Below are 57,671 nucleotides of genomic sequence, written 5' to 3'. Positions count from 1 at the left end.
CAACTGACAAGACAGTTAAAGTCAAGGAGGAAGAAAAATGGAAAAGATAAAAGCGTTCTTAAAACGCAAAAATATTATTATCTCAGCAAAAAGATATGGCATTGATGCCTTAGGTGCAATGGCACAAGGTCTTTTTGCTTCTCTTTTAATTGGAACAATTATCAGTACAATTGGTGAGCAGGCTGGCATCCAGCTTCTGGTGGACATCGGTGGATATGCCAAAGCAGCAACCGGCCCGGCAATGGCAATCTCCATTGGTTTTGCTTTGCAGTGTCCGCCACTGGTGCTTTTTTCACTGGCAGCCGTCGGTGTGGCCGCAAATACCCTGGGTGGAGCAGGCGGACCGCTGGCAGTATTGATTGTCACCATCTTTGCAGCCGAATTCGGTAAAGCAGTATCCAAAGAAACCAAAATTGATATTATCGTCACTCCGTTTGTAACCATTTTCATCGGAGCAGGCTTATCCATCTGGTGGGCACCGGCAATCGGAGCCGCAGCCAGTGCAGTAGGAAATGCCATTATGTGGGCAACCGAATTGCAGCCGTTCTTTATGGGAATTTTAGTCTCTGTAATTGTAGGTATCGCACTGACGCTGCCAATCAGCAGTGCTGCAATCTGTGCAGCTTTGGGATTGACCGGACTGGCAGGAGGAGCTGCAGTAGCAGGATGCTGTGCCAACATGGTAGGTTTTGCAGTACTGAGCTTCCGGGAAAATAAATGGGGTGGACTTTTCGCACAGGGAATCGGAACTTCCATGTTACAGATGGGAAATATCGTGCGGAATCCAAGAATCTGGCTTCCGGCAATTTTAAGCTCCGCCATAACAGGTCCAATAGCAACCTGCGTCTTCCATCTTCAGATGAACGGTGCAGCCGTAGCATCCGGAATGGGAACCTGTGGACTGGTTGGTCAGATTGGTATTTATACCGGCTGGATTAATGATATTGCATCCGGCACCAAGGCAGCCATTACACTAATGGACTGGATTGGAATGCTGTTAGTATGCTTTATCTTACCGGGTGTTTTAACCTGGGCATTCGGTCTGTTCTTCCGTAAGATTGGCTGGATCAAAGAAAATGATTTGAAGCTCGATTTATAAGAAAGATTTAAGAAAATATAGATAAAAGTTATACCATAAGAAAACAAAAACAATACCTCTTGTGCATAATTATTAAAAATTGATAAAAATTTAACTAATAACAAACATATTATACAAAGATGTGCTATACTAAAATTAGATTGTTATTGCATATATTATAACTTACGAGGAAAATTCCGGAAATATAAAAAGGTTATTTTCCGCAGTAGATGCATGGAGGAGTAGAAAATGGAATCACCAATTGAAGTGACAGAAGGTGTAGATGGTTGGAATACCATAATCTTTCTTTATAATTCTGCATTAAAAGAAGTTGGAACCAAGCTTGAAATATTAAATGATGAATTTCAGCATGTACATCAGTACAATCCGATAGAATATATAAAGCGGCGGATTAAGACGCCGGAGAGTATCGTAAAGAAGCTGAAACGATATGGTTACGAGAGTACCATTGATAATATGGTCAATTATGTAAATGACATTGCAGGAATCCGTATTGTATGTTCCTTTACCTCTGATATTTATCGTATGGCAGAGATGATTGGAAAACAGAATGACCTTACCGTGGTATCGGTAAAGGATTATATCAGGCATCCGAAGGAAAGCGGCTATAAGAGTTATCATATGTTGGTTACGGTGCCGATTTTTTTATCAGACCGTGTAGTGGATACAAAGGTTGAGATTCAGATACGGACCATTGCAATGGATTTCTGGGCGAGTCTTGAACATAAGATATATTACAAATTCGAAGGAAATGCACCGGAATATATCAGTAAAGATTTGCGGGAGTGTGCAGAAATTGTTTCTATGCTGGATGCAAAGATGTTATCCCTGAACGAAGCAATTCTAGAGGCCAAGGCAGCACAGGAAGCAGAGCTATTGCGGGAAGAAAAAAATAGAGCGGATAAAGAAAAATAAAAGAAGCTGCCGGTTTGGGCGGCACTCATAAAACAGCATAAGATTGTTTTCGGGAAACGGCGTAGCTTCGGCTATGCCGTTTTTCCGTTTGACAGGTCACCCAGCAAGGACGCGGGGAGTATTCCCACAAGGTCATAGGATATATCAATCTGCTGTTCCCTATGTCCGCTTGACTTGTCGGGAGCGTGAACATATACCGCCTTTACCATGTCATTCAAGACAGTGGGCATCAGCTCGTCCAAGTCTAAATACTTCCGTACCTTACCGATAAACCTGTCAATGTTTTCTGCCTGTTCTTCCTGCTGTATAATTTCTTCGTTCAGTTGCAACAGCTTTTCCCGCAATTCTTCCTGCTCCTGCTCGTAATCGTCAGAGAGCATTTGAAATCTACTGTCGGAGAGTTTCCCGCTGGCGTTATCTTCGTAAATACTCTTAAATAATCGGTCAAGTTCTTCAATACGCCGTTCGGCTTGCGTCAGTTGCCGCCGCTTCGCCGCGAGTTCTTTTTTCGCTTCGGCTTTCTGCTTCGCTCCCATAGCTTTTCTAAAGCGTTCCTCATGAGTAGACACACAGGCAATCACAAGCCGCATATGAGCAAGTACACCCTGCTCCAGTACAACGGCGCGGACAAAATGCGTCGGGCAGACCTCTTTCCCTTTGAGCCTTGAAGTGGAGCAAACAAAGTGGTCTTGTCGCGCTTCAAAATTTTTGCTTGTGCAGTAATACAGCTTTTCCCCACAATCAGCGCAGCGGACAATGCCGGAGAATAGATTGGTCTTTCCCGTCCTCGTCGGGCGGCGTTTGTTCTTCCGCAATTCCTGCACCCGTTCCCATGTGTCAGCGTCTATGATTGCTTCATGGGTATTCTCAAACACAAGTTGCTTTTCTTTGGGATTGTAACAGGTCTTTTTGCTCTTGTACGACTGCTTGTAGGTCTTGAAGTTTACCGTATGCCCTTGATACTCTGGACGCTCTAAAATGTCGGCTACGGTGTCGCCCGTCCAGTTGTACGGATTGTCCGGCGGCGTATTTCTCGTTGCTCTGCCTGTCCGCTGAAAATGGATAGTCGGCGTGATTACCCTGTCTGTTTTCAGAATACGGGCAATCTGCGACGGCCCGAAGCCCTCTAAACAGAGAGTAAATATCCGCTTGACTACTTCGGCGGCGGCTTCGTCCACAATCCAACGCTTTTTGTTGTCGGGGTCTTTCATGTAGCCGTAAGGCGGATTGGTACAAAGATGTTCGCCTGCTTCCCCTTTGGACTTCATCACAGCGCGGATTTTCTTGCTTGTATCTTTTGCATACCACTCGTTGATGATGTTCAAAAATGGGGTAAAGTCGCTGTCTGTTTGATTTGCGCTGTCAATACCGTTGTTAATGGCAATGAAGCGTACTCCCTTTTCCACAAACAGGACTTCGGTGTAAAATCCCACTTTCAGATAATCGCGCCCAAGTCGCGACATATCCTTGACTATCAGTGCGGACACTTCGCCGTTCTCAATCCGTTTTAACAGTTCGTTCCAACTCGGACGGTTGAAGTTCGTACCCGAATATCCGTCGTCCACAAAAAACAAGGTGTTTTTGAAGCCGTTTTCCTTTGCGTATTTACTTAAAATCGCCTTTTGATTTACAATGCTGTTGCTGTCGCCCTGCAACTCGCCATCTCTCGATAAGCGGCAATAGAGGGCGGTAATTTTGTTGTCAGACTGCCTTGACATAGAATGTTCCTCCTTTATCGGCGGGCAGTCTGCCAATACAGGATTGCATATTCCCATTTTAACGCTCTTTGCCCGTCATAACTGCCCGTAAAACGGTAGAGCGTCCTGCTGGATTTTATCACGACTTCACGCTTTGGCAATTCATAGGCAAGCGGATTTTTTACCACGATATGCCCATTTTTGATTTTTCGTTTCCGTTCCATTCCTTTCCCGTCCTTTCCTTTGAAATCGGGGTTTACAGTTTCGTAGCAAGCATAGGAACCGGATAGCCTGTTCCGTATTTTGCCCTGCAAAACGCTTGTTGGGAAGTATCCCAAACCCTCATTTTGTAAGCCTCTTGAATTGCAGAAGCAGCCGACGCTCCAATCGCCACACTTCTTTCATGAGCCGCTTTATCTCGTCCATATCGTCGGTGTAAATGTGCGCTGTTTCATTGATACGCCTTGCAATCTGATTGACGTTTACACCGATTTTCTGAAGCTGCGCCGTATGCGCTTTGACCTCTTGCAAATCTAAAACAATAATGTACTCGTCGATAAGCATTTTTCGAAAGTAAGCAGATAGATTTATCGTCGGTATTTGCTTCATCTTTTTTTCAATCAACGCCCGTTCTTCCTCTGTTACTCGTACAATGATTTGTACATTCCTTTTCCTATTCTCCATTCGCATTTCTCCTTTCACTTCCTACAACACCGCAGAGGGCGATTTTGACGAAGTTTCAGAGAAGATTTTTAAAAAAGTTCTCTCACTTCTTAATACGGGGAAAATCGAAAAATGCCAAACGGAACATCGATTTTGGATAAAAAAATATTGCAACACAGAATGGCTGCAACATTGACTTTAACTTGTCATTTACTTGTCATGTTATATGCGATACAATGAAAAGCAGAGGTGATGAAAATGCAGGAAAGTAGATTGTTTCGGATTGTATATTATCTTTTGGATAAAGGAAAATCGACTGCACCCGAACTCGCAGAAAAGTTTGAGGTGTCTGTAAGGACAATTTATCGGGATATAGATATAATCAGTAGTATGGGTATTCCTATTTATGCAACACAAGGCAAAGGCGGCGGTATTACGTTGCTTGATAACTTTGTCTTGGATAAAACTCTATTATCAACGAGGGAAAAAGAACAGATTTTGATGGCTTTACAAGGCATGATAGCGACAGAACAAAATAACGCTGACGAACTGCTTAGAAAATTGGGGAGCCTGTTTCAATCAAAAAACACGAACTGGATTGAAGTGGATTTTTCCAATTGGGTAAAAAATAATCTGGGGCAAGATATTTTTAATCTAATCAAGAGTGCCATTTTTAGCCGCAACGTCATTTCATTTCAGTATTTTGGCAGTAATAAAGAAAGTACACAGCGGCGGGTTGAGCCGTTGAGATTGGTATTTAAGAGTAAAGATTGGTATTTGTATGGCTTCTGCCTTATGCGTAATGACTACCGTTTTTTCAAATTGACGCGGATAAAAGATATGGAAATACAACCGGATGTTTATACCCGTGAGCTTCCGTCAGCATACTCGGTCGGAAAGTTAATGAATATTGAAAATACCATAGCCGTAAAATTAAAGTTTGATAAGAGAATGGCTTTTCGTGTATATGATGAATTTGCAAATGAGGTCACAGAGGATGAACAAGGCAATCTCTATGTTCAGACAAACTTACCCAGTAATGATGCGCTATACAGTTATTTGTTTTCCTTTGCTGATTATGTGGAACTCCTTGAACCGGAAATTATCCGAGGACGAGTGAAAGAAAAATTAGCTGCCATGCAGAAAAAATATGTAACCTGACATTAGGTTGCAAGTTATACGTTGTATAATTTGCTTAAAAACATGAGGTGCATATTGATGAAATACGAATGGAAAAAGCAGGAGAAAAATTTATATGGGGCAAAACCAATGCCCGCCTTGATTACTGTACCTATGCAGAGCTATATCATGATAGACGGAAAGGGAAATCCAAACGATGAGGATTTTTCAAACAGAGTAGCTGCGCTGTACGCATTGGCTTACGCCATAAAAATGGGGTATAAATCCGCCGCGACGAAAGGCGATACTACTTTAGGCATACACGATTTTGCTGTATATCCTTTAGAGGGAATATGGAAACAAGTACAAAGTGACGAACTTGTAAAGGAAGAACTGGAATACACCATTATGATACGGCAGCCGGATTTTATTACCGAGAGCATGGTATGTGCGGCATTAGAAATCGTGAAAAAGAAAAAGCCAAATCCATTGTATGAGAATATCCGCTTTGACACCATGCAGGACGGAAAATGTATTGAAATCCTGCATATCGGGGCATTTGATGATGAACCTGCCTCTTTTGAAAAAATGGCGCAGCTTGCAGTGAAAAGCGGCTTGAAGCATGACGAGAGTTATCACCGGGAAATCTATCTGAATAACGCCAACAGAGTGGAAAAAAGCAAACTCAAGACTATTTTGAGATTTTCAGTGAAGTAGTACGAAATCTACTAAACCAAATCATATTTAGTATAATGCCGTCATAACAGTAAATAAAAAAACCGTTGTTGTGGCGGCAGGATAACTATGCGCCTAACATAATAAAGTAGCCTAACGGCGGTTTTGAAATAACAATCAAAGCCGCCGTTTTCCTTTTGAAAAATTGGATTTGCGAGGGGCGTGATAAAGTTGCCTTTTTTAGGATATGGCGGTATCGAGGAGGTATCGTCATGTCCGTTTTATATCAACACTGTTTTCTAATCAGTAGCCTATTAAAAAAAGCCCATTTCTGCCTACGGGGTATTCCGACCATGAGTATGAACTCACAAATCATCATGTGTACTCCACTGCATCATATAGCATAGCCGCCTGTTCAGTTTTACGCTGCACGGGCGGTTTTTGTTATAGCCCCCACTCCAAACAGAAAGGGGGGTGAATATGATGTTATCCACAGAATACAGGGAAAGTATCGAACGCAGGTTTCACGCATTTTGCAAAGCCGTATTGCACAATGAAGCCTGTAATTATTACAGGGAAAGGAAACGCAGAACGCAGCGCGAAATATCCTTTGAATACTTGCAAGAGAATACTTCTTTTGCGCCGCACAGCACAGATAAATACTTTGTCTTGCAGGATAAGCCGACTGCCTTTGAAGTCAACGGACAGACGGTTATTATTAACAGCGAGAAGTTAGCCAAAGCCTTGTTGTGTTTGTCGGAAGGTTGGCGAGAAATTATCCTTATGCGCTATTTTCTGCAATTAAGAGATAAGCAGATTGGGGCGTTATTGGGAAAACCGGGCACAACGGTCAATTATCAGAAAAACGCAGCTTTGAAACAGTTGCGGACAGAAATGGAGAAGATGAATGAGGAAGAATAACAAATACAACCTTGTTCCCTATGAAGTGATTGAAAGAGCAATCACAGGCGATACTGCCGCGCTCCTTGCGGTGCAGGAAAGGCACAGAGCCTACATAGGCAGACTAAGCGGAGGGAACGCCAATATGAAAGAGCGATTGAACGCCAAGCTGCTTATAGCTGTTATGAAGTTTCGATTGGAGTATCAGCCGCTGCGCAAGTAGCAAAGCCAAAAACAGCCGTCAAGGATAAACTTCGCGCTTCGCGTCCTTGACGGTTGTTTCCGTCTTTGCTGTTGGGTAATCAAGAGGGCGCAAACGGATAGACCGCTTGCGCCCTCTCCAAATTATGGGGTTCGCTGTCACGCAATAGGGGTTGAAAAAACCTGTATTCATGCGGCCTTGTAAAGGCATAATGAGGATAGGTAAGGGTTTTATACTTGTACCCCTCAAAATGGTGTTCTACTGCGTAACATCATCATTGTTTATTTGTTTTCAAATAGAACTTTAAGCCGTTTTATAATCACCAAGATATTGAGTACAGCTACAATTGCTAAATAGTAAATACTTCCACTAATTATTTGCAAATACAGCGATTGCTTAAATTCTCCAATAAATAATGTAACAAATGAAATGAAAAGCAATAGCAAGCAGACAAGTGCTTCAAAAATCGTTGCATTAAACGTCTCTTTTAAAAGTTGCTTATATTTTGAATTTTTATTATCTTTATCTGCAAATGCGCACAAAATGCTAAGTGTAGAAAAAAACATAGCTATAAGAATTGATAAAATAATATTAAGATTATTCAATATTTCACTATCTACGCAACGTATATTTAAGATACCGATAGAAAATAAAACGGGAACAATAAAAATACTTACAAGTTGCAGTGGATTCCCTTTAAACACGCTAAAGTGTTCAAGGAATATTGAGCGCACATCAAGAAAATTGCTCATTTTCAAGGAAAAACTAAAAATCAAAACAACCGTTCCAACTATAAATAAAATTATAGATGCATTATTCACAAACTCCCCTCCTGTTTAACCGATATGCAGCACCATTTCCTCTAAATATTCTGTTGCTACTTTTGTAAAATGCTCAATGAGCATTGTCAAATTAGGGTGACCGTCAGCCATTTTTATTTCATCTGGTATAGCTTCTATAATACTAAGGTTTTCAAGATTATGTAGGTTTATTTTTCGAGTACGTCCACCAATATCAACTACAACCTTTAAGTTGTCATATTCTATCTGTTCAAATTCGAACAAATTATAGCGGCCACCTGCCACATATCGAATTTTATCCATCATACGGCTCCACATTTTTTCAGTAAAGTACAAATTACCAATTTCGCGAATCTCTGAGCCATATCCTTTACGTACATTATCCGAGTTATCACTTGATTTAATATTTTTAACCATCACTAACTTTTTTATATTGTCTTGTCGTATTATTTTTTTAACAAATAAATCGGGCGAGATAGTGTTGCATTTAAGTGTGATATGAAATCCATTTGAGAAAAACTCCTGCATTAAAGTAGTAGTTATCGTTTTTACACCAAATTGGCCGACATTTTGAAAGATAAACAATCCCTTTTGGACTACTACACGCTCGCTGTCTTTTGGAAAAACAACCATTAAATAAAATGGTCTTGTGTCTATATCGGATGATTTCTTTTTATATTTGACTTTTTGAGTGTTTCCATCAATAATATCAGACGAACTACCATATACGCCCGAATAAATTCTTGTGTAGAACATGCGGAAGTCATCGTTTTCTAATATATTATCTTCATTATATTCACATCTAAACGATTGTTGTTTATTATCATCTTTTACAAGACTCTCATGGGTCTTAAAAAATTGAACGAATATTTCTGATAAATCCTGAAAGTAACATTCTGTTCCATCTTCTTTTTGTAAAGTAAGAGGCATATTTAAATTAAAGATTTTTGTATTCCCTCTTGAATTGGTTTTTCGCAAATGGAAACTGCAAGCGGTCAAACTAAGATTAAACATCAACGCCCCTCCTCATTAGGTATTCTATGAATAATAATACCACAAAAATGATATATTGTCGAAAAAATAGAAGTAGCACATGAAAATTCACAAACATGTACTACTTCTATGTGCGTCCCTGTATGGCAGCTACCCTATATCAAGTTTGTTATGATACTGTTTTATGAGTAGCTACCTTTTGGCATCTTCTTTTTTGCAAGTGGCTTAAAAATGATTTAATCGTCTTCACCATTCATCCAGCTATCGAATTTTTCTAATACTTTATCATAGGTCTGCTGGGAAATATCAGGAAGCTTTCCACCCCAGGCTTTGGTAGCCTGATCGAAGCCCTTTTTAAAAGCATCTGCTAATTCCTGGGCCTTGGACTTATCATTACCGGATAATGCTTTTGCAAAATCTAAAATACGGTCAGAGGTCTGGTTTACACCCCAGTATCCGTCTTCTGCAATATCAGCCTGTGCCTGTGCCTTTACATCAGCAGAAACAGTGAAGTTACCGCCTGCAAGGAAAGACCACATATCATCGGCTTTGCCAATGGCTGCGCCCTGTTTGCTCATCATCTGTTCTACAATTCCGCGAAGCTGTGAAATACGGCTGTCAGAATCAGCTTTCATTTTTGCAATGAGAGCAGAGTTCTGTGTCTTTTGGGAAGAACTGCTCTTATCACTGGAGCCTTTTTCATAGATAACACCGGCAGCGGTGTCATTCTTCGAAGATTCGGTCTTCTTAGAAGAAACTTTGGAATCTGTGGCAACAGTGGATGCAGCAGATACATAATTGTTAATAGAATTAATTGCCATAATCTTAACCCTCCTTGGTCAAATGCTTACTAAGTATCCATTCTTAGTCTTATTCATATATTTTATCGGTAAGAATGGGACAAAATATAAGAGGAAGAATTGACCTTTTTTAGAAAAAATGATAACATAAATTTGTATCATGTATACAAAATACAGGAGAAAAACAATGGACGAACTTGCAGTAAAAGCACTGGCAAAAATAAATCTTGGATTGGACGTATTACGTCGGAGAGAAGATGGGTATCATGAAGTAAAGATGGTTATGCAGACCATTCATTTATATGACCAGCTTCATCTTAAGAAAATAGAGTCTGGCATACATTTAGAGACAAATCTTGGATTTCTTCCGGTAGATGAAAGTAATCTGGCTTACCGGGTAGCGAGACTTATGAAAGAAAAATATCAGATTGAAGAAGGCATTGATATCCGGCTGAATAAGCGGATTCCTGTTGCTGCCGGGATGGCAGGTGGAAGCACGGATGCCGCAGGTGTGCTTTATGGAATCAATGAATTATTCAATCTTGGAATAAAGCGGAAAGAACTGATGGAGCTGGGCGTTCAGATTGGGGCTGACGTACCGTATTGCATCATGCGTGGTACAGCTTTGGCAGAAGGCATTGGAGAAAAATTAACTTCACTGCCACCGATGGTGAAGTGTCCGGTAGTGATTGCCAAACCGCAGGTCAGTGTATCTACTAAATATGTCTATGAGAATCTGAAGTTGGATGAGCATACACAGCATCCTGACATTGATGCCTTAATACAGAATATCCGCACAAAGGATTTGCCGGCAATTGCAGGTAGTATGGGAAATCTTTTAGAAACGGTTACTGCAAAGAAGTATCCGGAGATAGAGAAGATAAAAGAACTGATGCGGGAAAATGGTGCATTGAATGCCATGATGAGTGGAAGTGGTCCGACAGTATTTGGACTTTTTGATGAACTGGAAACGGCAAAAATGGCAGCAGCGATTGTACGCCAGAGCGGGCTCGCAAGGCAGGTCTTTGTAACAGAGATTTATAATAATAGAAGATAACAACATGCTCTTTATAAAAAGGGTTGGAGGGTTAATATATGACAGATAATCTGGAATTAAATATGAATGCATATCTTCCTTTGCGAGATGTTGTATTTAATACACTTCGTGAGGCAATATTAAAAGGAGAATTAAAACCGGGTGAAAGACTGATGGAGCTGCAGCTGGCATCTAAGCTTGGAGTCAGCCGGACTCCGATTCGTGAGGCCATCCGGATGTTAGAGCAGGAGGGGCTTGCTGTAACCATACCGAGAAGAGGAGCCGAGGTTGCCCGCATGACAGAAAAGGACATGGAAGATGTGTTACAGATCCGGGCAGCTTTAGATGAACTGGCAGTGCAGCTTGCAACAGAACAGATTACAGATGAGCAGTTTGATGCATTAGAACAGGCAAGACAGAATTTTGAAAATTCTTTAAAAAGTGATGATGTAAAAGAAATTGCACAGGCAGATGTGGCATTTCATGATGCTATTTATAATGCTACCGGAAATGCAAAACTGGTATCCATGCTGAACAATCTGCGGGAGCAGATGTATCGTTACCGTGTAGAATATTTAAAGGACGAGACGATTTATCCGAGATTATTAAAGGAACATAAGGATATTGCAGAGAGTCTTCGCAGGAAGGACAAGTCCCGTGCTTCAGAAACCATGCGGGAGCATGTGAAGAATCAGGCAGAAGCAGTCAAAGATATGATCCGTCAGCAGGAACAAGACCAATAGCATAAAGAAACAGGAATAAAAAAACAAAATACGGAAACACTAAGGACAGACCATACAGGGTCTGTCCTTTTTGCATATGCACAGGTGACTGGAAAACCGCATGCTTATATGCAGAGCTGGCGGACATCCGATACTATAAAAATTATGCCAAGGAGTTGATTTATGCAGCAGAAAGAAGAGAAAATCGCAGGGCACACTGCAAAGCATATCGCAGGACACACCGCAGAACATACAACAGAACGTAATGCAGAATACAATGATGAAATTACAACCAGTTTGCAGGAAAATGCTGCACGTTTTCAGAAGATATTTTCCGGGTGTGCGGATATTAAAATGCGAACCATGAAGATTGGACAGAAGCAGCAGATTGCGTGTATGGCAGCATACATAGAGATAACCGGTGGTGGAGCAATTTTTGAGAAATCTCTCGTTGGCAGGCTTTTAAACGAATTGTGTCATTATAATGAAAAAGAAGTCTATGAGCGGCTGTCGCAGAATGCCCTTGGCTTATCGGATGTTACGCCCTTTGATACTTTTTCGGATGCAGCAGCAGGTCTTCTGACCGGAGATACCATTCTATTTATAGATGGCTATGATAAAGCGTTAAAGATTCCGGATAAGGGATACCCGTCTATGGGAATTTCAGAAGTAAATTCAGAAAAGGTAATCCGGGGCTCTAATGAAGGATTTACCGAGTCCGTAAAAGCGAATACGGCATTGGTACGTAAGAGGATTCGTTCTCCGAAAGTAAAGGTAAAAGAGAAAAAGATAGGGCTGCGCAGTAAGACCAATGTGGATTTGATGTATATGGAGGATTTGATTTATCCCGGAGTTTTAGAGGAGGTAGAAAAGCGGCTTGACGGATTTGAAATTGACGGAGTCTTAGACAGTGGAATCATTGAACAGCTTACAGAAGAAAAATGGTATTCTCCATTTCCGCAGTTTCAGACCACACAGCGGCCGGACCGGGCAGCTATGGCAATTTTAGAGGGAAGGGTAGTGCTGATTGCGGATAATTCACCAATTGCACTGATTCTGCCGACGGATTATAACTCCTTCATACAGACCAGTGATGACTATTACAACCGCTGGGAAATTGCATCATTGGGAAGAATGTTACGTTTTCTGGCTTCTTTTTTTGCCATGACATTACCGGGACTGTATCTTGCAGTCTGTAATTTTCATACACAGATACTGCCGACGAAATTGCTGTTATCCTTTGCAGCAGCAAGACAAGGAGTGCCGTTTCCCGGGGTGGTAGAGGTGCTTTTGATGGAGTTATCCTTTGAACTGTTGCGGGAAGCAGGCGTGCGCCTTCCGGGAGCTATGGGGAATACCATAGGAATTGTCGGTGGGCTGATTATCGGACAGGCGGCGGTGGAAGCAAATCTGGTCAGTCCTATCGTGGTAATTGTGGTGGCATTTACAGCACTTTGTTCCTTTGCGGTACCCAATGAAGAATTTGCAACAGCATTTCGCATCTTGAAATTTTTCTTTATTGCCATGTGTGCGTGGCTGGGCTTTTTCGGCTTTTTGATGGCTTTGCTTGCGGTACTCATTCATCTGTCACATCTTAAGAGTTTTGGCATTCCATATCTGATGCCCTTTGTAGGGGCAGATGTAACGGATTATCAGGATGAGCGGGACAGTCTGCTACGTCTGCCATTATATCAACTGCGGCACAGACCGGTTTTTGCGAGACGCCACAATCGTCTGCGGCTTAGGAGGAAAAAGTAATTATGTTTTCAGAAAATCAGAAAATACCAGAGAGGCAGATGGCAAGGCTCCTGATTTTTGATATGTGCGGAATCAGTACGTTGCTGCTTCCCGGACTGTTAGGAAAAATGCTTGGGACAGACGGCGTATTTGCCATATTGCTGGGAGCAGTGCCGGTGTATCTATTTACCTTTCTTCCAGAGCTGCTACAGGAAAAGCGGAAAAACAGTAATACCAGAAATGGCAGTAATACCAGTAATACCAGCAATATCAGTAACATCGGGAAAAGTTATCCGGAGATTTTAAAGAAACAAGGCAATGGTTTTATTCGTATTTTTGTATTGGTAGTCTATACAGTCGAGGGAATTCTGCTGGCGGGCTATGGCTTATTTCTTTTAAGTGACCTGATGGTGAGTGAGTTGTTAAAGGACAGTTCATTTGTGCTGGCAGCAGTTTTACTAATGCTTTTATGTGGCTATGGAATCTGGCAGGGCATCGAAGGGCGTGCCCGGGTGTATGAAATCCTGTTCTGGTTTGTATTTCTTCCACTTATTTTAATGCTGCTTCTGGCAACAAAGGATGTCAATACGATTTACTGGACTCCGGTAATGGTACATTCCTGGGGAAACTTTGTGAAAGGGACAGCGGCAGTTGTGCTTCTGTATGGCACAATGGCATTTGTTTTGTTTTTACAGCCCTATCTTGCAGAAAATGTCCGAGTAGGACGGACATGCCGGAAAAGCCTTTGTGTTACAGTGATTTTTAATGCTGCAATCTATCTGATTACGCTTGGCATCTTTGGCAGTGGCATGCTGCCGAAAATGAAATATCCGGCAATTACATTAATGAGCATGATAAAACTGCCAGGCGGTTTCTTCGAACGGCAGGATGCCTTTATGGTAGCAATCTGGTTCTTTACAATTTACGCATTTATCAATACCGGAATGTTTTATGCCTCGGATTTGCTGAAAGCTGTATGGCAAAAGGAAGGACACCAGAAAGCGGATGGGAAAAATGAAGCGATTCAGGGAAAAGCCGATGCGAAAAGTATAGAAAAATTGATAATACTAATTGTAATGATTCTTACATTTGCAGTCACATTGCTTTTTTACCGGCTACCGGAGTGGAAAATAATATTTATATGGATTCAGGCAATTGCATTTCTTCCGTTGACGGTAATTCTTCCGCTGTGCATTGGAGAGATAAGTAAATGCCGGGAAAAGGGATAGTGAAAAGGGATAGTGAAAAAGGATAGCGGAAAAAATGGTGAAAAGGAGCAGCAGTATGAAAAATAGAATCGTGACAATTGTTTCCATGATATTTTTGGCAGTCTTATGCCTTGGCGGCTGTGGAAATACAGAGTTGGAAGAACGGAATTTTCCATTGGCAGCAGCGGTGACTTTGACAAAGGAGAACTATCAGATGGCATTTGGCTTTGAGCAGCTTAAGGATGTGGCAGATGAGAAAAGCGAAAAAGAGAATACATCGGTACTTCTGGCGGAAGGAAAAGACTGCATGGAGCTGTTTTTACATGCAGATGGGGAAAATCCTGGAGAGATGGATTATAACCATTTAAAGGCATTGATTCTAAACCGGTCGCTTTTAGAGGATGAAAAGCGGCTGGGGGCATTTCTTGGGTATCTGGAAGAGGAAAATCTTTTTTCGAGGAATACGCTGCTTTTTGTTACGGAGGATGAACCGGATCAGGTGATGGAGATGGATACAGTTTTAAAAGAGCCGGTAGGAACTTATCTGAATGAAAGAATTGCCTCGGATGAACGTTTTAAGGACAGTGAGGCAGTTACCCTGGGCAGCCTGTTCCGGATATGGGAAAATGAGAACGAAAATCTGTGGATTCCCTATATTAACTGTGCAGAAGATAAAATGATACTGGAAAAATATTATCTGATGCAGGGCAGGATGGCAGCAGGCAAAGTGGACCGGGAAACGGGAGAACTGGCTTTGCTCTCAGAGCAGAAGATGAAAAGCTACAGCATTTCACTTGAAGATGCAGAAAGTGTAACACTTAGTAATTTATGCTGCAGCTATGCTTTTACGGAGCAGAATGGCCAGGTGACGGAAACCGTTACAATAAAGGCGGATGGAAAGTATCAGGGCAACAGGGAACGACTGCAGAAAACAAAGCACAGGGATGAAAAATTGGAAGATCTTCATACAGACAGTCAGGATGAAAATGCTCTGATGGAAGTGGAAGCAGAAATAGAGCAGACTTTGGAAGAAAAGATGGATGCCATGACAGAAAAATTGCAACAGAATCAGAATGCAGATGGAACAAACAGTTATTATAAATTAGGGGCATATGCAAGGGATATTTATTTGCAGTTTCAGAAGGATTGGAGCGGTTACCGGAAAAACCTGACAGTGGAATATCATTGGGATGTCACGCTGGTGACATCTCCGTAGGATGCTGGACACCCGGTTACACTGGTAACATTTTTGTAAGATGTCTGGTTCTGGTGATGCTGATGGCAGCCTATTATTTCTTAAGTTAATTTATTAATTTGACTTAGATTGGGCAAAAACAGAAAGATTACATTACTTTTTGCCCAAAATGAGTTGCAGAAGGAAGCATAGTCTTTGTTATTTGCTTCTGATTGGGTAAAAAGACTTCATTTTTCTAGAATCTTACCCAAACCGAGAGAACTTCGGAGATAACAGCAGAGGAGATTGGGCAAAAAAGAGTCATTTTTCTTAAATTATATCCAAATCAACTTCACCAGCGACTTTTGAGAGAAAAGTCGCAAACTCAACCGTGTCCCCAAAAAGAAAAGTTACAAGCTCAGCCGCATCCCACCAAGAAAAATTTACAACCCCACCCCATTTCTACATAAAATTTTCTCCCCCAAAAAGTTATCAAAATGTATAGAAAAAATTTTTTCGGTTATATTCCAGATAGAAAGTCAGAATGGTATGGCGAAAGAAAGCGTAGCAAGGAAAAGCAGAAATAAGAAATCAGAAACATGAAAAGGAGTTTTACCATGAAAGAATATAACCGAAAAAAATTGTATTTAAAAAGGGCGTTGTTCTATGGCATGCTGTTATTACTGTTGGTATTTACGGCAGGCAGTGCGAAAAAGGCTTATGAGGGGCGAAGAATGCAGGAAGAGATTGCAGAAAAGATTCTGCGTTTCCATGTCAGGGCAAACAGTGACGGAGATGAAGACCAGAAACTGAAACTTAAGGTGCGGGATGCGGTTGGAAAAGAGATGGGAGAACTTTTGCAGGATGCTAAGACAGCCGAAGAAAGCAGCCGGATTGCAAGAGAACACTTCCCGGAAATTATACATATTGCAAAAGAAGTCATCCGGCAGGAGGGCTATGATTATCCGGTAGAGGTGAAATTATCTTCCGTGGAGTTCCCGGTAAAGACCTATGGCAGTTATACGTTCCCGGCGGGAACTTATCAGGCACTGGAAGTGATTATCGGAGCAGGCATGGGACATAACTGGTGGTGTGTCATGTATCCGAATATGTGCTTTGAAGGAAGTGTCTATGAGGTTGTGGATGGTAAATCAGAAAAGGTATTGAAGGATACCTTGAGTGAGACGGAATATCAGTCTCTGATGGAAGAGAAGAATTATAAGATTTCATGGAAATGGCTGGATTTCTGGGATAAATAGTGCTATACTGACCTGGATTTCTATAGAAGGAGCGGATTAGATGACAAAAGATGTAATTGTATCAATCAGCGGATTACAGATGCCGGCAGAAGGAGAAGCAGAGCCGGTTGAAGTGATTACAGTAGGGGATTATTACCAGAAAAACGGAAAACATTATGTGCTGTATGAAGAAGTAAATGAAGGTTTTGAAGGAAGCACAAAGAATATAATCAAGATGCAGGAAAACTGTATTGATATTACAAAAAAAGGAGTTTCCAATGTACACATGGTCTTTGAAAAGAACCGGAAAAATATGTCTTATTATGGAACGCCATTTGGAAATCTTCTGGTTGGAATTGATGCAAAGGATATTAAAGTGGAAGAGACAGAACATTGTATTGATGTGCAGATAGATTATGCATTGGAGGTAAACTATGAGCATCTGGCAGACTGTACCATTAAGATGAAGATTGCATCAAAAGAAAAAGGCGAATTCAGTCTTGCGTAGCTGGATGTATAAAAATAGAGCTGGGTGAAAACCCAGCTCAAGTTATTTTATTTACCAGCTTTTTCTTTTAACTTTGCCATAAAGCCTTTTTTCTTTTTGGCAGGCGCTTCGATAGGGCCACGCATTCCTTTTACTGCAGTAATGTAAAGCCCGCTGACAGTAGCTTTTACTTCCTTCTTAACCGGAACAGAATCAAAAATCTGTCCGTCACAGATTAAAGTCATAACCTTTGGACCAACCTTTGCTTTGACGATTGGAAGTTTGGAACGGCGGAGCATTTTCGGAGTCTGGGCAATGACATTTGCCGGAAGACCGGAATCTTTAAGCCGCATCTTCTTCTTATCGATAATCAGCATGGAAATGGTCTGTGCTGCTGCTGCAATCTGGGCATCCTGTTCTTCTTTCTTTTTCTGAGCTCGTTTGCCCACAAAATAAAGAACAATCAGGGCAATAATCATAATAATCAGTATTGTTAATAATACAATCGCAAATTTTGGCACGATGAAAACCTCCTTAAGTAAAATCCAAATATGATTGTATCATTGATTGGCAGGATTGACAACCTGCAAATGCGAAAAATTCTATGAAATGCTTTTATTTTCGGTGAAAATGTGGTATCTTTAGAAAGTATGACTGACTGGAAAAATCCAGCCTTTGAATGAAAGACAGAAGGGAAATAAACATGAAGAAGAAAATAGTAGCAGTATTGTTATGCCTGACACTGGCATTTTCAGTAACTGGCTGTGGAAAAGACAAGAAAAGTGAATCGGTAGAGAATACAGAGAGCACAGAAGTGGTATCCAGTGCGGCAATTGATTTTGACCCGCTTGATTATGTGGAACTGGGCGATTATATGGGATTGTCAGTAGCTTTGACAGACGATTATTCCGTAAGTGATGATGATGTGAAGACTTTTATTGAGAATAGCGTAATTACCAACTATCCATACTATGTAGATACGGATAAAACAGTGGTAGAGGATGGAGATGCTGTAAATATCGATTATGAAGGATTAAAAGATGGTGTGGCATTCAGCGGTGGAACTGCAACAGATACGGTCTTAGAGATTGGAAGCAATACGTTTATTGACGGCTTCGAAGAAGGACTGATTGGTGCAAAAGTAGGGGATAAAGTAACCTTGAATCTTACATTCCCGGAAAGCTATAAAAATACAGACCTGGCAGGACAGGCGGTTGTGTTTAATGTAACCATCAATAAAATTGTTGAGAAACAGGATATTACTTATGACAATATGACAGATGAATATGTGGCATATGTCAATGCTAAGGCCAGCCTTGGCTATGATACGGTAGATGAGATGAAGGCAGATGCACGCAATTATCTGGAATCTTCTAAGGAATCCTCCAAGAAATCTGCAATCCGTTCTGCAGTAATGGACAAGTTAGGAGAGGTATGTACCGTAAAGGAACTTCCGGATGGACTTCTGGATGCCCGTATGGAAGAGGTAATGGCACAGTATGAATCCTATTACTGTAGCGATGGAAGCAGCCTTAAGGATTATGTGGAAAATACAGCAAATCAGGATTATGATGAATTTGTAAGCAATGTAACTGACGAAGTGACATCAGATCTTAAGACACAGATGATTTTAGAGGCAATTGCAGAAAAGGAAGGCATTGAGTTTGACCAGGATGGCTTTGACAGCTACGTTGGAAATCTTATGAGCAATTACAGCTACAGCGATGAATCCACATTATACAAATCATATGGATTGAGCGCAGACAGCGGAAAAGAATATTTAAAGAAAGTATATGTATGCAATCTGGCACTTCAGAAAGTAGTTGACAGTGCAACTGTTGAAGATGAGGCAGGAACAGAAAATGTTACAGATACTGAATTAAATACAGAAAACTAAAAAGGATTAGAAAATTTTTTATCTAAGGGGGATAGAAAAATGGAACTTGTTGACATCAGAGATTTATTTCACCATCAGGAAGATTATGTAGGTAAGAAGATTACCGTCGGAGGCTGGGTAAGAAGTAACCGTAATTCTAAAAACTTCGGATTTATCGTAGTAAATGACGGAACTTTCTTTGAACCACTGCAGGTAGTATATGCAGACGGACTGGAGAATTTTCAGGAGCTTACCAAAATTAATGTTGGTGCAGCTATTGTTGTTACCGGAGTGCTGGAAGCTACACCGGAAGCAAAACAGCCATTTGAAATTCAGGCAGAGGAAATCGTAATTGAAGGCGCATCTGCACCAGATTATCCGTTACAGAAGAAACGTCACAGCTTCGAATATTTAAGAACTATTTCACATTTAAGACCACGTACCAATACCTTTGAGGCAGTATTCCGTGTACGTTCCCTGATTGCATATGCAATTCATAAGTTCTTCCAGGAGAGGGACTTTGTCTATGTACACACTCCGCTGATTACCGGAAGTGACTGTGAGGGTGCGGGAGAAATGTTCCAGGTTACTACCATGGACTTAAATAACATTCCACACAAGGAAGACGGAAGCATTGATTATACACAGGATTTCTTTGGAAAACCAACCAATCTTACCGTAAGTGGACAGTTAAACGGAGAGACCTTTGCACTGGCGTTCAAAAATATTTATACCTTTGGACCAACCTTCAGGGCGGAGAATTCCAATACTACAAGACATGCTGCAGAGTTCTGGATGATTGAGCCGGAAATTGCATTTGCAGATCTGGAAGATGACATGGTACTGGCAGAGAGTATGCTGAAATATATTATTTCCTATGTTATGGAACATGCACCGGAAGAAATGCAGTTCTTTAATTCCTTCGTAGACAAGGGACTGATTGAACGGCTGAATAATGTATTACATTCCGATTTCGCAAGAGTGACTTATACAGAAGCCATTGAACTTCTGGAGAAGAATAATGATAAATTTGATTATAAGGTATCCTGGGGCTGTGACCTTCAGACCGAGCATGAGCGTTTCTTAACAGAGCAGGTTTTCAAGAGACCGGTATTTGTAACAGATTATCCAAAGGAAATCAAAGCCTTCTATATGAAACTCAATGAGGATGGCAAGACAGTTGCAGCAGTTGACTGTCTGGTGCCAGGAATCGGAGAAATTATCGGAGGAAGCCAGAGAGAGGATGACTACGATAAATTATTAGAAAGAATCCATGAACTTGGATTAAAAGAGGAAGATTACAGCTTCTATCTTGATTTACGTAAATATGGTTCTGCAAGACATGCAGGCTTCGGACTTGGATTTGAAAGATGCGTTATGTATCTTACCGGTATGGCAAACATCCGTGATGTCATTCCGTTCCCAAGAACCGTTAATACCTGTGAATTGTAAGAGCAGCAGGTTATAAAAGAAGTATATAAAAGAAGGGCGTATGAAAAAACTTTCGTTTTTTCATACGCCCTTCTTTTGAATCATGGATTGATTTTATATAAGATAAATAAAGGGAGGTATTTTGCTTAACCCATAATTACTTCAACAGTAACTTCTTTCTTAGACGGATCAAATGGAATTATATTGCCATCAGCAATAGCACCATCTACTGTAAGAACCTTGACACCTTTCTGTACACCATTTGGATTCTTTACCTGGATGTGATAAGTTACACCACGGAAATCACGTTTTGCGGTAAAACCGGATAAAGTAGATGGAATACATGGGTCAATTACAAGACCATCATAATCCGGACGGATACCTAAGATATACTGGGATACATCAAGGAAAGTCCATGCAGCAGTACCGGTAAGCCAGCTGTTCTTTGCTTCACCGAAGTTTGGTGCATCTTTTCCGGCAATCATCTGAGAGTACACATATGGCTCAGTGCGGTGGATTTCGCTGATATCTTCGATATAAGCAGGACAGGTTCTGGTGTATACCTGCCATGCACGGTCGCCACGTCCAACGACTGTTTCTGCAATGGAAATCCATGGATTGTTGTGACAGAAGATACCTGCATTTTCTTTGTATCCAGGTGGATAGGAAGAAATTTCACCGAGCTCTACATGGTATTTGTGATAAGGTGGCTGCAGCAGTACAATACCGTATTTGGTATCTAAGTATTTTTCAACAGACTGCATTGCCTGAAGACAATTGCCTGCTTTCAGTCCGATTTCTGCCATAACACAGAATCCCTGCGGCTCGATAAAGATTTTACCATCGTCACATTCTTTGGAACCGATTTTCTGTTTGTAGTGGTCGTAAGCTCTTAAGAACCATTCGCCATCCCAGCCGGCATCGAGAACGGTTTTTTCCATGGAAGCAATTGCTTCTTCCGCTTCTTTGGCTTCTTCTTCCAGACCTCTGTGTTTGCAGATTTCTACATAATCTTTACCATATTTTACAAACATGCCTGCGATAAATACAGACTCTGCATTTGGCCCCTCAGATGGTCCGAAGGTCTGGAAGGATTCACCCGGCTCTTCTGAGAAGCAGTTTAAGTTCAGACAGTCATTCCAGTCAGCACGTCCAATCAGAGGAAGTCCATGTGGTCCTAAGTGTGTTCTGGTATAGTTGAAGGAACGTCTTAAATGTTCCATAAAATCGGTTGCTTTGCTTTCGTCATTATCATAAGGAGTGATTTCATCTAAAATGGAGTAATCTCCGGTCTCCTTGATATAAGCAGCAGTACCGGCAATGAGCCATAACGGGTCATCATTGAATCCGCTTCCGATATCAGCATTTCCTTTTTTGGTAAGTGGCTGATACTGATGGTAAGCACTTCCATCCTCAAACTGGGTAGATGCGATATCTAAAATACGCTGTCTTGCACGGTCCGGAATCAGATGAACAAATCCTAAAAGATCCTGACAGGAATCACGGAAGCCCATGCCTCGTCCAATTCCGGATTCGAAATAGGAAGCGGAACGTGACATATTAAAGGTAACCATACACTGATATTGATGCCAGATGTTTACCATACGGTCTAACTTCTCTTCGGAAGAAGATACGGTAAAGTGGTTTAAAAGGTTATTCCAGTATTCTTTTAATTCTGCTAAAGCAGCGTCAGCTTTTTCTGTGGTATCAAAACGTTTTAATAATTCTTCTGCCGGTTTTCTGTTGATGCATCCGTTTTCAGCAGGACCATCCCATTTCTCGGCAACCGGATTCTCTACATAACCCAGTACAAAAACAAAGGATTTTGATTCGCCCGGTGCAAGAGAAACCTTGATATGGTGGGAACCAATCGGAGACCAGCCGCTTGCTACAGAGTTCTTAGAGGTTCCGTTTATGACAACTTCCGGCGCGGAATTTTCGCCATAAGCACCAAGGAAAGATTCACGGTCGGTATCGAATCCGGCAAGCTGGGTATTTACAGCATATACCGCATAATGATTACGGCGTTCGCGGTATTCTGTCTTATGATAAAGGGCAGAGCCGTGAATTTCCACTTCACCAGTACTGAAGTTACGCTGGAAGTTTGTCATATCATCCATGGCATTCCACAGACAGAATTCTACATAAGAGAATACGGAAATTTCTTTGTGTTCGCTGCCGTGGTTGGTCAGTGTCAGTTTGTTAATCTCACAGGTATTTCCCATAGGAACAAACATGGTCAGCTCTGCGGATAACTGATTTTTGCTTCCCTCAAAAACAGAGTAGCCTAATCCATGCCGGCACTGATAGGAATCTAATTCAGTCTTGGCTGGCATCCATCCCGGATTCCAGATGGTGTCACCATCTTTGATATAGTAATAATGTCCATTGCTGTCATAAGGAATATTGTTGTAACGATATCTTGTAAGACGAAGGAGCTTGGCATCTTTATAGAAACTGTATCCTCCGCAGGTGTTAGAAACCAGTGAAAAGAAATCTTCACATCCTAAATAGTTGATCCATGGAAGTGGAGTCTTTGGGGAAGTGATGACATATTCTTTCGCTGCATCATCGAAATGTCCAAATTTCATAATTAAATAACCTCCTTAAATACAATAAGTCCGAAAACGATTAAGAGAGGTATTTCTTTAGGTTGAGTATAATATAAGAATCAGGAAAAAGCAACAGAAATATTGAAGAAAGTATGCATTTTAGGAGAAAAGAGCGAAAATGACAGCTTTTTGTCATATGAATCGAAAACACAGAGTGATAACGATTAAGTAAAGAGAAAGAAAAAAATCGACTTAATATAGAAGAAAGAAAACAAGATTAGTAAAAAATGCACAAAACTGACGACTTAAAACTGGATAACTGTTACAAATATACAAAAAATAGTTGCATTTCACACTGGATATGTTATGATAAAGCTACGAAAACGATTAAGAAAAGCAACTCAAAACAGTGAGGTGCAAAAGATGGTATCTTTAAAAGACATTGCGAAAGAATGTGGTGTATCAACTGCAACAGTTAGCAAAGCACTGAATGGACAACATGATATTGGAGAAGAAACAAAAGCAAGAGTAAGAGAGACAGCAGAGCGGATGGGGTATTTTCCAAATGCAGCTGCCAGAGCATTAAAGACCAACCGTTCCTACAATGTAGGAGTCCTGTTTCAGGAAGAAGCAGGAAGTGGTCTGACACATGAATATTTTTCAGGTGTGCTAAATGGAATTAAGGTGCAGGTTGAGAAGATGGGATATGATGTAACATTTATCAACAACAGTTACGGAGTAAAGAAAACCTCATTTTTTGAACATTGCAGATACCGGAACTTTGAAGGAATCGTTATCGTGTGTGCTGATTTTGCCAGCCAGGGAGTGCTTGAATTAATGAACAGTGCATTCCCGGTAGTGACCATTGATTATACACATTACAATTGCACAGCAGTTTGTTCCAATAATGTAAAAGGAATGGAAGAGCTGCTGAAGTATATATATAAGAAGGGTCACCGAAAAATTGCTTACATACATGGACAGAAAAACTCGAATGTAACAAGAGAAAGACTTACAAGCTTTTACCGGACGATGGAAGAACTTCATATTAAGGTAAATGAAGATTACATTCGGGAAGCTGCTTATCTGGAAACAAGGGGAGCGGCGGAGCAGACAGAAATTTTACTTGATATGGATGACCCGCCAACCTGTATTCTTTATCCGGATGACACCTCTTTAATCGGAGGAAAAAACGTGATTATGGAACGTGGGATGCATATCCCGGAAGATGTTTCTATTGCAGGATATGACGGAACAAGAATTTCCCAGTTATCTCATCCGAGAATCACAACGATTCGTCAGGATACAGAAGAAATAGGAAGAGAAGCAGCACGGCGTCTGATTGATGCCATCGAGAAACCGAGAACTACTCTCATAGAGAGAGTCGTTATAGAGGGCACATTGATTACCGGCCAGTCGGTAGGAGAACTGCCTGAAACAACATCCGAAGAGGATGAAAAATGAGAAGGAGGAGAACTCAATGAAAAAGAAACTTATCAGTACTTTATTATGCGTATCCATGGTAGCAGCTATGGTAGCTGGATGTGGATCAGGGGATGACACAAAGGATGCGAACAATGATACATCCAACACAGAAGGAACAGCAGATGCAGATACGGACACAGACAGTGGTTCTGATTCTACAGAAGTAGAGAACACCATCACCGGTGATCCAAGTGCAGATGATGCATTCGTAGTATGGGGCTGGAACGATGACATCAAGAACATTTTGGATGGACCGTTTGCAGAGCAGTACCCAGACCTTGCAAAACGTATCGTATTCGTAAATGCAGGTGGATCTGATTATTATCAGACAAAGATTGATGAAATCTTAGATGATCCTGATAATGAATTGTATCCAGACCTGATGGGACTTGAGGTTGACTACGTTTTGAAATATGTAAACAGTGACTGGCTGACCTCAGTTGGTGACTGTGGAATTACAGCAGATGATTATGCAAATCAGTATCAGTACAATCTGGATCTTGGAACTGTATCCGGCGAAGATTCTTCTGATGCAAACAATGTAAAAGCATTATTCTGGCAGGCTACTCCTGGATGTTTCCAGTTAAGAGCAGACCTTTGTGAGAAATATCTTGGAACAACTGATGTAAATGAATTAAGCACAATGTTCTCTACATGGGATGGTGTTCTTGATGCAGCAAGAAAAGTAAATGATGCATCTAATGGAAAATGTAAACTGTTCTCCGGTTATGATGAGTGCTTCCGTGTACTTTCTAACTCAAGAGCAACCGGCTGGTATGGCGATGACGATGTTATTTCTGTTGATGATAACATGACACAGTATATGGAACTTGCTAAGACAATGGTAGACGAAGGATTAACCTATGAAACAGACCAGTGGTCAACAGACTGGTATGCAAACATGGAAGGTGACGGCGAGACATCTAATGCAGCAGTTGCTTACTGTGGATGCCCATGGTTCACATACTGGAGCTTAAAAGATACCTGGAAAGGTAACACAATCCTTGTAAATGCTCCGGAACAGTTCTACTGGGGTGGTACAGGACTTGCAGCAACAGCTAACTGTGCAGACAAAGAAATGGCTGGAACAATTATCAAAGCATTTACCTGTGACACAGACTTCATGGTATCTATCAATGCAAAGAACAGTGATTTCGTAAACAACAAAGAAGCTGTTAAGAAGATTTCTGAAGCAGGCGCAACATGTGACTACTTATATGAAGCAGCTGGTCAGGATATCATGGCATTCTACTTACCAATGGCTGATTCCATCAGTGCTAAGAATGCAACAGCAGAAGATCAGAACATCAACTCTGCTTGGTCTACTCAGGTGAAAGAGTATGCAGCAGGAAACAAGGATAAAGATACTGCAATCGCAGATTTCAAATCCGCAGTACATGACTCCTATTCATACTTAAAAGCTGAATAATCAGTAAAAGAACAATAACTATGCTGCCCTTTCCGGCATGGGAAGGGCAGCATTTATAAACAAAACTATTGGAGAGTTATTTTAAAATATAGGGAAATGGAAGATGGATTGAGAGGAGTTGGCAAAGATGGACAAAAAGAAAAAACGTAAACATATTGAATATGGCAGATATGGATACTTCTTTATCGCCCCATTCTTCATTGCATATTGTCTGTTTCAGTTATGGCCGTTATTTAATACATTTTACTATAGTACATTAAGCTACTATAAGAGAAACGGTAGAGAATTTATTGAATTTTGCGGATTAGACAATTTCAAAAATATTCTCGGACTGACAGCCGGTGAAAAAGGATATGCATTGATTTATTTGAAAAATACACTGACAATGTGGGTATGTAACTTTATTCCACAGATTTTAGTTTCATTGTTACTGGCAGTATGGCTGACTGATAACATTGTAAAATTAAAAGCTCAGGGCGCATACAAAATTATTATTTACTTACCTAGTATTATCACAGCAGCGTCTGTATCTGTTTTATTCAATGCAATGTTTTCCCAGTATGGACCAATTACACAGACTTTACGTGATATGGGAATCATTTCACAGAAATTTAACTTTATGACAAGCGTCGGCGGAACGCGGGGATTAATATCATTTATCCTCTTCTGGATGTGGTATGGAAATACAACCCTGTTGCTGATATCAGGAGTTTTGGGAATTGACCCAAGTCTTTATGAAGCGGCTGATATCGATGGAGCAACCGGATGGAAGAAATTCCGTTATTTAACACTTCCATTATTAAAACCGATTATGTTATACGTATTGATTACTTCCGCAATCGGTGGTTTACAGATGTACGATATCCCGGCATTATTCAATGTCAGTAAGTCAGGACTTATCGGACAGCCGGATGATTCATCCACAACAATGGCAATGTACATCATGAGATTATATCAGAGTGATGTAGGTAAGGCAGCAGCAGTATCTGTATTCCTGTTTATTCTGACCTTGATTATTAGTCTTATCTTCTTCGGAACGATGACGGATCGGAGCGAGAAGAAACATAAGAAAGGAGGGAATCGATAATGGCAAGTTTTGATATGGCAATGAGCGGACAGACATCCCAGCCAAAACAGAAAAGTTATTCGAAAGTATTACATACAAAAAGAGCAATCCGAGGTTTGATTTGTATCCTCTTTTGTCTCCTTAGTTTACTGCCATTCCTTTTAATGGTTATGAATGCGACCAGAACTTCTGGAGATATTCAGGCAGGTGTATCCTTGATTCCTTCCTCCCACCTGATGGAGAACTGGAACATGCTTCTTCAGAAGCAGAATGGTATGAGATTAACATTAGGAAGAGCAATGTTGAACTCCTTATGTATCACAGTACCAGGTACCTTCCTTGCAGTATATTGTTCCTGTATGACAGCTTATGGAATTCATGTATATAACTTCAAAGCAAAGAAGTTTGCATGGGCGTTCATCATGGCAATCATGATGGTGCCGAACCAGATTACAATCATTGGTTTCTACCGTTTTATGTTAAAACTGAATCTGGTAGATACTTATATCCCATTGATTATTCCTTGTATCGCAGCACCGGCAGTTGTATTCTTCATGAAACAGTATATGGAAAGTACCTTATCCATTGAAATGATTGAAGCTGCACGAATTGACGGAGCAAGAGAATTCCGGATTTTCAATACCATTATCATGCCGATTATGAAACCGGCAGTAGCAACACAGGCAATCTTCCAGTTTATTGCACAGTGGAATAACCTCTTTACCCCAACCATCATGTTAACAACTGATGAGAAGAAAACACTTCCATTGTTTGTACAGATGCTGACATCTGATCAGTTCCGTGTAGATTACGGTGTTGTATATGTAGGTCTTACCGTAACGGTACTTCCGTTAATCATTGCTTACCTTATCCTTTCAAAATACATTGTAGCAGGTGTAGCACTTGGTGGTGTAAAGGGCTAATAAAAATACAAGTAATTCTTTTTTTCCATTTCCTCATACAAAATATAATTAAGCGCAAAGAGAGGTTGCCGAAAGGCAGCCTCTCTTTGTGGTCTCTTTGTGGGTGAATACAATCGCTTGCAATTAGACGAGTTCTGTGATACACTTTCAAACGTTGCAAGTACCCCGTAAAACCAAGGTCTTTGGGGAAGAAGAAACCGAGTGTTCGAGACCTTCCACTCGTAAAACAAAACTAGAGGAGACAAAAGAATATGAGAAACAAAAAAGTATTATTTATTGTGCAGGCTGCGTTAATTGCAGCAATCTATGTGGCACTGACTTATCTTAGCAGTATTGCAGGACTGGCATCCGGTACGATTCAGGTGCGTATTTCAGAAGCATTATGTATTCTGCCAGTATTTACGACTGCAGCAATTCCGGGATTATGGCTGGGATGTTTTCTGGCAAATATGCTGACAGGCGGGATTCCGGTGGATGTTGTGTGCGGAAGCATTGCAACTTTGATTGGAGCGTTTGGAACTTATGCATTAAGAAAGCATAAATTCGCATGTACATGGCCGCCGGTTATTGCAAATATGGTGATTGTACCTTTTGTATTACGCTATGGTTATGGCTTTATTACAGAATATAAAGGCGTTGACTGGTCGATTCCATTTAATGCACTTACTGTCGGAATCGGAGAAGTTATCACCTGTGTGATTTTGGGCAGTGTATTACTCCGGGTACTGAATAAGTACCGCAATGTAATCTTTCATGAATAAAAATAAAATAATACTTGCAATTTAAAATGCCATAAAATATAATGGTTTTAGACCAAAGAGGGTATATTCGAAAGAATATGCCCTCTTTTTACATCTGAAAAATACTTAAAGAGGGTGATTAATTGAAAACATTAGAGACAAATGACTGGATGATTTTAAATAGTATTATTTATAAGATTTATACGACGGAAGATGCAGATATTATGCGGGAGCAGTTTTTAGAGCAGATGAAGATGGTGCTGGATTTTGACAGTGCAGATTTTTTTCTCGCAGACAGCCAGGAGAGCAGGCATCTGGTAAGACCGGTCACTTATAATTGTGATGATGAATCCTCGATGTATGATGAAATGAATTCGAACCGCGGAATTGTATATAGCGGAAAGAGTCTGGTGTACCGGGAAACAGATATGATATCGGATGAAAAAAGGGTACAGACAGAATATTATCAGAAGGTGTACCGGCCAAATAACTGGCATTATGCAATCCAGATGATATTGGGAAGAAATAAAGAATTTTTAGGCGTTGTCACTTTTTACCGGACAATCGGAAAAGATAATTTCCAGTATGATGACATTTTTATTCTGGACATGTTGAAAGACCATCTGGCATTCCGGTTATATAAGGACGGACAGCAAAAGGATGAAAGGGCAGAGAAACTAACGATAACAGAAGTAACAGAGAAATATGAACTGACAAAGCGGGAGCATACGATACTGCAGCTTCTGATGCAGGGAAAGGATAATCATACCATCTGTGAAGAATTGTCCATAAGCGTAAATACATTAAAGAAGCATATCTTAAATATCTATCGGAAGCTGGGTATCAGAAATCGTGTTCAGATGTTTAAGATGATTAAAGAAAAAGAGTGATTTTTCTATATCGAAAAGATGATGGAAAAGGAGATTTTTCTGTGAATGAGGCAGAGAAATCTTCTTTTTTTTGTTTACGCGAGTAGCGAGAAAAATCGCATGCTTGCATGCAGATTTGGCGAGCACCGCGATAACTCGAGAAACTCGCAAAGCGTGTTTCTCGTAGTTTAAGTTGCCAGGCATCCGCAAGAAGATGCCAGTGGCAGGTTTTGCAGTTATAAAATTTTTCTGAAATAACAGAAGGGCATATTGACTTATTAAGAAGTGGCAGGTATGATGGCAGTATCGAAAGCAAATCATTTGCTTTGATTTCGTAGAGCGGGAATATTTCCCAGATTCATTGGCATTTTCGCCAAAATTTCCAAGAAACAGGATGAAAAGTAAAAAAGAGACGGTAAAAGAGTTGGAACAAACGAACTGGTTTGGGTTGTCAAGTCGGGACTCTTTTACTATAATGAAAGGAGAACTATTGTGTATGGCAAGAAAATGTAAAAGCTATGAGGAACTGGAACTTTCCGATGATTTCATGTTTGCAAAGGTGATGCAGAACAAGGCTCTTTGCAAGGAATTGCTGGAACTGATTATGGGCTTTCCGATTGCGGATATTGTATATCTGGAGGAGCAGAAAACTCTGGATGTGGCAGCAAATGCCAAAAGTGTGCGTATGGATGTGTATGCTGCGGATGAGAATCAGACGATTTATGATATTGAGATGCAGACAGGAAAGAAAAAGCATCTTCCGAAACGAAGCCGTTATTATCAGGGAATCATAGATATTGACGAGACAGATAAGGGAATCGAATATCAGAGCTTAAATAAAAGTTATGTAATATTTATCTGCACCTTTGATCCATTTGATGCGGGCAGACATATTTATTCCTTTGAGAACCGGTGCATACAGGATTTGAATCTGGAACTGGGGGACGGAACAGGGAAAATCTTTTTGAGCGCAGTGGGGCGGCAGAACGATGTCAGCGCAGAGATGAAAGCATTTTTGGAATACTTGTCCAAGAAAACAATAGAAACAGACTTTGTGCATCGACTGGACCGGGAAGTTCAGCGGGTCCGTGATAACCAGAAATGGAGGAAAGAGTATATGCAAAGACAGTCGGATTGGATTGAAGATAGAGAAGAGGCAAAAGAAGAAGGAAAATTAGAACTGCTGAATCAGTATGTAAGCGGAATGAAAGCTAAGAACATATCAGAAACTGAAATAAAAAATAATCTGATGGATATTTTTGCATTGCCGGAAGAGGAAGCGGATAATTTATTGCAGGGTGGTAAAGAACAGTAAAATATATATTGGAATAGCATGATTTAAGGAGAAGGTTCGCTATTGTCATAACCGATGGAAAGGGGCAATAGGGAATCTTTTTTTTACTTTACAGGAAATTGCTTTCCTGTAAAATAAAAAACGCTCCGCGAGGATGCACACTGCGGCGTATAAGGTAGATGTCGCAAGCGACCGCCGCAGGCGCGAGAATGTGCCAAGGCACATCCTTTGTTACGATAAACTTGAAAATATGTTTCAAGTAGTTTATGGCAGGAGCAGAATTTGACAATCTGGGGTATAATAATTGAAGAAGAAAAGAGAATGAGGAAGATGATATGATAGAATTTAGACCAATAACCATAGATGACAGAGACTGGATGAGTGAAAAACTGAGGGAAGATAACCGACAGGGCTGCGAATACAGCTTTGCAAATAACTTTATCTGGTCTGTGATATATAAAGTGGAAGTGGCAGAAGTCTGCGGCTGCTGCGTGATAAAATTCGATGCAGAAGGGGAAGACTGTTATGCATTCCCAATTGGAGCCGGAGATAAGAAGGCAGCAATTATGCAGCTCCTTACACATGCAAAAGAAGATAACAGCAAGCTCTATATTGAAAGTATTGAGGAGGCAGACCGGGAGTTTTTAGAAACGTATTTTTCCGGTATTTTTCAGATCGAAGAAAACAGGGACAGCTTTGATTATATTTATACAGTGGATAAGCTGACCAGTCTGGCAGGAAAGAAGCTTCATGGCAAACGAAATCACATAGCAAGATTTAAAGATGACGAGGATTGGAGTTATGAGCCAATGACAGCGGAAAATAAGCAGGAATGCTATGATATGAATCTTAAGTGGTGCGACCGGAGAGCCTGCAAGTGGAATGAGGATATGAGTGATGAGCAGTGTGCCCTGAATCAGGCAATGAAATATTTTGATGAGTTGCATTTAGAGGGCGGCATATTGCGTAAGGCTGGAGAAATCGTAGCATTTACCATAGGAGAACGATTAAATTCCGATACTTATGTCGTGCATTTTGAAAAAGCATTTCCGGAAATACAGGGTGCTTATCCAATGATTAACCAGCAGTTTGTAATGCATAATTGTCAGGAGTATAGTTATGTAAACCGAGAAGATGATGCCGGGGATGAAGGACTGCGAAAGGCAAAATTATCCTATTATCCTGATATTTTGCTGAAAAATTATACTGCACGGGAGATTTAAGATGGAAATACGGTTTGCAACAAAAGAGATGATTCCACAGATAAAAGAGATTTGGCATCGGGGCTTTGGGGATGAAGAGGACTATATGGAATTCTATTTCACGCACCGGTTTACGGAAGAAAATATGCTGGTGTGTATGGAAGATAAGAAGCTTGTGGCAATGACAACATTTCTTAAGGCGTATCTTGTGACCGGGGAAGGTGAGATACCGGTACATTATGCTTATGCAGTAGCAACCCTGCCGGAATACCGGGACAGGGGCTATGCAAAAATGCTGTTAGAAAAAGGAAAACAGCATTTTCAGACACCGATTGTCTTAGAACCAGCCAGCGAAAGCCTCATATACTATTATGAGAAGCTGGGATTTTGTATGGCATTTTGTGTAGCAGAGCGAACCATTCTTCCGGATGAAATTGCAGAAGCAAAAGGGGAAGAAAAAGGGCAGCAGGAATACTGGCTGCTTACAGTGACACCGGATGAGTATGTGCAGCTTCGGGATGCTTATTTTATGGGAAATGGTTATATCCGCTGGGATAAGGATGCAATTACTTATGCGTTGCTGGAAAATGACTATGCAGATGGTTATGCTTATAAAGTGCAGCATCATGGCAGAGAGGATCTTTTATTATTCCGGGAAGAGGAAAAGGCAATCGAAGTATTGGAAACAACTTTGTCAGAGCAGGATTTGCTGGCGGTATTAAAGCGTCTTCGGATAAAAGTTCCGGTCAGAGTCAGAAAATCTTTGGCGGCAGTTGAAAGAGAAGAACGAGCCGGAAATGATAAAAAAGAACAGGGCTATCAGAAAAAAGATTTTGGCATGATAACCGGCTGTGATGAGGCGGAGAATGGGTACTTGAATCTTACGCTGGAGTAGAAACTTTATGAGATAAATTCTATATGAGAGAAGAATTTTATAAGAAGATAATGAAATGCTACTTTAGGATAGCAAGTATGAAAGGAGGTTTTATATGATTGGAATATATATCTGGATTCCGTTTGTAGGAACATTTTTAGGGGCGGCCTGTGTGCTGTTTATGACTGGGGAGTTGAAGCCGCTGGTGCAGAAATCCCTGCTGGGATTTGCATCCGGAGTCATGGTGGCAGCGTCGGTATGGTCACTATTGATTCCGTCTTTGGAAATGTCAGAAGAAATGGGAAGGTTGTCATTTATTCCGGCAGCAGTTGGATTTGCCCTTGGAATTGCATTTTTGCTGATTTTGGATAGGATTATTCCGCATTTACATTTAAACAGTGATGAGCCGGAGGGAATTAAAGTACACCTAAAAAAAACAACCATGCTGGTACTAGCAGTTACCTTACATAATATTCCGGAAGGGATGGCAGTGGGTGTAGTATTCGCAGGATTTCTGATGGGCAGCGGAAATATTACTTTGACAGGAGCACTTGCCCTGGCAATCGGTATTGCCATTCAGAATTTTCCGGAGGGTGCAATTATATCCTTGCCACTTCGCAGTGAAGGAACCGGAAAAGGAAAAGCATTTCTTTATGGTGCACTGTCTGGCATTGTAGAACCGATAGCTGCAATTATAACCATTGCAGCAGCATCCATAGTGATTCCGATTCTGCCGTATCTGTTATCGTTTGCAGCGGGCGCCATGATTTATGTGGTAATCGAGGAATTGCTGCCGGAGGCATCCACAGGCAGCCATTCGAACATTGCAACCATATGGTTTTCAGTAGGATTTCTGCTGATGATGATACTGGATGTGGCACTGGGATAGAAAATCCCGGATAGCTGATAATTTGAGAAACATCTCATTTTTATCAGCTATCCGGGATTTTTTTACTGTCGGGAAGATAGCACTTTTAAGATAAATTCAATAATTTCTGTATTGCTTCCTGCATTTCCGGGTGCTTCCGGTATTGCAGAATCAATTCTTTTTCATGTCTGGTCAGAATAATTTTTTCGGAATCGTCATAACCGAAAGTTCCAAGAATGTCATTGATTTTATATATTTCGCATAAGAGCAAAAGCGTATCGGCATCCGGCTGGGTCTGACCGCTTTCCCAGCCATAAATAGTTTTTGGCGCTACCGGGACAGATTTCTCACTTAACTGGATTGAGACATCCGTTACGGAAAGCTGGTTGCGTTTGCGATATTCTTTTAATACTTTTGCGATGTTTGCATTTTTCATTTTTTCACCTCTTTTTTAATCATAAACTAACATATTTTGAACGTCAAACAATTCTCGGATAACGGGAAAAATGAATGTTGATATTCTCTTTAAGAAAGAATATAATGCTATTTATAAGAAAATATTCCCGGAGTCAGAGAATATTATGAGTTGGAATCTTTTAAAGAGAGAAAGAAAATGGCAAAGACAATAACAGAAAAATTAGCAATATACATAGCAGATAATCATTTATCCGTAACACAGGTTGCACGGGATACCGCCATTTCGGAGGATAAACTGCAGGTGGGAGCAAAAGAAAGCCTGAACGCAACAGAGTTTCTGGAATTGTGTTCCTATTTGAATGTGAAACCGGAAGAATTGAAGAAATGGTGAGTTAAATGCAAAGATATCGATGCACGAAAGATAATATCATAACACAGACCAGCGTCTGCCCGGTATGCAAGGAACGGGCGGAACTGGAAAAATCCGACATTTACTGGTGTGATACCTGTAACATTCCTTTATATCAGAAAAAATGTTCCTGTGGCAGTAAGCCAAGGAGAATGGTATCGGATATCCGCCCGGTATTTCCGGAGGAAAGATTGTTGTTAGAAATTTTGCTGAAAAAGCCATTTGCATTTTTAAAAGATTCGGTATGGAACGGCTCCGGAAATAAATATTATGTCAATGGCAAACGAATTGACTTTTCTGTAAAAGATTTAATAGAAGTAGACGCAGAAGAAGTGCGTAAGCAGTATGAGGATTTGAGAGAACAGAATACCTATCAGTATTTTGATTCCTATATAAAAAGATTCTTAGAGGAGAACCGGGAGCGTTATGAAGAGATAACCGCAGAAGCGACCGGTTATATCAGAGAGAGCACGAAGAATTATAAGATTCAGGATATGTTTGTCTCTTTTTCCGGTGGAAAGGATTCCACGGTGGTATCCAGTCTTGTAATGCGGGCGTTATCAGAACCGAAGATACTTCATATTTTCGGGGATACTACATTGGAATTTCCGGAAACCATGCACTATGTGGAGCGGTTTAAGAAAGAGCATCCGAAGACACCGGTTCTGTCATCGAGAAATAAAGAAAAGAATTTTGAAGAACTGTGTGAACTGATGGGACCGCCGAGCCGTGTCATGCGCTGGTGCTGTACTATTTTTAAAACAGGAGCAATCCAGCGGAAGATAAAGGCTCTGTTTGGAGACAAAGATAAAATAATTACCTTTTATGGAATCCGCAGAAGCGAGTCTGCCAGCAGAAGCAAATATGAGCGGGAGACAGAAGGTTCGAAGATTACGAAGCAGATTACGATTTCACCGATTATTGACTGGATGGATTTTGATATCTGGCTGTATCTTCTGACTACAAAGATAGATTTCAATGACGCATATCGCTGGGGTTATACCAGAGTAGGCTGCTGGTGCTGCCCGAATAACAGTGCCTGGTCAGAATTTTTATCAAGAATTTATATGCCGGAGCAGTCAAAGCACTGGCAGGAATTATTGGTTGATTTTGCAAGGCGGATCGGTAAGCCGGATGCAGAAAGCTATATCCGGGATGGCAAATGGAAAGCCAGACAGGGCGGAAATGGCGTGGAATATGCCAATAAAGCAGTGGTGTCATTTAAACCCTGTGTATTGGAAGAAAACAGCTTTAATTATGAATTGCAGCGGCCGATTTCAGAAGAATTATATGAGCTATTCCGGCCGTTTGGATATATCAATAAGAATCTTGGAAATGAGCGTTTGGGAGAAGTGTTTATTACCACAAAAAATGGCAATCCAAGAATCAAATTGCAGGGACGGATTGGTAAGACTACTCTGAAGGTGACAATTTATGATATGCATCTGGATGGAGCAAAAAATCTGGAAACAGCGGAAGATAAGATAAAATGCCAGCTGACCAAATATCAGCTCTGCATGGGCTGTAAGGCCTGTGAAAGTATCTGCAAACACAATGCGATTGTTATCCGGGATGAAAAGGATGGGAGCATTTCCTATCATATTCTGGATGAAAAATGTGTCCGCTGTGGAGAGTGTGTCAACCATTATGTAGGTGGCTGTTACATCAGAAAAGTGCTGGCAACAAAACGAGGAAAAAGGGAAGAGTAAGAAGAATGGGAGCAATGATAAAAAAGATTCGACTGAAAGGTCATGAGACATTTATATTGCGGGAAGGCTGGCTGACAAAGGGACTGGCAGCAGTAGAAAAGGATGGGACTGTATTCAGTAAAAATTCCGGAGCAGATGCTTTGGGAGTCGGAACCAATATGGCAAAGGCAATCCGTTACTGGATGCAGTCAGCCGGATTCATTGGAAAAACTGAAAACAGGGCAGCCGTAAAACTGGAATCACTTGGTCAATTAGTATATCAGAAGGACCCGTATTTTGAGGATGATTTTTCCTATTGGCTGGTACATATGAATCTGGTGACAAATGCCGAGGCAGTTACAAGCTGGTATCTTTTCTTTAATACGCTGCAGGCAGAAGAATTTACAAGAACAGAACTGGAAGATTATATGATGCGGGAATATGCAGTGGAAACGGGACGGACAGAGATACCAAGACGTTCGCTGGCAGATGATTGCAGTGCCATACTCCGGATGTATAGCAGGGATCATGTGGAGGATTACGACCCGGAGGATAAGAGCATCAGTCCTTTTGCGCACCTTGGATTATTAAAGCTGGATGGTGGGAAATACCGGAAGAGCCAGCCGAATTTAAACCGGCTCAGCCCATTTGCAGTCTGGTATCTTATCGAAAAGATGTGGGAAGAAAATAAAACGAATAGCATCAGTATTGCAAGCCTTTTGGAAGATGCAAAAGGTCCGGGAAAAGTCCTGCAGTTAAAACGGGCGGCATTGAATGAATATCTGGATAAACTGGATAACTATGGCTATATCCGGCTGAACCGGACGGCAGGACTGGATATGGTATACAAAAATGAAGAGAAAGATTGGGGACCGTATGAAGTTGCGGAACTATATTATGAAAAATAAAGGGAACGATCAAGATGAAGAGACTGAAAGATTTCGTTGAGATAGATAAAAGATTTCAAAATTCCATAAATTTACAACTGGATTTGCAGGATGATACCAAGCTGGAAAGTTATATTCCAACCAAATCATCTTTATTAATTCTGCAAAAATATCTGAAATCAGTAATGGGACAGGAAAAGGAAAAAGCAACGATTCTGATTGGACCTTATGGAAAAGGAAAATCACATTTACTGCTGGTATTGTTGCAGATTCTTTCTGCACCGGAAAATGAAAAGGTAAATGACCTGGTTCAAAGAATCAGCAAATTAGATGCAGAAACAGCAGAATTGATAGAGCAGTATCAGAATCAGAAGAAAAAATTCCTTCCGGTTATTGTATCCAGCTCAATTATGAATCTTTCGGATGCCTTCGTCTTAGGACTGACAGAAGCATTGCAGTATGCAGGACTTAGCGACATTGTTCCGGACAGCTATTATAAGGAAGCAGAAAAGGCAGCGGATAACTGGATGGAAAATTATCCCAAGACTTATCAGAAGTTTGCAGAACTGATGCATTCAGAGCATGGTCGCTCCATTGAACAGTGGAGAAAACAGATGGATAAAATGCAGGAAGATGCCTTAGAAGCATTCCGGGAAATTTATCCGAAAGTGACTTCCGGCAGCCAGTTCCAGCCGATTGTAAATATTGAAACCATGAAGGTCTATGAGGGCATCAATCGTATTTTATGTGAAAAATACGGTTATGCAGGCATTTTCCTTGTATTCGATGAGTTCAGCAAATATGTGGAAGGTCATGAAGAGGCAACCTTTGCAAGAGATATGAAGGTATTGCAGGACATGTGTGAGCTGGCAAATTCCGGCAAAGAGGAAATTCATATCGTATGTGTTGCCCACAAGAGTATTAAGGAATATGGACATCAGTTATCAAAAAATATAAAGGATGCTTTTGATGGAGTAGAAGGAAGATTAAAAGAAGTCCGGTTCGTAGTATCTGCGAAGAATAATTTTGAACTGGTGATGGACGCCATTCATAAGGATATAGAGGAATGCAGACGTGTGGCAGCAAAAAATGCAGAGTGGAAAAAGGTGTTAGAAGATACCTATCAACTGCCTTGCATTTCTGCACTTTTTGAACAGGAAGAGTATGACACAGTAGTAAAGGAAGGCTGTTTTCCTTTGCTGCCGCTTACCGTTTATCTGTTATTAGGAATCAGTGAAAAAGTGGCACAGAATGAACGCAGCGTGTTTACTTTCCTTGCAAATAATGAGCCGGGTTCACTGGTACGCCTGATTGAAGAAGATGAAAAGGAAGCCCATGGAATCGGTGCGGCAGTCGTTTATGATTATTTTTCCAGATTATTCCGGGAAAATACAGACCTTATCCATATTCATGCGGAATGGCTGAAGGCAGAGTATGCCCTTGGAAAGGCAGAGTATGAGGAAGAAAAAAACATCATCAAAGTAATGGCATTGCTTAAGATGATGGGAAATGAAGAAGAACTTCCGGTAAACGATGAAAGCATCTATCTGGCAAGCGGACTGGAATATGGAATTGTAAAAGAAAAATTAGAACAGTTAAAAGAAGCACAATTAATACAGTGGAGAAACCGGACTGCTTCTTATGATTTTAAAAATAATGTCGGTGTCGATATCGAAAAAAAGATTCAGGAAGAAATACAGAAACAGAAAAAAGTAAATATCGAAAAAGTGTTAGGTGAAATTGCAGAATTAGATTATGTCCTGCCAAAGCAGTATAATCAGGAATTCACCATGACCAGATATTTTCATTATGAATATAAAAAGTTAGAGCAGTTTCTTGCATTAAAGAAGGCAGAATATCTTTTTGAAGAGAAACCCGCAGACGGAAAGATTATCGCATTGACGGATGCAGATAAGACAACAGATATGGAAAAAGTCCGGCAGCATCTGAAGGAGTTAAAGGACGAGCGAATCGTAGTCCTCATTCCGCGAGAACCGTTAATGGAAGAAGAAAATATCCGGCGTCTGATAGCAGTCCGGCAGTTAAAAGAAGATAAGACATTTTTAGAAGAAAATGCAGTATTGCAGCAGGAATTGCAGCTATATGAAGACGATTTGATTTATGAAATCAATGCGGCATTAGAAAAGCGTTATCTTCCGGAAAATGGGAACTGCACAGTATTATGTGGAATTGTATCCCGGAACAAGAGTAAATCAGTAGGTGAATTTAACCGTACGCTCAGTAGAATCTGTGAGGAATATTATAATCTGACTCCGAAAATTAATAATGAAATGATTAACCGCAGAAAGGTGTCGTCCCAGACAAAACGTGCCAGAAGAACCATTGTAGATGCTGTTTTAAATGGAAAAGAAATGGCACAGTGGGAGAACGGTTCGGCGGCAGAAGCAACCATTTACCGGGCAACCTTACGGGTACTGGATGAAGGAAGAGCAGAAGAGGGAAGCCAGCAGGTATTACAGGAAATCATGGAATATATCAACCGCTGTGCCGGGAAAAAACACAGTTTTTCCGAACTTTATGAAAGCCTTTCCGGAAAAGGCTATGGAGTAAGAGAAGGTATCATTCCAATTTATATCGCAAGGCAGATTGCGGAACTTGAGGATACACCGGTCATTCTTTTACAGGAGCGTGAAGTGGAGATTACGCCGGAAATATTTGACAACATAGAAGAACATCCGGAGAATTACAGCCTCTATGTGGAAAAGGAAACGGTAAATAAAGAGAAGTATATTAAGCAGTTAGAAGAAATTTTTTGCGGACAGGATACCTATCAGAGTATTGGAAAACGAAACCGGCTTTATGAACTGGTGCGAGCAATGCAACGGTGGTACAGAAGTCTGCCGCAGATTGCTGTTTCCTTCCAGACATGTCCGGAAGGCATGGATGAGGAAGCTTATGCATTTATCAAAGGGCTTCGTAAGATTCTTAAAAATATGGAGCCGAACCCAAGAGAAATGCTGTTCGAACAGCTTCCGGGACTGGTAGAGAAAAAGAATTTAAAAGAAACGTCACGGCAAATCAAAGAAGGAAAAGAATATTTAGATACCTTCCTTTTTAAGAAAAATGAGCAGGCAATAGAAGTCACAAAGAAAATCTATGGCGCAGCAAAAGAAGACAGCCTTTCCGGCGTTTTAAAGGCATGGTATGAGGAGCAGGGAAAGGCGGCAAAGAGTTTTCTAGCCAGCAATCAGGTGACGGCATTGATGGGCTATTTATCCAGAATGCAGACCCACAATGAACAGGAAATTGTAGAACATCTTTCCAAGGCAGTCCTTGATATTTATATGGAAGACTGGCGGGATGAGTCCTTGAAGCAGTATGAAGAAGAACTTGCCCGGTTAAAGGCAGAGATTGAACACATCGGAATGGAACAGAGTGAGTCCGGCAGCAGGCAGATGATAGAATTTACCGGAAGTGATGGAAAAAAGGTAAAGAAATTCTATGAAGCAGAGGATGACAGCACCAGTTATTTCCTGAAAAATGCCATGGAAGAAGCTATGGAGGAATTCGGAGACAGTCTGGAAGTGAACCAGAAGGTAGCAGTACTGGTTCAGATGATAGAGAAACTGACGAAGTAGCAAGGAGTTGTAGTTATGAATACAGAAGAAATTATTTATCTTGACAATGCGGCAACAACATATCCAAAACCGGAAGCAGTATATACGGAAATGGACCGGGTCAACCGCAGCCTTGCATTTAATGCAGGGAGGGGTTCCTATGCCCTTGCAAAAGAGGCGGATGAAATTATCGCGGAAACAAGAGAATCACTGCTTGATTTAGTACATGCAAAAGAGCAGGCAGAGGTGGTTTTATCTGCCTCTGCTACTGTTGCTTTCAATCAGATCATTGGCGGAATGGACTGGAAGGAAACGGATGTGGTTTATGTCAGCCCTTACGAACATAATGCGGTGGTTCGCCCACTGGATTTATGGAAAGAGCGGATTGGGTTTACCACAATAGAGCTTCCTTTGGAAAAAGAATCCTTAAAAATTGATTTGGAAAAAATGGAATATCTTTTTACGGAGCAGCCGCCAACCCATATCTTTCTGTCACAGGTCAGCAATGTGACAGGTTATATACTCCCCATCGAAGAAATATGCAAAATTGCAAAGAAATATGATGCAATCACAGTAATCGATGCATCCCAGTCCCTTGGACTGACAGAGCTTGATATGCGAAAAGTTCCGGCAGATATTGTAGCATTTGCTGGTCATAAAAATCTTTATGGTCCATTCGGAACAGGAGGATTTTTCTTAAGACATGGCATAAAGCTGAAGGTTTTTCTGGCAGGCGGAACCGGCAGTGATTCCTTGAATCCGAAGATGCCATTGGAAAGCCCTGCCCGTTATGAGGTAGCCAGTCCGAATATTGTAGCAATAGCAGGACTTCGTGCAGCTCTCATGGAGATAAAGGCAGCCGGAACAGCAAACTGGCTGGTGCATGAACAACAGTTGACTGATAAATTAATTGCGCAGCTAAAACGGATTCCCGGCGTGAAACTATATGGAGATTTCGGGCAGGACAAAGTCGGAATTGTTCCTTTTCATATCCGGGGCTATCAGGCGTCCGAGGTGGGCATGCTTTTGGACACAGACTATGGAATTGCCGTAAGAACCGGCTATCACTGTGCACCACTGATACATAAGCATTTAAAGGATGAAGCTTTCGGCGGCATCGTCCGGGTCGGAATCGGAAGATATACCACGGAGAAAGAGATAGATACACTGGTTGCCGCCGTCGGGGAACTGGCGGAGTAGGAGGAAGAAGATGGAGAATGAAGTTATGAGATCTCATATGATGAAATTTTCCTTGGAAGATTTAAAAAGTTTTCTTGGAGAAGATCTTGTGGAATCTTTACTTGAATGGAATACAGGGAGTGAAGCCCTGCTTACGAAGAAAAGATTGGTTGATATGATCATGTGCATCTATGGGGTGAATATTTTAAAGAGTAAGGAATTCAGACATCATATTTTGAGTACCTTTCAAAAAGAAGATATTCTGGATTTTCGTGTAGAATTGCCTGAAAAATATAGAACCTGTGAGGATCCGGAACTGATTATAGATGTAGTAGCGAAGAAAAACTGGCGTGAAAGCCAGATAAATAATCATGTACTTCATTTGTTGAACTATTCGGAAAAAGATATTTTTCAGGAACAAAGTGTAGAGGAAGTTTCATCTGAAAAAATTGCATCATATGATAAGTTTTATGAATTGTTGGATTATCAATATATTATTCGCCAGAGAGCACTTAATATACTGACTTCAGAATATAAACAAAGACGTTTTTTAATACATATGCCGACCGGAACAGGAAAAACCAAGACGGCAACGCATATCATATGTCATCACTATAATTATAATTTAAAGAAACAGGGATTAATTGTCTGGATAGCACATACAACAGAATTGTTGCAGCAGGCATATGATACCTTTGTTAATGTTTGGAAGAACATAGGAAATGGAGAAATTTCAACGTATAAACTTTGGGGAGAACATAATATAGAAGCTATTCCGGAAGATATGTCTGGTTTTATGGTCTGTGGAATACAAAAATTGCAGTCTATGAAGGAAAATCAACCGGACAAATTTCAGAAGCTTGTAAATGCTACCAGATTAGTTGTATATGATGAGGCACATAAAGCAGCAGCTCAGGAGACGAGAAATGTAATTGAACATTTTATGCGTAGAACGGGAGAAATGAAGGACTGTGCGTTGATGGGATTATCGGCAACGCCGGGCAGAACAACAGAAATGAGTTTTGAAAATGATTTGTTAGCATCGACGTTTGGAAACAAAATCATATCCATTGATACGAAAGTTATGAATGAAGTGAATATGTCCAGGCAGGAAGCTCTTAATGCTGAAGTGGAAAAAGACATTATCCGTTATTTTCAAAACAGAGGTGTACTGGCAAAGATAAAGAAGAAAGAGCTTACATATGCAGAAAAATTAACAGATGAAGAACTGTCAAAGATAAAAGTAATAGCCACGAAGAATGGTTATTCCGATTTTTCACCTGCAGCACTTAATGTGATTGGAAAAAATAAGAGTAGAAATTTGAGGATTATGCAGGAATTAAGAGCGCTAAATCAATCACAGACGCCTACAATCGTTTTTGCGTGTTCTGTAAAACATGGACAATTACTTTCTTCTATGCTTACTTTGGAAGATATACCTAATGCATTGGTAATCGGAGAGATGTCAGCAACTGAGAGAAGAGAAGCAATCCAGAAGTTTAAAGATACAAAAAATGATATGAATATTTTGATTAATTATGAAGTGCTGACAACAGGGTTTGATGCAACAAATATTGAATGTGTTTTTATTGCAAGGCCAACACAATCGGTAGTTCTATATAGCCAGATGTTAGGACGCGGGCTTCGTGGACCACAGATGGGCGGAAAAAAGGAATGCTTATTAATAGATGTAAAAGACAATTTGAATCAGTTTAATGAAAATATGGCATTTTCACACTTTAATAATTATTGGAATGCATAGGAGGAAAAGTTATGGCAAAAGACATATTTGTAATTCAGACAATGGGAGATGCACTGAGAAATACGGGTTATAAAAATATTGAATGTGCAATGGCAGAAATTATTGATAACTCTATTCAGGCAGAGGCAAAAGATATTTTAATAATTGTATCGGAAGAATATAATCCTGAAACAGGAAGAAATAATATTAAAGAAATCGGATTCCTGGATAATGGAAAAGGAATGGAGCAGTTAGAACTGGAAAGCTGTCTTGGAATTGGATATTCCACAAGAACTGACAGAAAAGGAATGGGAAGATTTGGCGTTGGTTTGCCACAGGCTTCTTTATATGCATGCCCATCAGTTGATGTGTACTCCTGGCAGAATGGATATGATAATTGCAAGAAAGTATTTTTGGACATAAATAAAGTAAAGGATGGAGAACAAACCGTATTGGAAGATCCGGTACAAAGTGAGATTCCTTCAAAATATAAGAAGTATTTAACCTATAAAATGCAGGGGCAGAATGATGCTGTAAAAGAGTACAATTTTATGGAGAGTGGCACATTTGTATTGTGGAAAAACTGTGATAGAGTAGTGCCTAAAACAGTATCATTTCTGTTTAAAAAATTGGAATTTGCATTAGGACAAAAGTTCAGATATTTTATTCATGATGGAATCTGTAATATCAGTTTAATTCATCATGAAAATCAGGATAATTCAAAAAGAATAATGCCAAATGATCCGCTGTTTCTCATGAAACCAAATTATGTATTGGGAAATCCTGCAACACCGGAAAATATCTGTCCAGGCGATAATATAAATTACACAGAAAGTATTTTTGAACCTTATACAGATGAGAAGCATACAGATGGAGTTATTTATTTTCCTATTCAATATATTGATAAGATAACAGGAGAAACAAAGGAACACAACATTGAAATTCGTTTTTCAAAAGTAAAAAAGGAATTTTATGACAAGACAGCAGTAGCAGGAGATCCGGGTGGAAAGCCATTAGGAAGCTATGTAAAAAAATTGGAAGGAATATCAATTGTACGGGCAAATAGAGAAATTGATTTTGGACAGTTCGATTTTTATGAAAATATTAATCAGCCGCAACATAGGTGGTGGGGCTGCGAAATTAAATTTGATCCTGTTCTGGATGAAGCGTTTGGAGTGGCAAATAACAAGCAGTTTGTCGAATTGAGAAAGATAGATAAAGATGATTATTTGGATGAGCCTGTAAAACCGGTATGGGTACAGTTGTATAGCATAATTCATCCTACAATAGAACGGATGTATAAAGAAAATAAGAAGACCAGAGAAAATACAAGGTCTTCAAAGGATATAGATTCTCCGACAACGAAAATAATAAATAAAGTAGAAGAAAGTGAAATACCGAATGAGGAAAGTGAATCCGCAGAGGTAAGAAGAACTACTTCCAAAGAGGAATTATACGAAAAGAGCAAACAACAGTTAGAAGAGAGAGGGGTTATAGATCCTCAGCAGGAAGAAATCGTAAATAATCTTAAAAATCAGGTTAATATAGACTATCAGAATATGGGAAAACTGGCAGCTTTATTTGACTATTCATTTGGTTTGGGAAACTGTTATGTAAAGTTTAATATGGATCATATTTTTTATAAGACATTTCTTGAAGATTTGATAAAATCAAATGATGCAAAGGTGGCATTTGAACTTTTTGTGGCATCCTTAGTTAAGGCAATTGATGAGACTAATCGCAGACAGGAAGATGAGAATGATAATCTTATTGCTACATGGAATGAAAGATTAAGAAAATATATCAATGCACAACATGGAAGTTTGAAATAGCAGGTGATAACGTGAGTATCTTAATATCTGATGAAATAAAGAAATGTATCTATAAGGAATTACAAAGTTGTCATCAATCCATTGTAGTTATTACTGCGTTCTGCAAGCAAAATGCACTTGAGTTTATGCAGAAAAATTGTAATGAGACAATAAAGGATAAGACGTTAATTGTGCGTTTTCAATTAAAAGATATTATTAATGGTGCAACTGATTTGCAAATTTATGAGTATTGTAAATCACATGAATGGAAAATGTATGCTTATTTTGATTTGCATGCAAAAATGTATATATTTGATGATAAGAATGGAGTGATAGGAAGCGCAAATTTAACAAATAAAGGAATACTGCTGGAAGAAGGCGGTAATCTTGAAATGGCTGAAAAATGTGAAGTGGATGAAACAGATATACAAAGAGTAAACTGTCTTATAAAAGGCTCCGTGGAAATGGATGACCGAATATATAGTATTATGAAGGCAGAAGCATTAGACAAGATGAAAAATAGAACTTCTTCTGAGTTGGGCTGGTCAAAAAGGATTACCGACTTGTTTCGTCCGGTAGAAAACATGTTATTCGTAAATGATTTTCCGGAATATGATACAGCGAAGGAAAGCTTAGGGCAGAAAATAGAATTTCTGGAAATGAGTAAAGGAGAATCATTAACTGAAATACAGCAAGCATTTTCGTTATGCAGAGCATACCGATGGCTCTTAGAATTATTGCAGAAACATGGTGGTGAAATGTATTTTGGTGAAATTACGGTAGAATTACATAGTGCATTAGTAAATGATCCAAAGCCATATCGAAAAGATGTAAAAGTACTTCTGGCAAGATTGTTAGAGTGGACACAGGAGTTGGAATGCAAAGAAGTCATTGTGGACAGACCGAGGCATTCGCAACGGGTGAGATTGAGCCAGAAAGTGAATTAGAATATTTAAATAGTATTTTTAATAGACTACACATTTTGAATGAATTTTCAAGGTGTGTAGTTTTTTTGGGTCGAAAAATGTAGATGGAATTCATGGAAGTGGAAATCTTTGCCACAATGTTAAGTGGTGAACTTAAATTATTTTTGATTTTGTGCTTGTGTAGCAGGAATGAAGGAACTTCTCTTATATGGTTATTTATGGTATCATATAAGAGAAGTAGTACTATATAATCAGAAAGAAACAAATAACCTTGATTACAGGAGGTATGGCAATGAGAAATTGGATGGATTTAAATGGCGATGGAGAAATAGATAGCTCAGAAATGATGTTTGCAGGAGAAATGCTTTGCACTAGCAGGGAAGAACATGAAGTATTATTTGGAGATGCCGGAGACTTCGAGGATGACGCAAAGGATGATTTGTATGAGAAAGAATTCATTTGGACAGGGACTGGCAATATTCCTTGTAATAATAGGCGTTCTGTTTGTAATAGGTTCCATAGGTGAAGCAAGTGAGCCTAAGTGCATTAAGGCAGGATGTGATAATAAGCAGGCAAGTGGAAGCAGCTATTGTTATTTGCATAAACCATATACGGGAAGCAGTACATCCCATAGCAGTTCATCATATAGCAATAAATCGTCTGGCAGTACTTCTAAGAGCAGTACAAGTAACTCTGGTTCAAGTAGCAGTTACAATAATAAATCAAATTCTACAAACAAGTCATCATATAGCAGTGGTACAAAGAAAAGTACAACGACAAAGAAGAGTACATATGACTCTTATGATGATGGCTATGATGATATCTATATGGATGACGATTATGACTATGACAGATATGACAGAGACAGCGATTATGCAGATGGTGTAGATGATGCAATGGATGAGTATGGAGAAGATTGGTAATGCTGACAAAGTTTTACGGAAAGGAGACCACTATGGAAGAACTTTATTTTACCATCAGGAGTTTTCAGTTAAGAACCAATACTTGAATCACCACACCATACTTCATTTATGTGAGGTCTTTCATAGCGGCGCATATCCTGATTGCTGGTTGTTTTGAGCTTAAGAGCCAGGAGATTAATATATCTGTTAACCGTGGATTCAGATACATCCCCTTTTTTGATGCTTCCGTTTTCATGAAGCTGTCTGTAGATAGCAGAAAGTCTGATGATGTTATCGTTCCAAGCGTACCTAAAACCGGAAAGGCAAGGTAAGTGCTTATGACAGATAAAGAGAAAAGGTACTGGGCATATTTTCTGAATGGAGGGCGATTCATCTTATGGTGGATTGCTCTTTTTGTCGTTTTGCTTGAAAAAGTAAAAAAATTCCAGGTATATTTTTTTGAGAAAAGCAAAATATATTAATGGCACTAAAATAATAATAGTGCCGAAAAAATATTGACAAATATGAAAAGAGATATTACGCTATTCATATATTTCCGGCACTTGGCTGGGTGAAGTGCCGGAAAAATAATTGGAGGTGATATCACGATGACTGAAGAAATTTATTTCAGGGGTGTTCATAATGTGACGGAATTTACGCGCAATGAATTATTCGTCTCTTTTCGTCAGGGAGGATATCAATTAAGTGAAGCTTCGTTCTACAAAAAGGTTGAAGATATGGTCAATGATGGTGAGATAGTAAGGGTGGGACGTAATCATTATTGTTTGCCGAATGATAAGCGGCAGGTGTACCGTCATGACTATTCGGAATTGGCGGAAGAAGTGGCATTGCAACTAGAGGAACAATATCCATATTTGAATTTTACAATATTTGAATTTGTTCAAATGAATGATTTCGTAAATCATTTAGTGGCTCATAATGTTATATTCCTATCAGTAGAATCAGATATTATGGAATTTGTTTTTGATACATTAAAGGAGAAATATCCTGGAAAAGTGCTTATCAATCCAACGGCAGATATCTACCATCAGTATTGGTCGGATAACATGATTGTAATTGTAAAGCTTATAACAGAAGCACCAAAAGGACAGGAAAAATCGTGGCATACAAGATTGGAGAAGCTATTAGTAGACATTATGTCAGAACCGTTACTTCTGGCATCTATAAGTGAGTCAGAATATCCGGGTGTATATATGGATGCTTTTGCAAGATACTATATTGATGAAAATTGTTTGTTTCGATATGCAAATCGAAGAAAGAGCGCAAAGAAAATAAAGAAACTGCTACATGATAAAACGGATATTATATTAAAAACAAAGGAATAGGTGCAAATGCTTTTGAAAGAAAATTTTAGTGAGGAATATATTCGCAGTCTACAAAAGGACAGCAAGAGAGATCCGGTGCTTTTAGAACGTACTGTATATGCTTTTGGACTTCTTGAAGCTTTGGCAAGGGTGAGGATGCCATTTATTTTTAAAGGTGGTACCTGCCTTATGATGCTAATGGATAAGCCACGTCGATTATCTACAGATATTGATATTATTGTGGAACCAGGGACTGATTTGGATGATTACTTAGAAAAAGCATCTGCTATATTTCCATTTCAGATGGTGGAAGAACAGAAGAGAGTCGGAAAAAACAATATAGAAAAGCGGCATTTTAAATTTACTTATGATTCACCAATTAACAATAAACAATTTTATATATTATTGGATGTGCTATTTGAAAATAATCATTATGCAGAAGTTGAGACAAAGGAAATAAGAAATGATTTACTACTGACGGAAGAAGAGTATCTAACAGTTAAAATTCCGAGTGCAGATTGTATTCTTGCAGATAAACTGACTGCATTTGCTCCTCATACGACAGGTGTCGAACTTAATAAAGGTAAGGATATGGAAGTAATGAAGCAGCTTTATGACGTGTGTTCTTTAATAGAGGTTTTTAAAGAATGCGATGTTGTAAAGCGTACATATGAACCGATTGCGTTGGCGGAGATTGCATACCGTGGAATAAATGCAACACCAACGGACTGCTTATGGGATAGCTTTGAGTCAGCTTTATGTATTGCGTCACGAGGCAAGGTCGGAGCAGAGGAGTATCCGATATATGTTAAAGGTATACGTGACTTACGTGGACATATTTATGCAGAAAACTATAGTCCGGAAATTGCAGCAGGGAGAGCAACCATGGTTATGTACATGGTAATGTGTTTGTTGACAGATACAGAGTTTGAAAAGGTGAGGGACTTCCGGGAATATGCCAATCATAAATTAGTGCATGAAAAGTTATTGACTCTTCGTTACTTGAAAAAGGCAAATCCAGAGGCCTATGCTTATGTGGTGAAGACTGATGAGATAATGAAATAAAATGATACTTGAAGAATTAATATCAAAAGCTAATCTTTGAATAAATATTTTTTGAATTTAAGTGACTCTTGACACATTTTCCCCGTCTATTAGGGTGAAAGGCCTTAATACAAAGGAGGAGAAGCCTATGGATGATAAACAGATATTAGATTTATATTGGGAGCGCTCCGAAGCTGCTATATCCGAAACTTCAAAAAAATACGGAAAGTATTGCAGATACATAGCCTTTAATATTCTTCACAATGACGAAGACAGCGAGGAATGTGTAAATGATACTTATTTAAGAGCTTGGAACAGCATACCGCCTAACCGTCCATCTGTTCTAAAAACTTTTTTAGGGAAGATTACTCGCAACTTATCTTTGGACAGGTACGAACTGCTCAATGCAAAGAAACGTAATGGCGGGCAAATGCCATTGATTTTTGATGAAATACAAGAGTGCATACCATCGTTGGATAGTACAGAAAACATTGTTGAAGAAATTGCTCTAACGGATATTCTCAACCGCTTTCTTTCTTCCCTGTCATTAGAACAGCGAAAAATCTTTATGAGAAGATATTGGTATTTATCGCCCATTAAAGAAATTGCAACGGAATATGGTATGAGCGAGAGCAAAATCAAGATGTCATTATTTCGTTCAAGGAACGAACTCAAAAAATTGTTAGAGAAAGAAGGTATCTCTGTATGAAAGAAAAGAAACTTTTAAGGGCATTGGGAAATGTCGATAATCAGTATATTAAAGAAGCTGAACCTATGAAAAAAACAAGTAAAATAACTAATCGGCAAAAATGGGTGTCTGTTGCTGCTTGCTTCGTACTCGTTGCTGTGATTGGAGTGGGAGTTTTTCAAAGCAAACTGTTTGGTACAAAAAACGATATTGCCACGCTGGATAGTGGAGAAACAATTACTTTTGTTAAAAATGACTTATCACAATCTTCAATTGACTTAAATGTAACAACAAGACCTTTGAGCGATGCTGAAATTGAAATGCTTTTTGCAGACTTGCCTGTTACCGCAGATGCTTACTTTGATGCTGACAATCATAATATTCTGGGTTTTGAGGGAAAAATTGGTGATACAAGAATGGTAGTTTCTAAACAGGGTGTAAATCTATTAGATACTATCATTGATGGAAATACAATCACTTCAAGTGTAGACGGCGTTGATATCAATGCAGGATATTTCATAACAAAGTCAAATAGTCAAGGTATCAAAACCGTAATATATTATGCAACCTTTGATATGGGAGAGAACACTATTTATGTAGAGTATTCTGGCACTGAAAATGAAAGTGAAACTGTAAAGAACAACTTGGTAGACACAATTTTGCAGTTGATTGAGAACGGTGCATTTGATTTGAGCCAAATCCAAGAATAATCTGCAAATTTGTACGATAAGGCAAAGCTAACAGCATTGCATATTATGGAACGGTGTGCATTGTGCTGCTTGGATTAATGTGGAGTATAGTCATGGAATTGAAGCAGGAATTAAAAGAAGACCTTTTGGGGTTTCCACAGGAACATTGGCTTGTTCCGTGTTCTAATAGTTCAAGATATAACAAGGTGTTTCGTTTTATATGGTTAGTAGGCGTCGTTTTAAGAACGATATTTTTATTAATGATTAAAAGGGGGATGAGTCTTTGATAAAAGTTATATTTTATTTTTTGCTTGTAAGTATAGGAGCAGGTTTGGTGCAGATGAAAATACCGCTGTTTGGTGGTCATGGCAAGCGGTGGGAAGAACAAAATTATGCACAGCGGTTTGGCGGTATCTTTTTTCCGGCATTCATTGCGCTTGTAGTTATCTTTTTATTTAATGAGTATAAGACGGCTCAATTACCCACTTTGAATGAAGAAATGCTGATGAATGGAGCGGAGTATTGTTTGGTAACTGATCTGAATGAGATAGGAGATGCGGATTATGCTTATGAGATAAAAAGCGGAAGCTCACAAGAGGAGATTTGTGGAATTATATCAAGTATATGTATAGACTTAAAAAGGGAAGATGATTTGGTAAATGCCAGATATGAAAACGGAGAATATATTATCATCAGCAATGGCATAACAATAGGACGGGCTGTCATAAATGACAAAGCAACAACAGATTTGTTGAAAATATACTTTTGCGACTAACAGTGGATGAGCGTTTCTGTGTAACTTTAGGCGAGAATATCAAAAAATTTTCGTTCTGTTCACATTAACTGCTATATATTCGTTGAAGAATTTGCTATAAAATAAGTGGTTAAGGATACCTGTTAGCCCATAACACGAAAGGCGATGTTATGTATGCGTATGTAAGCTCAGTAACAATTCTGTCTTTCTGCTAACGACAAGGCTTCCTATGACGTGACGTAGATTATAAAAGATATTAAAGAATGGATTACATCATGGAACGAGTAGTACAATTTTTAAAAGAAGCAAGACAGTCTATGCTTGATGCTTATCCTTCTTTAACTATGGAAAAGTAAGAGGATTGCGTGATGTAATAGATTATCGTACAATGGATTATTATCAAAGAAGATATATGGCAGGAAAGGAACAGCAAACCAACCAAAGTGAAATAAAATTATGAGCAGTAAAGCAGAAAGCAGAAGAAAAAGTATCGGGATGACATCCGGCTCTTTATGGAAGAACATCTTCCTCTTTAGCATACCGTTGATGTGTTCTCAGATATTAGAAGTATTATTTAATTTAAGTGACGTAGCAATTGTAGGAAAATATGCAGGATATATCCCCCTTGGGTCGGTTGGCTCGACCACGCTGTTGGTGTCCTTATTTACCGGCTTCCTGATTGGAATGGGTGGCGGTGTTAATGTAAGGGTAGCGCATAAACTGGGCGTAGGCGATGCGAAGGGAACGGAAGAAACCGTGCACACGGCGGCATTGATTTGTCTGGTGGCAGGACTTATACTGTGCCTGATATGTAATATATTTGCGGAGCCATTTTTAAACATTTTACATACAAAATCAGAGTTTATGGATGGCGCAGTACTATATTTTCGGATTTATGCACTGGGGCTTCCGGCACTTGCAATTTACAATTTTGGAAATGGTGTTTTAAGTGCATCCGGCGAGACGAAGCTTCCACTTATTTATCTGAGTATTGCCGGTGTGTTAAATGTGTTATTAAATCTTTTCTTTGTTATCCAGTGTAATATGGCAGCAGGCGGAGTGGCAATTGCCAGCGTTATTGCTCAGTATGTGTCAGCTATTTTGGTGGTTTCTCATCTGTGCCGGAGAAAGGATAGCTGCAGGCTTTACTTTTCCAGACTGCGTTTTCATAAGGAAGCGGCGAAAAGTGTGCTGATGCTTGGCGTTCCGGGCGGAATGCAGAATGCAATCTTTGCAATTGCAAATCTTTTTGTGCAGACCGGAGTCAACTCCTTTGATGCGGTTATGGTGTCCGGCAATTCAGCGGCAATCAATGCAGATACGCTGATTTTTAATATTATGACAGCATTTTATACGGCATGCGCCAGTTTCATGGGACAGAATATGGGGGCAGGAAACAGGGAACGCATGATAAAAAGTTACCGCATCAGTTTATTGTATTCGTTTCTGGCAGGCGTAATTTTTGGTGGGCTGCTGGTGGTTTTCGGAAGACAGTTCCTGTCTCTTTTTGCCAGCAAACCGGAGGTAATTGAAGCCGGAATGGAGCGGATTAAGATTATGGGATTTTCCTATGCACTTTCCGCATTTATGGACTGCACTATTGCGGCATCCCGCGGAATTGGAAAGAGCATTGTGCCGACCATTATTGTTATCATGGGCTCCTGCGTATTCCGTGTAATCTGGGTATATACAATTTTTGTATATTTTGGAACCATTGCATCCTTATATCTTTTGTATGCATTTTCCTGGTCGATTACAGCAATTGCCGAGATTATTTATTTCAAAGTATGCTTCCGGAAGCTTCGGATAGCGGCATAGAACCATAGAGTCATGGAAGAAAGTAAAAAAGAAAGCGGAAGAGAGAAAGAAAAATGGAAGAAAGACGTTCGGAAAATACAACGCTTTGCTATATAGAAAAGGAAAATTGCTACCTGATGATGCACCGGGTGAAGAAAAGCCATGATGTAAATAAAGATAAATGGGTTGGTGTTGGCGGTCATTTTGAAGCCGGAGAATCTCCGGAAGAATGCCTGCTTCGGGAAGTAAAAGAAGAAACCGGGCTTACTTTGGATGCCTATCGGCTGCGGGGCGTGGTAACTTTTGATTCCGATGCGTGGCCGACGGAGTATATGTTTCTATATACGGCAGATGAATTCCACGGTACGATGAGCGAGTGTGACGAAGGAACACTGGAATGGGTGCCAAAGGAAGAAGTATATGACCTGCCAATCTGGGAAGGTGATAAGATATTTTTCCGGCTGTTAGAAGAGAGGGAGAGTTTCTTTTCACTGAAATTATCCTATCAGGGAGATACTTTGACCCATGCCATATTAGATGGGACAACCCGATTGAAATAAAAGTAAATTATAAGTAGAAATAAGCAACCAGATACCATTAATTAGAAAAACTAATTAGTGGTATTACTATATATAATTGGTCTTTATAAGCAAATGACGTTATAATGTAAGTAGCATTGAGCAGTGCCAGACCTTATAAGCAGTCTGTTGGGCTGCTGGCAGTCCAAACGGGCTGCTTATAAGGTCTGATAGGGCGAAAGCCCGTAGTATGGAAATGCGAAGCATTTCCATACTTGCACTGAAAAAATAAAGAGCAAGATAAAGAATAATTTCAGGAGGAAGAACAATGGATTACAAGAACGCAGGCGTGGATATTGAGGCAGGATATAAGTCCGTAGAACTGATGAAGGAGCATGTAAAGAAGACCATGCGTCCAGAGGTTCTTGGAGGACTGGGCGGATTTTCCGGAGCATTTTCATTAGAGAAGATTAAAGAAATGGAAGAACCGGTACTGTTATCCGGAACAGATGGCTGTGGCACGAAAGTAAAGCTCGCCATGATTATGGACAAGCATGATACCATCGGTATTGATGCAGTAGCAATGTGTGTAAATGATATTGCCTGTGCAGGTGGAGAACCATTATTCTTCTTAGATTATATTGCATGTGGTAAGAATTATCCGGAGAAAATTGCAGCCATCGTAAAAGGTGTAGCAGAAGGATGTCTTCAGTCTGATGCGGCATTAATTGGTGGAGAGACCGCAGAGCATCCTGGTCTGATGGCGGAGGATGAATATGACCTGGCTGGATTTGCAGTAGGTGTATGTGATAAGAAAGATATGATTACCGGCGAGACCCTGGCAGACGGTGATGTTCTGATTGGTATGGCATCAACCGGAGTACATTCCAATGGATTTTCACTGGTTCGTAAAATCTTTACTATGGATAAAGAAACCCTTGATACATACCATGAAGAACTGGGAACTACTTTGGGAGAAGCATTACTTGCACCAACCAGAATTTATGTAAAAGCACTGCGTGCCATCAAAGATGCCGGCATCCGTGTAAAAGCCTGCAGCCATATCACAGGCGGTGGTTTCTATGAAAATGTTCCACGTATGCTTCCGGAAGGAAAACATGCAGTGATTGAAAAGAACAGCTATCCGATTCCACCAATCTTTACCCTGATGGCAAAAGAAGGAAATGTAGAAGAGAAAATGATGTACAATACCTACAACATGGGACTTGGTATGGTACTCGCAGTTGCACCGGAAGATGTAGATAAAACCATGGAAGCAATCAAATCTGCCGGAGACAAGCCATATGTTGTTGGTAAGATTGAAAACGGAGAAAAGGGTGTTACATTATGCTAAAAGTTGCAGTATTAGTATCCGGTGGTGGAACCAATCTTCAGGCAATTATCGATGCCATGGATAATGGAACCATTACCAATGCAAAGATAGAAGTGGTAATCAGTAATAATCCGAATGCCTATGCCTTAGAGCGTGCAAGAAAACATAATATCAAGGCACTTTGCATTTCTCCGAAATCCTATGAGAACCGGGCGGCATTCAATGCTGATTTCTTAGAAAAATTGAATGAATATAAAGTAGATTTGGTTGTACTGGCAGGATTTTTGGTGGTAATTCCACCGGAAATGATTGCACAGTACCGCAACCGGATAATCAATATTCATCCATCCCTGATTCCATCTTTCTGTGGAACAGGCTTCTATGGATTGAAAGTCCACGAAGGAGCACTTTCCCGTGGAGTGAAGGTAACAGGAGCTACGGTGCATTTTGTGGATGAAGGAACAGATACCGGCCCAATCATTTTACAGAAAGCAGTTGCAGTTGAAGAGGATGATACGCCGGAGATTCTGCAGCGTCGTGTGATGGAACAGGCAGAGTGGAAAATTATGCCACAGGCAATTGATCTGATTGCCAATGGAAGAGTAGAGGTAGAAGATGGCAGGGTGAGAATTCTGCCAGAGACGAAGTAGAATTACCCGCATAAATAGAAAACCAGATAGTGTGTCATAAGTTGGTACACTAGCTGGTTTTTGCAGAAAACAGGAGGATTAACATGAACGTATTAGTAGTTGGAAGCGGCGGAAGAGAGCATGCAATTGTGACAAGCGTAGCAAAGAGCAGCCGTGTAGATAAGATTTATTGTGCACCGGGCAATGCCGGAATCGGACAGCTGGCAGAATGTGTGAACATTGGAGCCATGGAATTTGACAAGCTGGTAGCTTTTGCAAAGGAAAAAGAGATTGATTTTACCATCGTAGGAATGGATGATCCATTGGTTGGTGGAATTGTAGATGTATTTGAAGCAGAAGGATTAAAAGTATTCGGACCGAGAAAGAATGCTGCAATCTTAGAGGGATCCAAAGCATTTTCCAAAGATTTGATGAAGAAATATAACATTCCGACCGCAGGATATGAGACCTTTGATGACCCGAAAAAGGCATTGGAGTATCTGGAAACTGCAAAAATGCCAATCGTATTAAAGGCAGACGGACTGGCACTTGGTAAAGGTGTTCTGATTTGTAACACCTTAGAGGAAGCGAAAGCCGGAGTAAAAGAAATCATGGAAGATAAGAAATTTGGTTCTGCCGGCAACCATATGGTAATAGAAGAGTTCATGACAGGCCGTGAAGTATCCGTGCTTTCTTTCGTAGATGGCAAGACCATTAAGATTATGTCTTCCGCACAGGACCACAAACGTGCCAAAGATGGAGACCAGGGCTTAAATACCGGTGGAATGGGTAACTTCTCTCCAAGTCCTTTCTATACCAAAGAAGTAGATGATTTCTGTAAGAAATATATCTATCAGGCAACCGTAGATGCCATGGCAGCAGAAGGAAGACCATTTGTAGGTGTTATTTTCTTCGGTCTGATGCTGACAGAGGATGGACCAAAGGTATTAGAGTACAATGCCCGTTTTGGTGACCCGGAGGCTCAGGTAGTTCTTCCGAGAATGAAAAATGACATCATTGATGTAATGGAAGCCTGCGTAGACGGTAAATTAGATACCATTGATTTACAGTTTGAAGATAATGCAGCCGTATGCGTTGTTCTTGCATCTGACGGATATCCGGTGGCATATGAAAAAGGATTTGAAATCAAAGGCCTTGAGAACTTTGATGGCAAAGAAGGTTACTACTGTTTCCATGCTGGAACCAAGTTAAATGATGAAGGCAGGATTGTAACCAACGGAGGCCGTGTACTTGGCATCACAGCCAAGGGAGCTACCTTAAA

At 40.1% G+C, this 57,671-nt stretch carries 54 protein-coding genes and 1 pseudogene (1 of these 55 cut by a window edge); 45 read left to right on the top strand and 10 right to left on the bottom strand.

What is annotated here, in order from left to right:
• Nucleotides 1-37 precede the first annotated feature (37 nt).
• Nucleotides 38-1,099 carry a PTS transporter subunit IIC gene (locus DV740_RS07050; RefSeq protein WP_118087757.1) on the top strand — a complete coding sequence of 354 codons (1,062 nt, stop codon included), beginning with the start codon at nucleotides 38-40 and terminating at the stop codon, nucleotides 1,097-1,099.
• A 228-nt stretch (nucleotides 1,100-1,327) separates the two neighbouring features.
• Nucleotides 1,328-2,014 (top strand): GTP pyrophosphokinase, encoded by a 687-nt coding sequence (locus DV740_RS07045; protein ID WP_117697983.1) that lies wholly within the window; start codon nucleotides 1,328-1,330, stop codon nucleotides 2,012-2,014.
• Nucleotides 2,015-2,085: 71 nt separating this feature from the next.
• On the opposite strand, the gene DV740_RS07040 is transcribed toward DV740_RS07045, so the two are convergent.
• The 3 genes from DV740_RS07040 to DV740_RS07030 all read right to left on the bottom strand — a co-directional run bounded on the left by DV740_RS07040 (nucleotide 2,086) and on the right by DV740_RS07030 (nucleotide 4,395).
• A complete protein-coding gene (locus DV740_RS07040; RefSeq protein ID WP_118087756.1) occupies nucleotides 2,086-3,732 on the bottom strand; it encodes a recombinase family protein in 1,647 nt (548 codons plus the stop codon).
• A gap of 14 nt (nucleotides 3,733-3,746) precedes the next feature.
• Entirely contained in the window at nucleotides 3,747-3,935 is a 189-nt protein-coding gene (locus tag DV740_RS07035; protein WP_118087755.1) for a hypothetical protein, read from the bottom strand.
• Nucleotides 3,936-4,053: 118 nt separating this feature from the next.
• Nucleotides 4,054-4,395 carry a plasmid mobilization protein gene (locus DV740_RS07030; RefSeq protein WP_118087754.1) on the bottom strand — a complete coding sequence of 114 codons (342 nt, stop codon included), beginning with the start codon at nucleotides 4,393-4,395 and terminating at the stop codon, nucleotides 4,054-4,056.
• Nucleotides 4,396-4,632: 237 nt separating this feature from the next.
• Here DV740_RS07030 and DV740_RS07025 point away from each other — a divergent pair, with 237 nt between their 5' ends.
• From DV740_RS07025 to DV740_RS07010, 4 genes are all read left to right on the top strand, one after another.
• The gene (locus DV740_RS07025; protein ID WP_118087972.1) at nucleotides 4,633-5,535 is read left to right on the top strand and encodes a helix-turn-helix transcriptional regulator; all 903 of its coding nucleotides are present in this window, start codon (nucleotides 4,633-4,635) and stop codon (nucleotides 5,533-5,535) included.
• Nucleotides 5,536-5,592: 57 nt separating this feature from the next.
• Entirely contained in the window at nucleotides 5,593-6,210 is a 618-nt protein-coding gene (locus DV740_RS07020) for a GyrI-like domain-containing protein (RefSeq protein ID WP_118087753.1), read from the top strand.
• Between the two features lie 438 nt (nucleotides 6,211-6,648).
• Nucleotides 6,649-7,089, top strand: coding sequence for an RNA polymerase sigma factor (locus DV740_RS07015; protein WP_118087752.1), 441 nt, complete (start codon nucleotides 6,649-6,651; stop codon nucleotides 7,087-7,089).
• Nucleotides 7,076-7,291 carry a helix-turn-helix domain-containing protein gene (locus tag DV740_RS07010; RefSeq protein ID WP_118087751.1) on the top strand — a complete coding sequence of 72 codons (216 nt, stop codon included), beginning with the start codon at nucleotides 7,076-7,078 and terminating at the stop codon, nucleotides 7,289-7,291. Before DV740_RS07015 ends, DV740_RS07010 begins: the two co-directional genes overlap by 14 nt.
• Nucleotides 7,292-7,551: 260 nt before the next feature.
• On the opposite strand, the gene DV740_RS07005 is transcribed toward DV740_RS07010, so the two are convergent.
• The 3 genes from DV740_RS07005 to DV740_RS06995 form a co-directional block, all read right to left on the bottom strand.
• Nucleotides 7,552-8,091 (bottom strand): hypothetical protein, encoded by a 540-nt coding sequence (locus DV740_RS07005; RefSeq protein ID WP_118087750.1) that lies wholly within the window; start codon nucleotides 8,089-8,091, stop codon nucleotides 7,552-7,554.
• Nucleotides 8,092-8,106: 15 nt separating this feature from the next.
• Nucleotides 8,107-9,084 carry a hypothetical protein gene (locus tag DV740_RS07000; RefSeq protein WP_242863542.1) on the bottom strand — a complete coding sequence of 326 codons (978 nt, stop codon included), beginning with the start codon at nucleotides 9,082-9,084 and terminating at the stop codon, nucleotides 8,107-8,109.
• 215 nt (nucleotides 9,085-9,299) lie between these two features.
• Nucleotides 9,300-9,884 carry a hypothetical protein gene (locus DV740_RS06995; protein ID WP_118087749.1) on the bottom strand — a complete coding sequence of 195 codons (585 nt, stop codon included), beginning with the start codon at nucleotides 9,882-9,884 and terminating at the stop codon, nucleotides 9,300-9,302.
• A 166-nt stretch (nucleotides 9,885-10,050) separates the two neighbouring features.
• Here DV740_RS06995 and ispE point away from each other — a divergent pair, with 166 nt between their 5' ends.
• The 7 genes from ispE (at nucleotide 10,051) to DV740_RS06960 (ending at nucleotide 17,486) form a co-directional block, all read left to right on the top strand.
• The gene (gene ispE, locus DV740_RS06990; protein ID WP_118087748.1) at nucleotides 10,051-10,920 is read left to right on the top strand and encodes a 4-(cytidine 5'-diphospho)-2-C-methyl-D-erythritol kinase; all 870 of its coding nucleotides are present in this window, start codon (nucleotides 10,051-10,053) and stop codon (nucleotides 10,918-10,920) included.
• Nucleotides 10,921-10,958: 38 nt separating this feature from the next.
• Nucleotides 10,959-11,642: a GntR family transcriptional regulator gene (locus DV740_RS06985; protein WP_117841736.1), complete on the top strand. Its 684-nt coding sequence runs from the start codon at nucleotides 10,959-10,961 to the stop codon at nucleotides 11,640-11,642.
• 162 nt (nucleotides 11,643-11,804) lie between these two features.
• On the top strand, nucleotides 11,805-13,379 hold the full coding sequence (locus DV740_RS06980; protein WP_118087747.1) for a spore germination protein: 1,575 nt from the start codon (nucleotides 11,805-11,807) through the stop codon (nucleotides 13,377-13,379).
• 2 nt (nucleotides 13,380-13,381) lie between these two features.
• The gene (locus DV740_RS06975) at nucleotides 13,382-14,587 is read left to right on the top strand and encodes a GerAB/ArcD/ProY family transporter (protein ID WP_118087746.1); all 1,206 of its coding nucleotides are present in this window, start codon (nucleotides 13,382-13,384) and stop codon (nucleotides 14,585-14,587) included.
• A 55-nt stretch (nucleotides 14,588-14,642) separates the two neighbouring features.
• Nucleotides 14,643-15,782 (top strand): Ger(x)C family spore germination protein, encoded by a 1,140-nt coding sequence (locus tag DV740_RS06970; protein WP_158561537.1) that lies wholly within the window; start codon nucleotides 14,643-14,645, stop codon nucleotides 15,780-15,782.
• Nucleotides 15,783-16,357: 575 nt separating this feature from the next.
• On the top strand, nucleotides 16,358-16,999 hold the full coding sequence (gene spoIIR / locus DV740_RS06965) for a stage II sporulation protein R (RefSeq protein WP_242994235.1): 642 nt from the start codon (nucleotides 16,358-16,360) through the stop codon (nucleotides 16,997-16,999).
• 40 nt (nucleotides 17,000-17,039) lie between these two features.
• On the top strand, nucleotides 17,040-17,486 hold the full coding sequence (locus DV740_RS06960) for a DUF1934 domain-containing protein (protein WP_118057301.1): 447 nt from the start codon (nucleotides 17,040-17,042) through the stop codon (nucleotides 17,484-17,486).
• A 47-nt stretch (nucleotides 17,487-17,533) separates the two neighbouring features.
• Here DV740_RS06960 and DV740_RS06955 read toward each other — a convergent pair whose 3' ends face one another.
• Nucleotides 17,534-17,944, bottom strand: a complete 411-nt coding sequence (locus DV740_RS06955; RefSeq protein ID WP_117698024.1) for a hypothetical protein — start codon at nucleotides 17,942-17,944, stop codon at nucleotides 17,534-17,536.
• A gap of 224 nt (nucleotides 17,945-18,168) precedes the next feature.
• On the opposite strand from DV740_RS06955, the gene tig reads away from it, so the two are divergent.
• Together tig and asnS are read left to right on the top strand one after the other, a co-directional pair.
• Nucleotides 18,169-19,362, top strand: a complete 1,194-nt coding sequence (tig, locus tag DV740_RS06950; RefSeq protein WP_158561536.1) for a trigger factor — start codon at nucleotides 18,169-18,171, stop codon at nucleotides 19,360-19,362.
• A 39-nt stretch (nucleotides 19,363-19,401) separates the two neighbouring features.
• A complete protein-coding gene (gene asnS, locus DV740_RS06945; RefSeq protein ID WP_117697991.1) occupies nucleotides 19,402-20,793 on the top strand; it encodes an asparagine--tRNA ligase in 1,392 nt (463 codons plus the stop codon).
• A 125-nt stretch (nucleotides 20,794-20,918) separates the two neighbouring features.
• Here the strand turns inward: asnS and DV740_RS06940 are convergent, their stop codons facing one another.
• Nucleotides 20,919-23,363 (bottom strand): GH36-type glycosyl hydrolase domain-containing protein, encoded by a 2,445-nt coding sequence (locus DV740_RS06940; RefSeq protein WP_118087744.1) that lies wholly within the window; start codon nucleotides 23,361-23,363, stop codon nucleotides 20,919-20,921.
• Between the two features lie 384 nt (nucleotides 23,364-23,747).
• Here DV740_RS06940 and DV740_RS06935 point away from each other — a divergent pair, with 384 nt between their 5' ends.
• The 10 genes from DV740_RS06935 to DV740_RS06890 all read left to right on the top strand — a co-directional run bounded on the left by DV740_RS06935 (nucleotide 23,748) and on the right by DV740_RS06890 (nucleotide 34,095).
• Nucleotides 23,748-24,788 carry a LacI family DNA-binding transcriptional regulator gene (locus DV740_RS06935; protein WP_117947540.1) on the top strand — a complete coding sequence of 347 codons (1,041 nt, stop codon included), beginning with the start codon at nucleotides 23,748-23,750 and terminating at the stop codon, nucleotides 24,786-24,788.
• 16 nt (nucleotides 24,789-24,804) lie between these two features.
• Nucleotides 24,805-26,238, top strand: a complete 1,434-nt coding sequence (locus tag DV740_RS06930; RefSeq protein WP_147340207.1) for a hypothetical protein — start codon at nucleotides 24,805-24,807, stop codon at nucleotides 26,236-26,238.
• A gap of 127 nt (nucleotides 26,239-26,365) precedes the next feature.
• Nucleotides 26,366-27,325: a carbohydrate ABC transporter permease gene (locus tag DV740_RS06925; protein WP_117697995.1), complete on the top strand. Its 960-nt coding sequence runs from the start codon at nucleotides 26,366-26,368 to the stop codon at nucleotides 27,323-27,325.
• On the top strand, nucleotides 27,325-28,227 hold the full coding sequence (locus DV740_RS06920; RefSeq protein WP_022243701.1) for a carbohydrate ABC transporter permease: 903 nt from the start codon (nucleotides 27,325-27,327) through the stop codon (nucleotides 28,225-28,227). Before DV740_RS06925 ends, DV740_RS06920 begins: the two co-directional genes overlap by 1 nt.
• Nucleotides 28,228-28,478: 251 nt before the next feature.
• Nucleotides 28,479-28,988, top strand: a complete 510-nt coding sequence (locus DV740_RS06915; RefSeq protein WP_022243700.1) for a QueT transporter family protein — start codon at nucleotides 28,479-28,481, stop codon at nucleotides 28,986-28,988.
• Between the two features lie 122 nt (nucleotides 28,989-29,110).
• A complete protein-coding gene (locus DV740_RS06910; protein ID WP_118057304.1) occupies nucleotides 29,111-29,857 on the top strand; it encodes a helix-turn-helix domain-containing protein in 747 nt (248 codons plus the stop codon).
• 475 nt (nucleotides 29,858-30,332) lie between these two features.
• Nucleotides 30,333-31,151: an Rpn family recombination-promoting nuclease/putative transposase gene (locus DV740_RS06905; RefSeq protein ID WP_158561535.1), complete on the top strand. Its 819-nt coding sequence runs from the start codon at nucleotides 30,333-30,335 to the stop codon at nucleotides 31,149-31,151.
• A 314-nt stretch (nucleotides 31,152-31,465) separates the two neighbouring features.
• The gene (locus DV740_RS06900) at nucleotides 31,466-32,353 is read left to right on the top strand and encodes a DUF2156 domain-containing protein (RefSeq protein WP_117697998.1); all 888 of its coding nucleotides are present in this window, start codon (nucleotides 31,466-31,468) and stop codon (nucleotides 32,351-32,353) included.
• 1 nt (nucleotide 32,354) lies between these two features.
• The gene (locus DV740_RS06895; RefSeq protein ID WP_118087741.1) at nucleotides 32,355-33,227 is read left to right on the top strand and encodes a GNAT family N-acetyltransferase; all 873 of its coding nucleotides are present in this window, start codon (nucleotides 32,355-32,357) and stop codon (nucleotides 33,225-33,227) included.
• Between the two features lie 94 nt (nucleotides 33,228-33,321).
• Entirely contained in the window at nucleotides 33,322-34,095 is a 774-nt protein-coding gene (locus tag DV740_RS06890) for a ZIP family metal transporter (protein WP_118087740.1), read from the top strand.
• Nucleotides 34,096-34,180: 85 nt separating this feature from the next.
• Here DV740_RS06890 and DV740_RS06885 read toward each other — a convergent pair whose 3' ends face one another.
• On the bottom strand, nucleotides 34,181-34,510 hold the full coding sequence (locus tag DV740_RS06885) for a helix-turn-helix domain-containing protein (protein ID WP_117698000.1): 330 nt from the start codon (nucleotides 34,508-34,510) through the stop codon (nucleotides 34,181-34,183).
• A gap of 177 nt (nucleotides 34,511-34,687) precedes the next feature.
• On the opposite strand from DV740_RS06885, the gene DV740_RS06880 reads away from it, so the two are divergent.
• From DV740_RS06880 to DV740_RS06840, 10 genes are all read left to right on the top strand, one after another.
• Nucleotides 34,688-34,882 (top strand): helix-turn-helix domain-containing protein, encoded by a 195-nt coding sequence (locus DV740_RS06880; RefSeq protein ID WP_118087739.1) that lies wholly within the window; start codon nucleotides 34,688-34,690, stop codon nucleotides 34,880-34,882.
• 5 nt (nucleotides 34,883-34,887) lie between these two features.
• Nucleotides 34,888-36,609 (top strand): phosphoadenosine phosphosulfate reductase domain-containing protein, encoded by a 1,722-nt coding sequence (locus DV740_RS06875; RefSeq protein WP_118087738.1) that lies wholly within the window; start codon nucleotides 34,888-34,890, stop codon nucleotides 36,607-36,609.
• 5 nt (nucleotides 36,610-36,614) lie between these two features.
• Complete coding sequence (locus DV740_RS06870) at nucleotides 36,615-37,496, top strand: DUF4007 family protein (RefSeq protein ID WP_158561534.1); 882 nt, start codon at nucleotides 36,615-36,617, stop codon at nucleotides 37,494-37,496.
• 14 nt (nucleotides 37,497-37,510) lie between these two features.
• Nucleotides 37,511-41,074: a hypothetical protein gene (locus DV740_RS06865; RefSeq protein ID WP_118087736.1), complete on the top strand. Its 3,564-nt coding sequence runs from the start codon at nucleotides 37,511-37,513 to the stop codon at nucleotides 41,072-41,074.
• A 15-nt stretch (nucleotides 41,075-41,089) separates the two neighbouring features.
• Nucleotides 41,090-42,253 carry an aminotransferase class V-fold PLP-dependent enzyme gene (locus DV740_RS06860; protein WP_118087735.1) on the top strand — a complete coding sequence of 388 codons (1,164 nt, stop codon included), beginning with the start codon at nucleotides 41,090-41,092 and terminating at the stop codon, nucleotides 42,251-42,253.
• 10 nt (nucleotides 42,254-42,263) lie between these two features.
• Nucleotides 42,264-43,994, top strand: coding sequence for a DEAD/DEAH box helicase (locus DV740_RS06855; protein WP_118087734.1), 1,731 nt, complete (start codon nucleotides 42,264-42,266; stop codon nucleotides 43,992-43,994).
• Between the two features lie 11 nt (nucleotides 43,995-44,005).
• Nucleotides 44,006-45,805, top strand: a complete 1,800-nt coding sequence (locus DV740_RS06850) for an ATP-binding protein (protein WP_118087733.1) — start codon at nucleotides 44,006-44,008, stop codon at nucleotides 45,803-45,805.
• Nucleotides 45,806-45,816: 11 nt separating this feature from the next.
• A complete protein-coding gene (locus DV740_RS06845; RefSeq protein ID WP_158552028.1) occupies nucleotides 45,817-46,731 on the top strand; it encodes a phospholipase D-like domain-containing protein in 915 nt (304 codons plus the stop codon).
• 271 nt (nucleotides 46,732-47,002) lie between these two features.
• A complete protein-coding gene (locus DV740_RS14780) occupies nucleotides 47,003-47,236 on the top strand; it encodes a hypothetical protein (RefSeq protein ID WP_118540901.1) in 234 nt (77 codons plus the stop codon).
• Nucleotides 47,154-47,633: a hypothetical protein gene (locus tag DV740_RS06840; protein WP_199534303.1), complete on the top strand. Its 480-nt coding sequence runs from the start codon at nucleotides 47,154-47,156 to the stop codon at nucleotides 47,631-47,633. The genes DV740_RS14780 and DV740_RS06840 overlap by 83 nt, the downstream gene beginning before the upstream one ends.
• 74 nt (nucleotides 47,634-47,707) lie before the next feature.
• Here DV740_RS06840 and DV740_RS15410 read toward each other — a convergent pair.
• Nucleotides 47,708-47,890 (bottom strand): annotated as a pseudogene (locus tag DV740_RS15410) (IS481 family transposase); the annotation flags it as partial.
• Between the two features lie 330 nt (nucleotides 47,891-48,220).
• Between DV740_RS15410 and DV740_RS06830 the strand changes: the two are divergent.
• The 10 genes from DV740_RS06830 to purD form a co-directional block, all read left to right on the top strand.
• Nucleotides 48,221-48,958, top strand: coding sequence for a DUF6577 family protein (locus DV740_RS06830; RefSeq protein ID WP_117698008.1), 738 nt, complete (start codon nucleotides 48,221-48,223; stop codon nucleotides 48,956-48,958).
• Between the two features lie 6 nt (nucleotides 48,959-48,964).
• Entirely contained in the window at nucleotides 48,965-50,002 is a 1,038-nt protein-coding gene (locus tag DV740_RS06825; RefSeq protein ID WP_117698009.1) for a nucleotidyl transferase AbiEii/AbiGii toxin family protein, read from the top strand.
• A gap of 127 nt (nucleotides 50,003-50,129) precedes the next feature.
• Nucleotides 50,130-50,690: an RNA polymerase sigma factor gene (locus tag DV740_RS06820; RefSeq protein WP_022243687.1), complete on the top strand. Its 561-nt coding sequence runs from the start codon at nucleotides 50,130-50,132 to the stop codon at nucleotides 50,688-50,690.
• Nucleotides 50,687-51,379 (top strand): hypothetical protein, encoded by a 693-nt coding sequence (locus tag DV740_RS06815; protein WP_117698010.1) that lies wholly within the window; start codon nucleotides 50,687-50,689, stop codon nucleotides 51,377-51,379. Before DV740_RS06820 ends, DV740_RS06815 begins: the two co-directional genes overlap by 4 nt.
• Nucleotides 51,380-51,698: 319 nt before the next feature.
• Complete coding sequence (locus tag DV740_RS06805; RefSeq protein WP_227710007.1) at nucleotides 51,699-52,133, top strand: hypothetical protein; 435 nt, start codon at nucleotides 51,699-51,701, stop codon at nucleotides 52,131-52,133.
• Nucleotides 52,134-52,568: 435 nt separating this feature from the next.
• On the top strand, nucleotides 52,569-53,930 hold the full coding sequence (locus tag DV740_RS06800; RefSeq protein WP_118087732.1) for an MATE family efflux transporter: 1,362 nt from the start codon (nucleotides 52,569-52,571) through the stop codon (nucleotides 53,928-53,930).
• A 53-nt stretch (nucleotides 53,931-53,983) separates the two neighbouring features.
• On the top strand, nucleotides 53,984-54,469 hold the full coding sequence (locus DV740_RS06795; protein WP_118087731.1) for an NUDIX hydrolase: 486 nt from the start codon (nucleotides 53,984-53,986) through the stop codon (nucleotides 54,467-54,469).
• A 286-nt stretch (nucleotides 54,470-54,755) separates the two neighbouring features.
• The gene (purM, locus tag DV740_RS06790) at nucleotides 54,756-55,781 is read left to right on the top strand and encodes a phosphoribosylformylglycinamidine cyclo-ligase (protein ID WP_022243386.1); all 1,026 of its coding nucleotides are present in this window, start codon (nucleotides 54,756-54,758) and stop codon (nucleotides 55,779-55,781) included.
• Entirely contained in the window at nucleotides 55,775-56,410 is a 636-nt protein-coding gene (gene purN / locus DV740_RS06785; RefSeq protein ID WP_118087730.1) for a phosphoribosylglycinamide formyltransferase, read from the top strand. Before purM ends, purN begins: the two co-directional genes overlap by 7 nt.
• Nucleotides 56,411-56,493: 83 nt before the next feature.
• Nucleotides 56,494-57,671 carry the 5' portion of a phosphoribosylamine--glycine ligase gene (gene purD / locus DV740_RS06780; RefSeq protein WP_118087729.1) on the top strand. 97 nt of this gene lie beyond the right edge of the window, so 1,178 of the gene's 1,275 nt are visible here — the first part of the coding sequence; the start codon lies at nucleotides 56,494-56,496; its stop codon lies off the right edge, out of view.

Source organism: Roseburia sp. AF02-12 (assembly GCF_003461765.1).
GTDB lineage: Bacteria > Bacillota > Clostridia > Lachnospirales > Lachnospiraceae > Roseburia_C > Roseburia_C amylophila.
The sequence above is the reverse complement of the archived record's forward strand: the minus strand, read 5'-3'. Positions and strand labels throughout refer to the sequence as shown.

What these genes read in the sequence shown, in the direction of transcription:
- DV740_RS07050 (WP_118087757.1), top strand. Translation starts at nt 38, where the DNA reads ATGGAAAAGATAAAAGCGTTCTTAAAACGCAAAAATATTATTATCTCA.
- DV740_RS07045 (WP_117697983.1), top strand. Translation starts at nt 1,328, where the DNA reads ATGGAATCACCAATTGAAGTGACAGAAGGTGTAGATGGTTGGAATACC.
- DV740_RS07040 (WP_118087756.1), bottom strand. Translation starts at nt 3,732, where the DNA reads ATGTCAAGGCAGTCTGACAACAAAATTACCGCCCTCTATTGCCGCTTA.
- DV740_RS07035 (WP_118087755.1), bottom strand. Translation starts at nt 3,935, where the DNA reads ATGGAACGGAAACGAAAAATCAAAAATGGGCATATCGTGGTAAAAAAT.
- DV740_RS07030 (WP_118087754.1), bottom strand. Translation starts at nt 4,395, where the DNA reads ATGGAGAATAGGAAAAGGAATGTACAAATCATTGTACGAGTAACAGAG.
- DV740_RS07025 (WP_118087972.1), top strand. Translation starts at nt 4,633, where the DNA reads ATGCAGGAAAGTAGATTGTTTCGGATTGTATATTATCTTTTGGATAAA.
- DV740_RS07020 (WP_118087753.1), top strand. Translation starts at nt 5,593, where the DNA reads ATGAAATACGAATGGAAAAAGCAGGAGAAAAATTTATATGGGGCAAAA.
- DV740_RS07015 (WP_118087752.1), top strand. Translation starts at nt 6,649, where the DNA reads ATGATGTTATCCACAGAATACAGGGAAAGTATCGAACGCAGGTTTCAC.
- DV740_RS07010 (WP_118087751.1), top strand. Translation starts at nt 7,076, where the DNA reads ATGAGGAAGAATAACAAATACAACCTTGTTCCCTATGAAGTGATTGAA.
- DV740_RS07000 (WP_242863542.1), bottom strand. Translation starts at nt 9,084, where the DNA reads ATGTTTAATCTTAGTTTGACCGCTTGCAGTTTCCATTTGCGAAAAACC.
- DV740_RS06995 (WP_118087749.1), bottom strand. Translation starts at nt 9,884, where the DNA reads ATGGCAATTAATTCTATTAACAATTATGTATCTGCTGCATCCACTGTT.
- ispE (WP_118087748.1), top strand. Translation starts at nt 10,051, where the DNA reads ATGGACGAACTTGCAGTAAAAGCACTGGCAAAAATAAATCTTGGATTG.
- DV740_RS06985 (WP_117841736.1), top strand. Translation starts at nt 10,959, where the DNA reads ATGACAGATAATCTGGAATTAAATATGAATGCATATCTTCCTTTGCGA.
- DV740_RS06980 (WP_118087747.1), top strand. Translation starts at nt 11,805, where the DNA reads ATGCAGCAGAAAGAAGAGAAAATCGCAGGGCACACTGCAAAGCATATC.
- DV740_RS06975 (WP_118087746.1), top strand. Translation starts at nt 13,382, where the DNA reads ATGTTTTCAGAAAATCAGAAAATACCAGAGAGGCAGATGGCAAGGCTC.
- DV740_RS06970 (WP_158561537.1), top strand. Translation starts at nt 14,643, where the DNA reads ATGAAAAATAGAATCGTGACAATTGTTTCCATGATATTTTTGGCAGTC.
- spoIIR (WP_242994235.1), top strand. Translation starts at nt 16,358, where the DNA reads ATGAAAGAATATAACCGAAAAAAATTGTATTTAAAAAGGGCGTTGTTC.
- DV740_RS06960 (WP_118057301.1), top strand. Translation starts at nt 17,040, where the DNA reads ATGACAAAAGATGTAATTGTATCAATCAGCGGATTACAGATGCCGGCA.
- DV740_RS06955 (WP_117698024.1), bottom strand. Translation starts at nt 17,944, where the DNA reads ATGATTATTGCCCTGATTGTTCTTTATTTTGTGGGCAAACGAGCTCAG.
- tig (WP_158561536.1), top strand. Translation starts at nt 18,169, where the DNA reads ATGAAGAAGAAAATAGTAGCAGTATTGTTATGCCTGACACTGGCATTT.
- asnS (WP_117697991.1), top strand. Translation starts at nt 19,402, where the DNA reads ATGGAACTTGTTGACATCAGAGATTTATTTCACCATCAGGAAGATTAT.
- DV740_RS06940 (WP_118087744.1), bottom strand. Translation starts at nt 23,363, where the DNA reads ATGAAATTTGGACATTTCGATGATGCAGCGAAAGAATATGTCATCACT.
- DV740_RS06935 (WP_117947540.1), top strand. Translation starts at nt 23,748, where the DNA reads ATGGTATCTTTAAAAGACATTGCGAAAGAATGTGGTGTATCAACTGCA.
- DV740_RS06930 (WP_147340207.1), top strand. Translation starts at nt 24,805, where the DNA reads ATGAAAAAGAAACTTATCAGTACTTTATTATGCGTATCCATGGTAGCA.
- DV740_RS06925 (WP_117697995.1), top strand. Translation starts at nt 26,366, where the DNA reads ATGGACAAAAAGAAAAAACGTAAACATATTGAATATGGCAGATATGGA.
- DV740_RS06920 (WP_022243701.1), top strand. Translation starts at nt 27,325, where the DNA reads ATGGCAAGTTTTGATATGGCAATGAGCGGACAGACATCCCAGCCAAAA.
- DV740_RS06915 (WP_022243700.1), top strand. Translation starts at nt 28,479, where the DNA reads ATGAGAAACAAAAAAGTATTATTTATTGTGCAGGCTGCGTTAATTGCA.
- DV740_RS06905 (WP_158561535.1), top strand. Translation starts at nt 30,333, where the DNA reads ATGGCAAGAAAATGTAAAAGCTATGAGGAACTGGAACTTTCCGATGAT.
- DV740_RS06900 (WP_117697998.1), top strand. Translation starts at nt 31,466, where the DNA reads ATGATAGAATTTAGACCAATAACCATAGATGACAGAGACTGGATGAGT.
- DV740_RS06895 (WP_118087741.1), top strand. Translation starts at nt 32,355, where the DNA reads ATGGAAATACGGTTTGCAACAAAAGAGATGATTCCACAGATAAAAGAG.
- DV740_RS06890 (WP_118087740.1), top strand. Translation starts at nt 33,322, where the DNA reads ATGATTGGAATATATATCTGGATTCCGTTTGTAGGAACATTTTTAGGG.
- DV740_RS06885 (WP_117698000.1), bottom strand. Translation starts at nt 34,510, where the DNA reads ATGAAAAATGCAAACATCGCAAAAGTATTAAAAGAATATCGCAAACGC.
- DV740_RS06880 (WP_118087739.1), top strand. Translation starts at nt 34,688, where the DNA reads ATGGCAAAGACAATAACAGAAAAATTAGCAATATACATAGCAGATAAT.
- DV740_RS06875 (WP_118087738.1), top strand. Translation starts at nt 34,888, where the DNA reads ATGCAAAGATATCGATGCACGAAAGATAATATCATAACACAGACCAGC.
- DV740_RS06870 (WP_158561534.1), top strand. Translation starts at nt 36,615, where the DNA reads ATGGGAGCAATGATAAAAAAGATTCGACTGAAAGGTCATGAGACATTT.
- DV740_RS06865 (WP_118087736.1), top strand. Translation starts at nt 37,511, where the DNA reads ATGAAGAGACTGAAAGATTTCGTTGAGATAGATAAAAGATTTCAAAAT.
- DV740_RS06860 (WP_118087735.1), top strand. Translation starts at nt 41,090, where the DNA reads ATGAATACAGAAGAAATTATTTATCTTGACAATGCGGCAACAACATAT.
- DV740_RS06855 (WP_118087734.1), top strand. Translation starts at nt 42,264, where the DNA reads ATGGAGAATGAAGTTATGAGATCTCATATGATGAAATTTTCCTTGGAA.
- DV740_RS06850 (WP_118087733.1), top strand. Translation starts at nt 44,006, where the DNA reads ATGGCAAAAGACATATTTGTAATTCAGACAATGGGAGATGCACTGAGA.
- DV740_RS14780 (WP_118540901.1), top strand. Translation starts at nt 47,003, where the DNA reads ATGAGAAATTGGATGGATTTAAATGGCGATGGAGAAATAGATAGCTCA.
- DV740_RS06840 (WP_199534303.1), top strand. Translation starts at nt 47,154, where the DNA reads ATGAGAAAGAATTCATTTGGACAGGGACTGGCAATATTCCTTGTAATA.
- DV740_RS06830 (WP_117698008.1), top strand. Translation starts at nt 48,221, where the DNA reads ATGACTGAAGAAATTTATTTCAGGGGTGTTCATAATGTGACGGAATTT.
- DV740_RS06825 (WP_117698009.1), top strand. Translation starts at nt 48,965, where the DNA reads ATGCTTTTGAAAGAAAATTTTAGTGAGGAATATATTCGCAGTCTACAA.
- DV740_RS06820 (WP_022243687.1), top strand. Translation starts at nt 50,130, where the DNA reads ATGGATGATAAACAGATATTAGATTTATATTGGGAGCGCTCCGAAGCT.
- DV740_RS06815 (WP_117698010.1), top strand. Translation starts at nt 50,687, where the DNA reads ATGAAAGAAAAGAAACTTTTAAGGGCATTGGGAAATGTCGATAATCAG.
- DV740_RS06805 (WP_227710007.1), top strand. Translation starts at nt 51,699, where the DNA reads ATGAAAATACCGCTGTTTGGTGGTCATGGCAAGCGGTGGGAAGAACAA.
- DV740_RS06800 (WP_118087732.1), top strand. Translation starts at nt 52,569, where the DNA reads ATGAGCAGTAAAGCAGAAAGCAGAAGAAAAAGTATCGGGATGACATCC.
- DV740_RS06795 (WP_118087731.1), top strand. Translation starts at nt 53,984, where the DNA reads ATGGAAGAAAGACGTTCGGAAAATACAACGCTTTGCTATATAGAAAAG.
- purM (WP_022243386.1), top strand. Translation starts at nt 54,756, where the DNA reads ATGGATTACAAGAACGCAGGCGTGGATATTGAGGCAGGATATAAGTCC.
- purN (WP_118087730.1), top strand. Translation starts at nt 55,775, where the DNA reads ATGCTAAAAGTTGCAGTATTAGTATCCGGTGGTGGAACCAATCTTCAG.